The 45,631-nt window shown below is 72.7% G+C and carries 44 protein-coding genes, 1 tRNA gene and 2 riboswitches; of the genes, 29 read left to right on the plus strand and 16 right to left on the minus strand.

The features are described from left to right. From thiD to thiE, 6 genes are all read right to left on the minus strand, one after another. Nucleotides 1-700: bifunctional hydroxymethylpyrimidine kinase/phosphomethylpyrimidine kinase (gene thiD, locus ACPYOM_RS03750; protein WP_481344933.1), on the minus strand; the 700-nt coding region annotated here is incomplete at its 3' end. Then, a complete protein-coding gene (locus ACPYOM_RS03755) occupies nt 697-1,365 on the minus strand; it encodes a thiamine phosphate synthase (protein ID WP_481344934.1) in 669 nt (222 codons plus the stop codon). The genes ACPYOM_RS03755 and thiD, both read right to left, overlap by 4 nt. After that, complete coding sequence (locus tag ACPYOM_RS03760; RefSeq protein WP_481344935.1) at nt 1,362-2,168, minus strand: thiazole synthase; 807 nt, start codon at nt 2,166-2,168, stop codon at nt 1,362-1,364. The genes ACPYOM_RS03755 and ACPYOM_RS03760 overlap by 4 nt, the downstream gene beginning before the upstream one ends. Next, nucleotides 2,161-2,361 (minus strand): sulfur carrier protein ThiS, encoded by a 201-nt coding sequence (gene thiS / locus ACPYOM_RS03765; protein WP_481342094.1) that lies wholly within the window; start codon nt 2,359-2,361, stop codon nt 2,161-2,163. Before thiS ends, ACPYOM_RS03760 begins: the two co-directional genes overlap by 8 nt. Beyond that, on the minus strand, nt 2,358-3,551 hold the full coding sequence (gene thiO / locus ACPYOM_RS03770) for a glycine oxidase ThiO (RefSeq protein ID WP_481344936.1): 1,194 nt from the start codon (nt 3,549-3,551) through the stop codon (nt 2,358-2,360). The genes thiS and thiO overlap by 4 nt, the downstream gene beginning before the upstream one ends. Continuing rightward, a complete protein-coding gene (thiE, locus tag ACPYOM_RS03775) occupies nt 3,548-4,294 on the minus strand; it encodes a thiamine phosphate synthase (RefSeq protein WP_481344937.1) in 747 nt (248 codons plus the stop codon). Before thiE ends, thiO begins: the two co-directional genes overlap by 4 nt. Next, nucleotides 4,290-4,401: riboswitch (TPP riboswitch) on the minus strand. Its footprint overlaps the gene before it by 5 nt. Before the next feature lie 109 nt (nt 4,402-4,510). Here thiE and ACPYOM_RS03780 point away from each other — a divergent pair. From ACPYOM_RS03780 to ACPYOM_RS03795, 4 genes are all read left to right on the plus strand, one after another. Further along, nucleotides 4,511-5,179 carry a GntR family transcriptional regulator gene (locus ACPYOM_RS03780; RefSeq protein WP_481344938.1) on the plus strand — a complete coding sequence of 223 codons (669 nt, stop codon included), beginning with the start codon at nt 4,511-4,513 and terminating at the stop codon, nt 5,177-5,179. A gap of 68 nt (nt 5,180-5,247) precedes the next feature. Further along, nucleotides 5,248-6,267, plus strand: coding sequence for a 1-aminocyclopropane-1-carboxylate deaminase (locus tag ACPYOM_RS03785; RefSeq protein WP_481344939.1), 1,020 nt, complete (start codon nt 5,248-5,250; stop codon nt 6,265-6,267). A gap of 74 nt (nt 6,268-6,341) precedes the next feature. Then, nucleotides 6,342-7,625: a glutamate-5-semialdehyde dehydrogenase gene (locus ACPYOM_RS03790; protein WP_481344940.1), complete on the plus strand. Its 1,284-nt coding sequence runs from the start codon at nt 6,342-6,344 to the stop codon at nt 7,623-7,625. Between the two features lie 67 nt (nt 7,626-7,692). Then, a complete protein-coding gene (locus ACPYOM_RS03795) occupies nt 7,693-8,388 on the plus strand; it encodes a class I SAM-dependent methyltransferase (protein WP_481344941.1) in 696 nt (231 codons plus the stop codon). Here ACPYOM_RS03795 and ACPYOM_RS03800 read toward each other — a convergent pair. Then, nucleotides 8,373-9,473, minus strand: a complete 1,101-nt coding sequence (locus ACPYOM_RS03800) for a glycosyltransferase family 2 protein (RefSeq protein WP_481344942.1) — start codon at nt 9,471-9,473, stop codon at nt 8,373-8,375. The genes ACPYOM_RS03795 and ACPYOM_RS03800 overlap by 16 nt on opposite strands. Before the next feature lie 97 nt (nt 9,474-9,570). Between ACPYOM_RS03800 and ACPYOM_RS03805 the strand changes: the two genes are divergently transcribed. The 6 genes from ACPYOM_RS03805 to ACPYOM_RS03830 all read left to right on the plus strand — a co-directional run bounded on the left by ACPYOM_RS03805 (nt 9,571) and on the right by ACPYOM_RS03830 (nt 12,294). Next, the gene (locus ACPYOM_RS03805; RefSeq protein WP_481344965.1) at nt 9,571-10,212 is read left to right on the plus strand and encodes a DUF402 domain-containing protein; all 642 of its coding nucleotides are present in this window, start codon (nt 9,571-9,573) and stop codon (nt 10,210-10,212) included. Next, nucleotides 10,205-10,426, plus strand: a complete 222-nt coding sequence (locus ACPYOM_RS03810; RefSeq protein WP_481342139.1) for a transposase domain-containing protein — start codon at nt 10,205-10,207, stop codon at nt 10,424-10,426. The genes ACPYOM_RS03805 and ACPYOM_RS03810 overlap by 8 nt, the downstream gene beginning before the upstream one ends. Before the next feature lie 2 nt (nt 10,427-10,428). After that, nucleotides 10,429-11,043 (plus strand): nicotinate-nucleotide adenylyltransferase, encoded by a 615-nt coding sequence (nadD, locus tag ACPYOM_RS03815; RefSeq protein ID WP_481342138.1) that lies wholly within the window; start codon nt 10,429-10,431, stop codon nt 11,041-11,043. Then, nucleotides 11,040-11,447 carry a ribosome silencing factor gene (gene rsfS / locus ACPYOM_RS03820; protein ID WP_481342137.1) on the plus strand — a complete coding sequence of 136 codons (408 nt, stop codon included), beginning with the start codon at nt 11,040-11,042 and terminating at the stop codon, nt 11,445-11,447. The genes nadD and rsfS overlap by 4 nt, the downstream gene beginning before the upstream one ends. Next, nucleotides 11,444-12,106 (plus strand): histidine phosphatase family protein, encoded by a 663-nt coding sequence (locus ACPYOM_RS03825; RefSeq protein ID WP_481344943.1) that lies wholly within the window; start codon nt 11,444-11,446, stop codon nt 12,104-12,106. The genes rsfS and ACPYOM_RS03825 overlap by 4 nt, the downstream gene beginning before the upstream one ends. Nucleotides 12,107-12,221: 115 nt before the next feature. Further along, a tRNA-Ala gene (locus ACPYOM_RS03830) sits at nt 12,222-12,294 on the plus strand. Nucleotides 12,295-12,393: 99 nt separating this feature from the next. Here the strand turns inward: ACPYOM_RS03830 and ACPYOM_RS03835 are convergent. Beyond that, nucleotides 12,394-14,424, minus strand: coding sequence for a caspase family protein (locus ACPYOM_RS03835; RefSeq protein WP_481344944.1), 2,031 nt, complete (start codon nt 14,422-14,424; stop codon nt 12,394-12,396). Then, nucleotides 14,421-16,772: a CHAT domain-containing protein gene (locus tag ACPYOM_RS03840; RefSeq protein ID WP_481344945.1), complete on the minus strand. Its 2,352-nt coding sequence runs from the start codon at nt 16,770-16,772 to the stop codon at nt 14,421-14,423. Before ACPYOM_RS03840 ends, ACPYOM_RS03835 begins: the two co-directional genes overlap by 4 nt. Before the next feature lie 129 nt (nt 16,773-16,901). Continuing rightward, nucleotides 16,902-16,966: riboswitch (guanidine-III (ykkC-III) riboswitch) on the plus strand. A 10-nt stretch (nt 16,967-16,976) separates the two neighbouring features. Between ACPYOM_RS03840 and ACPYOM_RS03845 the strand changes: the two genes are divergently transcribed. The 4 genes from ACPYOM_RS03845 to ACPYOM_RS03860 all read left to right on the plus strand — a co-directional run bounded on the left by ACPYOM_RS03845 (nt 16,977) and on the right by ACPYOM_RS03860 (nt 19,727). Continuing rightward, nucleotides 16,977-17,291, plus strand: a complete 315-nt coding sequence (locus ACPYOM_RS03845; protein ID WP_481344946.1) for a DMT family transporter — start codon at nt 16,977-16,979, stop codon at nt 17,289-17,291. Further along, nucleotides 17,291-17,644 carry a DMT family transporter gene (locus tag ACPYOM_RS03850; RefSeq protein ID WP_481344966.1) on the plus strand — a complete coding sequence of 118 codons (354 nt, stop codon included), beginning with the start codon at nt 17,291-17,293 and terminating at the stop codon, nt 17,642-17,644. Before ACPYOM_RS03845 ends, ACPYOM_RS03850 begins: the two co-directional genes overlap by 1 nt. 136 nt (nt 17,645-17,780) lie before the next feature. Continuing rightward, nucleotides 17,781-19,034, plus strand: a complete 1,254-nt coding sequence (locus ACPYOM_RS03855; protein ID WP_481344947.1) for a neutral zinc metallopeptidase — start codon at nt 17,781-17,783, stop codon at nt 19,032-19,034. An 81-nt stretch (nt 19,035-19,115) separates the two neighbouring features. Then, nucleotides 19,116-19,727: a hypothetical protein gene (locus ACPYOM_RS03860; RefSeq protein ID WP_481344948.1), complete on the plus strand. Its 612-nt coding sequence runs from the start codon at nt 19,116-19,118 to the stop codon at nt 19,725-19,727. 42 nt (nt 19,728-19,769) lie between these two features. Here the strand turns inward: ACPYOM_RS03860 and ACPYOM_RS03865 are convergent, their stop codons facing one another. Continuing rightward, the gene (locus tag ACPYOM_RS03865) at nt 19,770-20,144 is read right to left on the minus strand and encodes a thioesterase family protein (protein WP_481344949.1); all 375 of its coding nucleotides are present in this window, start codon (nt 20,142-20,144) and stop codon (nt 19,770-19,772) included. A gap of 138 nt (nt 20,145-20,282) precedes the next feature. Here ACPYOM_RS03865 and ACPYOM_RS03870 point away from each other — a divergent pair, with 138 nt between their 5' ends. The 5 genes from ACPYOM_RS03870 (at nt 20,283) to ACPYOM_RS03890 (ending at nt 26,303) form a co-directional block, all read left to right on the plus strand. Beyond that, nucleotides 20,283-20,930 (plus strand): lysoplasmalogenase, encoded by a 648-nt coding sequence (locus ACPYOM_RS03870; protein WP_481342128.1) that lies wholly within the window; start codon nt 20,283-20,285, stop codon nt 20,928-20,930. Nucleotides 20,931-21,138: 208 nt separating this feature from the next. Continuing rightward, nucleotides 21,139-24,108, plus strand: coding sequence for a class I tRNA ligase family protein (locus ACPYOM_RS03875; RefSeq protein ID WP_481344950.1), 2,970 nt, complete (start codon nt 21,139-21,141; stop codon nt 24,106-24,108). Between the two features lie 114 nt (nt 24,109-24,222). Continuing rightward, nucleotides 24,223-25,110 (plus strand): DegV family protein, encoded by an 888-nt coding sequence (locus ACPYOM_RS03880; protein WP_481344951.1) that lies wholly within the window; start codon nt 24,223-24,225, stop codon nt 25,108-25,110. Continuing rightward, nucleotides 25,107-25,772 (plus strand): glycerol-3-phosphate 1-O-acyltransferase PlsY, encoded by a 666-nt coding sequence (plsY, locus tag ACPYOM_RS03885; RefSeq protein WP_481342125.1) that lies wholly within the window; start codon nt 25,107-25,109, stop codon nt 25,770-25,772. The genes ACPYOM_RS03880 and plsY overlap by 4 nt, the downstream gene beginning before the upstream one ends. A gap of 291 nt (nt 25,773-26,063) precedes the next feature. After that, a complete protein-coding gene (locus tag ACPYOM_RS03890; protein WP_481344952.1) occupies nt 26,064-26,303 on the plus strand; it encodes a hypothetical protein in 240 nt (79 codons plus the stop codon). 243 nt (nt 26,304-26,546) lie between these two features. Here ACPYOM_RS03890 and purU read toward each other — a convergent pair whose 3' ends face one another. Further along, entirely contained in the window at nt 26,547-27,389 is an 843-nt protein-coding gene (gene purU, locus ACPYOM_RS03895) for a formyltetrahydrofolate deformylase (protein ID WP_481344953.1), read from the minus strand. Nucleotides 27,390-27,552: 163 nt separating this feature from the next. Between purU and ACPYOM_RS03900 the strand changes: the two genes are divergently transcribed. Both ACPYOM_RS03900 and ACPYOM_RS03905 read left to right on the plus strand, forming a co-directional pair. Next, nucleotides 27,553-28,644 (plus strand): ComEA family DNA-binding protein, encoded by a 1,092-nt coding sequence (locus ACPYOM_RS03900; protein WP_481344954.1) that lies wholly within the window; start codon nt 27,553-27,555, stop codon nt 28,642-28,644. After that, nucleotides 28,641-31,049 carry a ComEC/Rec2 family competence protein gene (locus tag ACPYOM_RS03905; RefSeq protein WP_481344955.1) on the plus strand — a complete coding sequence of 803 codons (2,409 nt, stop codon included), beginning with the start codon at nt 28,641-28,643 and terminating at the stop codon, nt 31,047-31,049. Before ACPYOM_RS03900 ends, ACPYOM_RS03905 begins: the two co-directional genes overlap by 4 nt. Before the next feature lie 49 nt (nt 31,050-31,098). Here ACPYOM_RS03905 and ACPYOM_RS03910 read toward each other — a convergent pair whose 3' ends face one another. Then, a complete protein-coding gene (locus tag ACPYOM_RS03910) occupies nt 31,099-32,622 on the minus strand; it encodes a gamma-glutamyltransferase (protein ID WP_481344956.1) in 1,524 nt (507 codons plus the stop codon). Between the two features lie 96 nt (nt 32,623-32,718). Further along, complete coding sequence (locus tag ACPYOM_RS03915) at nt 32,719-33,669, minus strand: LysR family transcriptional regulator (protein ID WP_481340215.1); 951 nt, start codon at nt 33,667-33,669, stop codon at nt 32,719-32,721. 238 nt (nt 33,670-33,907) lie between these two features. On the opposite strand from ACPYOM_RS03915, the gene ACPYOM_RS03920 reads away from it, so the two are divergent. The 3 genes from ACPYOM_RS03920 (at nt 33,908) to ACPYOM_RS03930 (ending at nt 36,485) form a co-directional block, all read left to right on the plus strand. Further along, nucleotides 33,908-34,786: a Sir2 family NAD-dependent protein deacetylase gene (locus ACPYOM_RS03920; RefSeq protein ID WP_481344967.1), complete on the plus strand. Its 879-nt coding sequence runs from the start codon at nt 33,908-33,910 to the stop codon at nt 34,784-34,786. Between the two features lie 188 nt (nt 34,787-34,974). Further along, nucleotides 34,975-35,565, plus strand: coding sequence for a hypothetical protein (locus ACPYOM_RS03925; RefSeq protein WP_481344957.1), 591 nt, complete (start codon nt 34,975-34,977; stop codon nt 35,563-35,565). Nucleotides 35,566-36,029: 464 nt separating this feature from the next. Then, entirely contained in the window at nt 36,030-36,485 is a 456-nt protein-coding gene (locus ACPYOM_RS03930; RefSeq protein ID WP_481344958.1) for a PKD domain-containing protein, read from the plus strand. Nucleotides 36,486-36,521: 36 nt separating this feature from the next. On the opposite strand, the gene ACPYOM_RS03935 is transcribed toward ACPYOM_RS03930, so the two are convergent. Both ACPYOM_RS03935 and lexA read right to left on the minus strand, forming a co-directional pair. After that, entirely contained in the window at nt 36,522-37,427 is a 906-nt protein-coding gene (locus ACPYOM_RS03935) for a hypothetical protein (RefSeq protein ID WP_481344959.1), read from the minus strand. A 114-nt stretch (nt 37,428-37,541) separates the two neighbouring features. After that, nucleotides 37,542-38,249, minus strand: a complete 708-nt coding sequence (gene lexA / locus ACPYOM_RS03940) for a transcriptional repressor LexA (protein WP_481340200.1) — start codon at nt 38,247-38,249, stop codon at nt 37,542-37,544. A 228-nt stretch (nt 38,250-38,477) separates the two neighbouring features. Between lexA and ACPYOM_RS03945 the strand changes: the two genes are divergently transcribed. From ACPYOM_RS03945 to ACPYOM_RS03965, 5 genes are all read left to right on the plus strand, one after another. Then, nucleotides 38,478-38,891 carry a LysM peptidoglycan-binding domain-containing protein gene (locus ACPYOM_RS03945; protein WP_481344960.1) on the plus strand — a complete coding sequence of 138 codons (414 nt, stop codon included), beginning with the start codon at nt 38,478-38,480 and terminating at the stop codon, nt 38,889-38,891. A 260-nt stretch (nt 38,892-39,151) separates the two neighbouring features. Further along, the gene (locus tag ACPYOM_RS03950) at nt 39,152-39,457 is read left to right on the plus strand and encodes a hypothetical protein (RefSeq protein ID WP_481344961.1); all 306 of its coding nucleotides are present in this window, start codon (nt 39,152-39,154) and stop codon (nt 39,455-39,457) included. Continuing rightward, nucleotides 39,454-41,190 (plus strand): alpha/beta hydrolase, encoded by a 1,737-nt coding sequence (locus ACPYOM_RS03955; protein WP_481344962.1) that lies wholly within the window; start codon nt 39,454-39,456, stop codon nt 41,188-41,190. Before ACPYOM_RS03950 ends, ACPYOM_RS03955 begins: the two co-directional genes overlap by 4 nt. 381 nt (nt 41,191-41,571) lie before the next feature. Further along, a complete protein-coding gene (gene nrdR / locus ACPYOM_RS03960) occupies nt 41,572-42,069 on the plus strand; it encodes a transcriptional regulator NrdR (protein ID WP_481340186.1) in 498 nt (165 codons plus the stop codon). A 129-nt stretch (nt 42,070-42,198) separates the two neighbouring features. Beyond that, nucleotides 42,199-45,123, plus strand: a complete 2,925-nt coding sequence (locus tag ACPYOM_RS03965) for a vitamin B12-dependent ribonucleotide reductase (RefSeq protein ID WP_481344963.1) — start codon at nt 42,199-42,201, stop codon at nt 45,121-45,123. Nucleotides 45,124-45,200: 77 nt separating this feature from the next. Here ACPYOM_RS03965 and ACPYOM_RS03970 read toward each other — a convergent pair. Further along, on the minus strand, nt 45,201-45,631 hold a 431-nt coding region (locus ACPYOM_RS03970; RefSeq protein ID WP_481344964.1), incomplete at its 5' end, for a transferase.

The following is a 45,631-nucleotide window of genomic DNA, read 5'->3' on the forward strand; positions in this document are numbered from 1 at the left end:
CTCCGTCGTCGGCAGCGTCAGATGTGTATAAGAGACAGGTGCAGCCGGTGCCGTGGTCGTTGCGCGTCGGCAGCTCGGGGGAGCGCAGGACGTGGCTGCCGGACGCGTCGACGAGCACGTCGACGCGGTCCGTGCCGTCGCGGCAGGTGACGACGCCGCCGGTGACGACGACGGCCCGGCACCCGGTCGACTCCCGGAGGGCGCGGGCCTGCCGCGTCTGGCCGGCGACGTCCGTGGCGGGCCGGCAGCCCAGCAGGACGCCGGCCTCCTCGGTGTTCGGGGTCACCAGCGTCGCGTGCGGCAGGAGCAGTTCGCGCAGGGCCGCCGGCACCCCGGGACCGGCCAGCGGGTCCCCGCTCGTCGCGACGAGCACGGGGTCGACGACGAGTCGAGGGAGGCGTCCGAGCGCCGCGAAGCCGGCCACTGCCGCCACGACGTCGACGGAGCCGAGCATCCCCACCTTGACCGCCGCCGGCGCCAGGTCGCGCAGGACCGCCTCGACCTGCGCGGCGACGACGTCGGTGGGCACCGCGTGCACCGCGTGCACCCCGGTCGTGTCCTGGACGGTGACGGCGGTGACGGCGCTCGCGCCGTGCACGCCGAGGGCACCGAACGTCGCGAGGTCGGCCTGCAGGCCCGCTCCGCCACCGGAGTCCGAGCCGGCGACGGTCAGGGCGACGGGTGGCGTGGTGGACGTCATGGCGGGAACCCCCCTGAGGCAGTGACCGACTCGACGATGGCGCGGGTCGCGGCCATCGGGTCGGCGGCGCGCATCACCGGGCCCATGACGGCGACGCCGTCCGCCCCAGCGTCGAGACAGGCGCCCGCGTTCGACGCGTCGACCCCGCCGAGGGCGAGGACGGCGGGCAGCGTGCGGCGGACGCGTCGGGCGGTGGTCAGGGCCGCGCGCAGCCCGGTGAGGCCGAGTGCCGGCCCGTAGCCGGGCTTGGACCGCGTCGGTGCCACCGGCGAGAGCGTCGCGAGGTCGAGCCCGTCGTCGGCTGCTCGCACGAGGTCGGACACCCGGTGGCAGGACCGGCCGACGAGCCGCGCCCCGGCCAGCTCGGGGTCGAGCTCGCGGACCCGGTCGACGTCGCGGCTGGGCAGGTGCACCCCCACCGTGTCGAGCGGCACGGTGAGGTCCGGTGGCAGGGGAGCGGCGACGAGGAGCCCGGCCTGCGCCTCGGCGCAGAGCATCGCCACCGCCTCGACGAGCCGGGCCCGCTCGGGTGCCGGCAGGTCGCGCTCGCGGACGAGCACGCCGTCGGCGCCCCCGTCGAGCGCCAGCGCGACGACGTCGAGCACCGCGCGACCGGCGGGAACCTGGCTGCGGTCGGTGACGACGAGCACGCGTGGCGCGCTCACGCGTCGACCATCCCCTCGAGGGGCGAGGAGGCCCGGGCCAGGTGTCGCCGGGGGACCCGCCCGGCCAGCCGGGCCAGGCGCCCGGCCTCGACTGCGTGCCGCATCGCGGTGGCCATCGCGACCGGGTCCTCGGCCCGGGTCACCGCCGTGGCGAGCAGCACGGCGTCGCACCCGAGCTCCATCGCCAGCGCGGCGTCCGAGGCCGTGCCGATGCCGGCGTCGAGGACGACGGGCACGTCGACGGCGTCGCGGACCAGCTCGATCGCGTGGGGGTTGCGGATGCCGAGCCCGCTGCCGATCGGTGATCCGAGCGGCATGACCGCCGCACAGCCGACGTCGGCGAGCCGACGCGCGACGACCGGGTCGTCGTTCGTGTACGGCAGCACCGTGAAGCCGTCCCGGACGAGCTGCTCCGCCGCGTCGAGGAGCTCGACGACGTCGGGCAGCAGCGTCCGGTCGTCGGCGACGACCTCGAGCTTGACCCAGTCGGTGCCCAGGGCCTCACGGGCGAGCCGTGCCGTGAGCAGAGCCTCCCGGGCGGTGCGGCAGCCGGCCGTGTTGGGCAGCAGCCGGACCCCGGACGCGTCGAGGACGTCGAGCAGGCCACCGGTCCCGCCCCGCGGCACGCGCCGCATCGCCACGGTGACCATCTCCGTCCCGGACGCGCGCAGGGCGGCCGCGAGCACGTCGTGGCCCGTGGCTCCGCCGGTGCCGAGGACGAGCCTCGACCCGAACGTCGTTCCGCCCAGGACGAAGGGGTCTGCCGGGCCGGCCTGCGCGGCAACGGTTCCCACGTCAGCCACCTTGCAGGGCCGTGACCACCTCGACCCGGGAGCCCACCGGGACGACGGTGCGGGCCCACGCGGACCGCGGGACGACGACGTGGTCGACCGCGACCGCGACACCACGAGGTGGCACCCCGAGGTCCTCGACGAGGTCGTGGACGGTGGCGCCGGGGCGCACGAGGCGCTCCTCGCCGTTGACGTGGACGGTCACGCGTGCTCCTTCGGGTCGGGGGACGGGCAGAGTCGGACGGGGTCGAAGGCGAGGGCCGGCCGCGGGGGTGGGCGGCCGTCGACGTGGGCGGTGACCGTCTCGGCCGTCAGCGGCGCGAGCAGGACGCCGTCCCGACCGTGCCCGGCGGCCACGAGCAGCCCCTCGACGCAGGTCGGGCCCACGAGCGGGAGGTTGTCGGGCGTCGCCGGACGCAGCCGGGCCGTCGCCTCGCGGAAGTCCGCCTCCGCGAGCTCGGGCACGACGTCGACGGCGTCGTGCAGCAGGTCGTGCACGGCACCCGCGGTGACCGTGGTGTCCTCGCCGACGTCCTCGCTCGTGGCCCCGACGACCACCTCGCCGTCCGGTCGCGGTACGACGTAGACCTCACGGCCGTGGACCGTGGCACGCACCGTGTGGCCCAGCACGTCGCCGGTGGTGCCCAGCCGGAGCACCTGGCCCTTGAGCGGGCGGACGGGGACCGGGTGGCCGAGGGAGCGGAGGGCGGCCGGTGCCGACCAGCCCGCCGCGACGACGACCACGTCGGCGTCGATGTCGACGTCTGCCGCGGCGCCGCCCGGGCCGAAGCCGGTCCCGACGGGACGTGCCGCGACGGCCCGTCCGTCGCGCAACACCGGCTCCGCGGCCACGGGCAGCACGGTGCCCCCGTGCGCCACGAACGCGTCTGCGAGCGCCGCGACGACGGCCCGCGGGTCGACGGCGGCCTCCTCGAGACGCAGGGCTCCCGTGACCCGTGGGCTCAGCGCCGGTTCGAGGCGGCGCGCCGCCCGCGCCGTGAGCCGCTCGGCCCGGCAGCCGCGCCGTTCGAGGAGGTGGGCATGACGCGCGAGGTGCGAGGCGTCGTCGGCGTCGAAGGCGACGAGGAGCGTCCCGCGCGGCGCGAGGTCGAGGGGTCGTCCGGCGTCACGGGCCAGCTGGTCGGCGAACTCGGGCCACGCCCGGGCCGAGACGAGCCCCGCGGCCAGGAGGGCGTCCTGGCCGAAGACCGCCTCGCTCGCCGGTGCGACCATGCCGGCCGCCGCGTGGCTGGCGCCCGTGCCGAGGGCCGGGTCGAGCACGGTGACGACGTGGCCGCGTCGGGCGAGCCGCCACGCGCACGACAACCCGATGACCCCGCCGCCGAGGACGGCGACGCGCCGCGCGGGCGCCGGGTTCGGCTCCTCGGCCGTCACGACGCGGCGCCGGTCGACCCGTTCCCGACCGCCGACGCCAGGGGCGTCGACGGGTCGATCGGTGGTGGGGACCCCGAGGGGAGGGGCGGGTTCGTGTCCGCGCCGGCCAGCGCCCGGAGGAGCGCCGCCAGGGACGCGGCCGGGTCGGCCGCGGTGCTCAGTGCGCCCACGACCGCGACGCCGTGCGCCCCGGCCCCGAGCAGCGAGGGGACGCGGGACGCGTCGACGCCCCCGATCGCGACGACGGGCAGCCGGGTCGCGGCCGCGACGGCGGCGACGCCCGCCGGCCCGAGGGGGTCGGGCAGGCCGGGCTTGGTCGTCGTCGCGTACGCCGGACCGACGCCCAGATAGGTGGCCCCCTCCGCCTCGGCGGCCCGCGCGGTGGCCGCGTCGCGGGCCGTGGCGCCGACGACGAAGCCGGCCGGGACCAGCGCCCGCACCCGTGCGACCGGAAGGTCCGTGGCACCGAGGTGCACGCCGTCGGCGCCCGCGGCGAGCGCGACGTCGAGGCGGTCGTCGACGAGGACCAGGACGCCGGCCGGCCGGGCGACCGCCAGCACCCGGAGCGTCAGGTCGAGCGCGGCGCGGTCGGTCAGCTCCTTGGCGCGCACCTGGACGGCGAGCGACCGGGGCTCGGGGCAGGCCACGGCGGCCCGGACCTCGCGCATCGGGTCATGCCCGTCGCGGGTGTCGGTGAGGACGTGGAGCCGGGGGAGGTGCCCCGTCGGGTCGTGCGGCGTCATCGCGTCTCCTTGGTCCCTGCGCCGGCATGATCCGGATCAGGTGTGGACGGTCAGGGCCGCGTCAGCCCCCTCTCAGCCCGGTGCGCCGGACTCCCGTGAAGGACGTCACCCACCCTAGCCACCCGGTCGAGCGCCCGCAGTGCGGGGTCTCGGGTGGTGGACACGGCCGTAGGGCGCGGTGTTGACAGACCACCGTGGCGATGTGCAATATATCGCATGCCCATTCCGGCCGAGGTCGTGCCACCGCGGCCGTTGCTGCGCGACGACGTGCACCGGCGCCTGCGCGAGGCGATCGTCGACGGCACGTTGACGCCAGGGGAACAGCTGCGCGACCAGGAGCTCGCCGCGTGGCTGGGGGTGAGTCGCACCCCGGTCCGCGAGGCCCTGCTGCGGCTGGCCCAGGCCGGGCTCGTGCACGCCGCGCCGGGCCGCTCGACGACCGTCGCCGGCCTCGACGCGCGCGCCATCCGGGACGCGCAGGCTGTCGTCGCGTCGATGCACCGGCTCGCCGTCGAGCTCGCGGTGCCGCAGCTGGGCGCGGCCGACCTCGAGGCGATGCGTGCTGCGAACGAGCGCTTCGCCGACGCCCTGAGCCGCGGCGACGCCGACGCCGCCGTCGCCGCCGACGACGCGTTCCACGCCGTCACGGTGCGCGCCGCCGCCAACGCAGCCGTCGAGAGCGTCCTCGACCAGTTCACACCGGTCCTGCGCCGGCTCGAGCGGCTGCGCTTCGGCTCGCTGTCCGGACGGGCCTCGGTGGCGCTCCACGACCGCATCGTCGAGCTCTGCGCCGCCGGCGACGCGAGCGCCGCGGGACAGGCGGCTCACGAGACCTGGGAGACGCTGCGCCCGCTCATCGAGAGCCTCGAGTCCGAGAACGACTGAGCGCCAGAGCCTTCCATCCCTCGCTCGCACACGCGTCCGAGAACGCCCGCACCGCAAGGAGACCCACCATGTCGATCCACGACTTCGAGCGCTACCCGCTGACCTTCGGGCCGAGCCCGGTGCACCGGCTCGACCGCCTCACCACCCACCTGGGTGGCGCCGAGGTGTGGGCCAAGCGCGAGGACGTCAACAGCGGCCTCGCCTTCGGGGGCAACAAGACCCGCAAGCTCGAGTACATCGTCCCCGACGTGCTTGCCAGTGGTGCCGACACCCTCGTGTCGATCGGCGGCTACCAGAGCAACCACACGCGACAGGTGGCCGCGGTCGCCGCAAAGCTCGGCCTCCGGTGTCGTCTCGTCCAGGAGAGGTGGGTCGACTGGGACGACCCCGTCAACGACACCGTCGGCAACATCCTCCTGTCGCGGATCATGGGAGCCGACGTCCGGCTCGACCCGCACGGCTTCGACATCGGCATCCGGCCCTCGTGGGAGGAGGCCGTCGCCGAGGTCGAGGCGGCGGGCGGCACGCCGTACGCGATCCCCGCCGGCGCGTCCGAGCACCGCCTCGGCGGGCTCGGCTTCGCCGGTTGGGCCTACGAGGTGGCCGAGCAGGAGCGGGAGCTCGGCGTCTTCTTCGACACCATCGTCGTCTGCACCGTCACCGGCTCGACGCACGCGGGCATGGTGGCGGGCTTCGCCGCGCTGGAGGACGCCGGTGGCCGCCCGCGCCGGGTCATCGGCATCGACGCCTCCGCGACGCTCGAGAAGACCCGGGACCAGGTCGCGCGGATCGCCCGGCACACGGCCTCGCTCATCGGCCTGGAACGCGAGCTGCGCGACGACGAGCTGACCGTCCTGGCGGGCTGGGCCGGTGACCTCTACGGCGTCCCCGTCGAGTCGACCGTCGAGGCGATCCGGCTCTCGGGCCGTCTCGAGGGGATGATCCTCGACCCGGTCTACGAGGGGAAGTCGATGGCCGGCCTCGTCGACCTCGTGACCTCGGGGGAGATCCCGTCCGGGTCGACCGTCCTCTACGCGCACCTCGGGGGACAACCGGCCCTCAACGCCTACAGCGGCGTCTTCTCGTGACCCCCGCGCGGCGGCAGGTCCCACGTCGCGAAAGGCGTGCGTGGGACGCCGCCGGGCCGACCTACCCTTGGACCATGGAACGCACCATCGACCCCGCCGTCGTCGAGTACGTGACGCGGGTGGCCGAGGGCGCGCGTGTCGCGTCCCGCCGGCTCGCCCTCATGTCCCGCGCCGAGAAGGACGCCGCGCTGCTCGCGCTCGCGGACGCCGTCGACGCGGCCGCCCCGGCGATCGTCGCCGCCAACGCCGAGGACCTCGAGCGCGGTCGCGCGCAGGGCATGTCCGAGAGCCTCCAGGACCGCCTGCGCCTCGACGAGGAGCGGGTCGGCGCCGTGGCCCAGGCGCTGCGCGACGTCGCCGCGCTGCCGGACCCCGTCGGCGAGGTGGTCCGTGGCTCGACCCTCGCCAACGGGCTGCAGATCCGCCAGGTGCGGGTGCCGATGGGCGTCATCGGGATGATCTACGAGGCCCGGCCCAACGTCACCGTCGACGCCGCCGGGCTCGGCCTCAAGTCGGGCAACGCCGTCATCCTGCGCGGCGGGTCGGCCGCCGCCAGCAGCAACCACGCGCTCGTCGAGGCGCTGCGGGGTTCCCTTGCAGCCCAAGGCCTCCCGGCCGATGCCGTCAACCTCCTCGAGGAGGGCGGCCGCGACGCCGCGCGCGCTCTCATGACCGCCCGCGGCAAGGTCGACCTCGTCATCCCGCGCGGCGGTGCCGACCTCATCCAGACCGTCGTCACCGAGTCGACGGTGCCGGTCATCGAGACCGGCGTCGGGGTGTGCCACGTCTTCGTCGACCGGGCGGCCGACCTCGACAAGGCCCGGGCCATCACCCTCAACGCCAAGACGCACCGGCCGAGCGTCTGCAACGCGGCCGAGTCCCTGCTCGTGCACCGGGACGTCGCCGCGGACTTCCTGCCCAAGACGCTGACCGACCTCGCCGGCGCCGGCGTGCGCCTGCACGTCGGACCCGAGGTGACCGACTACGCCGAGGCGGCCGGCGCGGCCTACGACCTCGCCACCGAGGCCGACTTCGGCACCGAGTGGCACGGCCTCGAGATGAGCGTCGCTGTCGTCGAGGACCTCGACGAGGCCATGGACCGCATCCGCCGGTACGGGACCGGGCACACCGAGGCGATCGTCACCGAGGACCGGGGCGCCGCGCGGCGCTTCACGGCCGAGGTCGACGCAGCCGCCGTCATGGTCAACGCGAGCACGCGGTTCACCGACGGCGGCGAGTTCGGGTTCGGCGCCGAGATCGGCATCTCGACGCAGAAGCTGCACGCACGCGGGCCGATGGCCCTGCCCGAGCTGACGACGACCAAGTGGGTCGTCGAGGGGGACGGGCACGTGCGCTGACGCGGGTCGCGACCGTCCGGTGACCGCGCCGCCGCGCGCGCCGGCGCTGATGGCATGATGTGCCGTCATGGAAGGCACCGAGGTCCGCAAGCTCGCCGAGCTCGAGGACGAGCACTGGTGGTACCGCGAGCGGCGCCACCTGCTCGCGCGGGCCATCTCCGGTCTGACCCCCGGACGCGCCATCGACATCGGTGCGGCCGGTGGCGGCAACACCCGCGTCCTTCGCCGACACGGTTGGGACGCAGTCGCGTTGGAGTACGGCGCCGACGGTGCCGAGGTGGCCCACGAACGCGGGCTGGCCACCCTGCGGGGGGACGCGACCAACCTGCCGCTCGCCGACGACTCGCTCGAACTCGTCGTCGCCTTCGACGTCCTGGAGCACCTGCACGACGACGACGCCGCCGTCGCCGAGGTCCGGCGCGTGCTGCGTCCCGGCGGCACCTACCTCGTCGCCGTCCCGGCCGACCCGCGGCTGTGGTCGAGCCACGACGTCGCCGTCGACCACGTCCGCCGCTACACCCGCGAGGGTCTGCTCGACCTGCTGGACCGGGGCGGCTTCGACGTGGCCGACGTGCGGTCGTGGAACGTCCTGCTGCGGCCGGTCGTCGCCATGCGCCGCCGCAACAGCTCCGGCTCGGACCTCGAGGACCTGCACCCCGTGGTCAACCTCGGGCTGCGCGCCATCATCACCGCCGAGCGGTACCTGCCGGTGGGCGGGCTGCCCGGCGTCAGCCTCCTCGTCCGGGCTCAGCCGCGCAGCTGACCCGCCTGGGCGGAGCTGCGGCCGTCGTCGACGGTCCGGACCGGCTCGGCGGCGCCCGCGGTGTGCTCGGCTGCCTCGGGGCCGCGGCCGACGATGTGGGCGTCGGTCGGCTGCGCCGGCAGGGGCGTGTCGGTCGGACCGTGACCGGCGGCGGAGGCCGTCATCGAGTCGTAGGCGATGAAGTAGGTCGGCCGGCTCTGCATCTGGGCGTACATCCGACCGATGTACTCGCCGAGGATGCCGACGCAGACCAGCTGCACGGCGCCGACGGCCGAGACGATGGCGACCGTCGAGGTCCAACCGGCCACGGTGTGCCCCTGGGCGCGAGCCACCAGCGTGTAGATGAACAGCAGCACGGCGAGGACGGCACCGGCGAAGCCGGCGAAGGTCGCCACCCGCAGCGGGGCGGTGGAGAAGCCGGTCAGCGAGTCGAGCGACAGCTTGATCATCTTCATGAGCGGGTACTTCGAGTCACCCGCCGCGCGCTCCTCCCGCTTGTACTCGACGGTGTCGGACGGGAAGTTCAGCGCCGGGACGATGAAGCGCAGGACGCGGTTGTGCTCGGGCAGACCGTTGATGGCATCGACGGTGGCGCGCGACATGAGGCGGTAGTCCCCGGCGTCGGCGTGCGCGCTCGTCGGCGACATGACCTTGATGAGCCGGTAGAAGGACTGCGCCGACACGCGCTTGAACCACGTGTCCGTGGAGCGGTCGTTGCGCACGCCGTAGACGACGTCGACGCCGTCGTCCTTCGCCGCGGCGAGCATCTGGGGGATGATCTCCGGGGGGTCCTGCAGGTCGGCGTCGATCGTCACGACGTAGTCGCCACGGGCGCACACGAGCCCGGCCGAGATCGCGGCCTGGTGGCCCGCGTTCGCGCGCAGGCGCACGACGCGCAGCTGCGGCCACTCGCGGTGGTAGCGCTGCAGCAGCGCTGCGGTGAGGTCCTTGCTGCCGTCGTCGACCGCGACGACCTCGTACGGCGTGCCGAGACCGTCGAGGATCGGACGCAGCCGCTGGACGAGCAGGGGGAGCACCTCCTCCTCGTTGTACATCGGGATGACGACGGACAGCTCGGGAACCATGCGAACAAGGGTACGGCCGCGGATGGGTGCTCCCTGTCACGCCGCTGTGCGCCGGCTGTCGCGCTCGGGCGGATGCGGCACTAGCGTGCGCGGGGTGATGCGTCCGACCGGTGCCGCCGGCAGCGAGAGCGGGCCCGACGGGCCGGCGGGCTCCGGCCTGCCGCCCGGCGGGGTGGCCCCGGGCACCCCGGTCGCGGCCCGCTTCACCAAGTGGGGTGGGGGGCCGCACTGGCAGTGGACCGGGCGCTACATCGGCGCCGACGAGCACGGGCACTGGTGGTACGCACCGCCCGGCACCCGCTGCGTGCGGCCCGGCATGGACCTCCACGAGCCGTACGACTGGGTCTCCCTGGCCCCGAGGGGCCGCGGCTGGGCCGCGGGCTTCTACCCGGTCGAGAGGGACGTCGTCGTCTACGTCGACATGACGACGACGGCACACTGGCAGCGTCGGGACCCGGCCCTGGACCACTGGGGCGAGGACGGTCCCGAGTGGGAGGTGACGATGGTCGACCTCGACCTCGACGTCGTCCTCACCCGCGAGGGGCACCTCTTCGTCGAGGACGAGGACGAGTTCGACGAGCACCGGGTCGCCCTCGGCTACCCGCCCGAGGTCGTGAGGCTCGCCGAGGCGAGCCGCGACGCCGTGCTCGCAGCCGTCGGCCGTGGGGACGAGCCCTTCGGGTCCGTCGGCCACGCGTGGTTGCGCCGCGCCCGGACGATAGGCTGGCCCCATGTCTGATCGTGTCCTCGCCCTGGCCGCCGAGACGGAGGAGGCCACCCGCGAGCTTCCCATGCCGGTGATCGCCTACTTCATCATCGCCTTCACGCTGTTCCTCGTCGCCCTCGGCGTGACGTGGAGCTTCCGCAACACCGCCTACAAGGTGGGCCAGAGCCGCCAGCGCCAGCACGGCTCCCACGGCACGCCCGTCGACCCGAACGGACCGCACCACTGAGCATGCGCCTCGGCGTCATGGGTGGCACGTTCGACCCGATCCACCACGGCCACCTCGTCGCCGCCAGCGAGGTCCAGTCCCTCTTCGGTCTCGACGAGGTCGTCTTCGTCCCCACGGGGCAGCCCTGGCAGAAGGCCGACAAGGACGTCTCACCCGCCGAGGACCGCTACCTCATGACCGTCATCGCGACGGCGAGCAACCCCCGCTTCACCGTGAGCCGCGTCGACATCGACCGGCCCGGGCCGACGTACACGATCGACACCCTGCGCGACATCGCCGTCGAGCGACCGGACGACGAGCTGTTCTTCATCACAGGAGCCGACGCGCTCGCCGAGATCCTGTCGTGGAAGGACTCGGAGTCCCTCTGGGCACTCGCCCACTTCATCGGCGTGACCCGCCCCGGTCACGAGCTGTCCGACTCCGGCCTGCCCGAGGACCGGGTGACGCTCCAGGAGGTGCCGGCCATGGCCATCAGCTCCACCGACTGCCGCGCGCGCGTGGCCGCGGGCGAGCCGGTCTGGTACCTCGTGCCGGACGGCGTCGTCCAGTACATCAACAAGTACCGGCTCTATGCCGCGCAGACCGACCCCGTCGGTGCACCACAAGGAGACCAGTGACCGCAGCAGACCGTTCGCTCCAGCTCGCCAAGGCGGCCGCGGCCGCGGCCGAGGAGAAGATCGCCGAGAAGGTCGTCGCTATCGACGTCAGCGAGCAGATGCCGCTCACCGACGTCTTCGTCATCGCCTCGGCCGCCTCGGAGCGCCAGGTGGGCGCCATCGTCGACGAGGTCGAGGACCGCCTGCGCGAGCTCGGCAGCAAGCCGGTACGCCGCGAGGGGGAGCGCGAGGGCCGCTGGGTCCTCATCGACTTCGGCGACATCATCGTGCACGTGCAGCACGAGGAGGAGCGCGAGTACTACGCCCTCGAGCGGCTCTGGAAGGACTGCCCCGAGATCGACCTGACGCGCGTCGACGCGCCGGCCCGGCCCGGGGACGACGCCGCGTCCGACGACGAGGCGTGAGCGCCGCAGCGCCGGGCCGGCCGCGCCCGCGCCGCATCGTCCTGGTCCGGCACGCCGAGACGGTCGACAACGCCGCCCGCATCTGGCAGGGGCACAAGGACACCCCGCTGTCGGAGCGGGGGCTGGCCCAGGTGCGGGCCGCCGCGCCGCACCTGGCGGCGTACGAGCCGGCGCTCGTCGTCTCGAGCGACCTCCAGCGCGCCGCGTCGACGGCTGCGGCGATCGCCGCGCTGACCGGGCGCACCGTCCGGCTCGACGAGCGGCTCCGCGAGGTCCACGTCGGGCAGTGGCAGGGCCTGCACGCCGACGAGGTGCGCGAACGCTTCCCCGACGTCGTCGCCGCGTTGGACCGCGGGGAGGACGCCCCGCGCGGGGTCACGGGTGAGACGCGGGCCGACGTCGCCGCGCGCGCCGGTGCCGCGCTCCGCGAGGTGGCCGAGCAGCTGCGACCCGGCGAGACGGCCGTCGTCGTGGCGCACGGGGTGTCCGCGCGGGTCGCGGCGAGCGACCTCGTGGGCCTGGACCAGGACGTCGCCGACGCCGTGTTCCGGGGGCTCGACAACTGTCACTGGATCGAGCTCGTCGAGGTCGCCAAGAGCTTCTCGGAGCGTTCCCGGTGGCGGATCGGCGGCTGGAACCTCGGCCCCTGGACCGTCTGACCGGGTCGGCTGCGGACCCGGCCGGACCCGGTCCGGCGGTCCGTCACCGGATTTGGGATCGGGCCGAGGAACCCGCTATGGTTACGCAGTCGCCTCACGGAGACGACACCCGAAAGGGGCTGTGGCGCAGCTGGTAGCGCACCTCCATGGCATGGAGGGGGTCAGGGGTTCGAGTCCCCTCAGCTCCACACATCCAGAAGGACCGGACACGCTTGTCGTCCGGTCCTTCTGCATGTCCGAAGGACGCGGGGAACTCGGCAGGAGGCGGAGCGAAGCGAGCCGACGGCTCAGCGGCGCGGGCGGGTCGTGACGACGCGGACGGTGTCGGTGCGCCAGTCGGCCACCGAGCCGGTCCGGGCGGGCGTCGCCCGCCGGGTCCGGACGCTGCGCAGGACACCGTCGAGCGAGGTGCTCGGGTCGTTCGTGCCGGGGGCCACGGACGCGTCGAGCCCTCGCACGGTCGGGGCGGCCCCGGCCATGCCGGTCACCGGCACGGCGGTGACGTCGAGCTCGTCCTGCTCGAGGGTGCGGGGGTCGAACTCGAGGGTGCTGGTGACGAGCATCAGCACGTCGGTCACCGACACCGTGCCGGCCTCCCACAGGGCGTCGGACACCTGGCCGAGCAGGTCCACCGCCGTCGACTCGCCGGGGCCCAGGGCCACCGAACCAGCCGGGAAGGCGTCGGTGAAGATGCCGTAGGTCTCGGTGAGGTCGAGCAGTGCCGCCCACAGCGGGCCACCGGTCGTGTTCGTCAGCGTGACGGTGAACCGCGGTGGGCCCTGGGGCCCGTAACCGACCTCGAGGGTCCCACCTGCGCCGGCGGCCGTGGACGGGAGCGGGGAGCCCGGCGTCGTCACGGCGATCCGGACGGCGTCGGCGGGCAGGTGGGTCACCGGGTTGGTCAGCCCGGACAGGCGCAGCCAGCGAGCCACGTGCTCGAGTGCTGCCACGGTGCGCTGTTCCCGGCCGGTGCCCGCGACGACGGGCACGAGCGGACGCGGCACGCCGGGCCGGGTGATGACGAAGCCCCCCGGCGTGGACTCGACGACGAGCCCGGGGGAGTCGGCTCCCGGCTCGCCGGGGTCGACGAGGTCGACGAGCGTGTGGTCGGCCTCCTCCGCGGCTCGTCGCAGCGCCGCGGTGCCGGCGTCGTCGCCCATGACGCGAACCGTCAAGGGCCGCAGGGGGATCGACGTGACGACGGCCCGGTACACGAATGCGTCGTCGAGGACCGGGTCGAGGCGGACGATGCTCCGGTCCGGCAGCACCCGCGTCACGGTGGCGACAGCGAGGGGCGCGCCCGACGTCTGCCCGCTCAGGGGGTACACCGCGAGCTCGGTCGTGTCGTCGCCGATGGGTTCGGGCACCCCGTGCACGGCCCCGGAGTCGATCGACCACCCGTCCGGCAGGTGGCTCAGGGTCAGCGGTCGCGGCGTCGCCGGCAACGCGCCACCGAGGAAGGGCCGGTCCAGGTCCGCGGCGTCGGTGCTCTCGAGCTGCGGGTGCTGGTCGGCGACGCGGCCGAGGACCTCGGCCGTGACAGCCCGCATCACGTCGCGGTACGACGGGCAGCCGTCCGAGCCGAGCAGGACGGTCTCCAGGGCCGCGGACAGGACCCCGCGCTGTCGCCCGAGAACCGTGACCTCGCGGGCCTTCTCCGAGGAGCGGCACGCGGCGAGCAGGACGTGCCGGGCAGCCGGCGTCGCCCAGCGCGGGACCGCCCGGGTGCCACGGGTGAGGGTCCCGGCGCCCGCCTGCGCGACGACGGCCGCCTGCGCGACGACGCCCGGCAGGAAGGACGACGCGGGCCGCGGGCGACGGTCCTGGGGCGCCAGCCGGACGACCTCGTCGACCTCACGCGTGCCGCCGCCGGAGTGGCAGCAGTCGAGGACGACGAGCAGGTGGCATCCCGACGCGGCCACGCCCGCAGCCAGCGTCGCCACCTCCTTGTCGGCCAGGTCCCAGCCACCCTCGGACCGGCTGTCGACGCAGACGATCGTCTCGTTGCGACGGTCCGGCTCGACCGGCCACAGCTCCGGTGGCGTGTCCTGCTGGGAGCCGTGGCCGCTGAAGTAGAAGAGTGCCGTGTCGTCGGGCCCCGCACGGCCGAGGTGCTCGGTGAAGGCGGTGGTCACGCGCTCGCGGGTGGCCTCCGCGTCGGTGAGCACGAGCAGGTCGAGGACCTCGGGACCGACCCGACGGCGCAGCACGTCGGCGAAGACCGTGACGTCGTTGACGCAGCCCTGCAGCGCCGGGACGGGCGAGGTGTAGGCGTCGACCCCGACGAGGAGGGCGTGCAGGCGGCCGGGCACGCTCACCCCGAGTCGCCGAGGGCGAGGGTCTGCCACGTGCCGGGGTGGTTCTGGTTGGCGCGTGAGCGGCTCGAGTTGCTGCTCAGCATCGTCCGCAGTGCCCAGTCCGGACCGGAGCCGCGAGCGTCGCTGACGTCGAGGTTGAAGGCCAGCACCTCGCCGCGTCCCGGTGGCACGGACCGCCCGACCTCCGACCACGGCACCCGTGCCTCGAGCTCGTAGCCGGTCCTGCCGACGCGGGCGACGACGTCGATGCGGGGACGGCGTGCGCCGGTGGGGAACACGACCTGGCCCTTCGAGGTCGTGCCGACGACGTTGACCGCGGCCGCAGCGCCCCGGTCGCCGTCGTCGAGCAGGCCCAGCACGACGTGGAAGTCCTTGCCCCTGCGCAGTGGAGCCGACGCCGAGAGGGCCCGCGGGTCGGGGCCGATCTCGAAGGAGACGGCGTCGCCGCGCCACCACTGGCTCGGCTGGCCCGCGAGGACGGCGGTGTGGGTCGGGTCGGTGACGAGGGCGTGCAGGAACAGGGCGTCCTTGTCCCACAAGGCCTGCCACGTCACCGACAGGCCGTTGACGGGCACCCGCGCGAAGTCGGGGATCGGGGTCGTCACCTCGTGGTCCGTCACGGAGCGCCAGTCGTCGAAGGAGCCGTCGACGACCGGCGCGACCGGCGCGCAACCGATGGTCAGCTCGGTCGGGCCCGGGTCGACCGAGCTCGAGCCGCACGCCGCGGCGACGAGCGGGTCGGCCTTCTGGAGCAGGGAGGGCAGGGTGCGCCAGGCGACGACGCCGAGGACGACGAGCATCGTGAGCACGCCCAGGCGCACCCAGCTGCCGATGCCGTGGCTCCGGTTCCCTTGCCGGTGTTGCGGTTCCGAGTGCACGGGCCCCCGCGGCTGCGGTCTCGGCCGCGGTGTCGTCGACGGCTTCGGCAGCGTCTGCGGCTGCCCTCCCAGGAGCGTCTCCTCGGCGCCGTGCGGGAACGTCTGCGGTCGCGGGTCCGGGCCGACGGACGCCCCCGGACGCGTCGACGCGTCACCCGCGCCGGCGGGGCGCACGCGCTCGATGAGCTCGGTGACGTCGGCGTAGTCCGGCCGCTCGGCGGCGATCTGCTCGAGCATCGGCAGGGCCGTCGTCCTGTCCTCCGCGGCGATCGCCCCCTGCGCGGCCGTGTAGAGCGAGGCGAGTCGGGCGTCGCGCGCTCGCGGGTCGTCGGGCGAGGCGCTGGTGCCCCGCTGTCCGTGGGGCCGGCCCCCGACGAAGGCGAACGGCTGCTCGGAGCCCGAGCGCAGCAGCACGGCCGTGCCCCACTCGGCGGCCTCGTCGGACACCGCCATCGCCTTGCGCACCTCGCACATCGCAGCGTCGATGCCGAGACCGCGAGTGAGGAACCAGTAGAACTCGTGGCTGAACACGAGCGCCGCGCGGTCGGAGATCTCCGTCTGCATCGCCACGACCGCGGGCAGACCCTGGCGCACGAGGGCCTGCCCGACGCCGGAGAACGCGTCGCGGCCGGACGTCCGTGCACCCTCGCACGCGTTGAGGACGGCCAGCTGCAGGGTCCGGGCGTCGTGCAGGAGCGTTCCGAGACGGGCCCCGCTGACCCGGTGGGCCGTCCCGTCCTCGTTCTCGAGCGCGAGGACGCCCTCCTGGGCTCCGTCGTCGAAGCCGCCGTGCCCGATGAAGTGGAAGACGTGGTAGTCGTCGAGCAGGGCCCGCTGCAGCGCCGTCAACGTCGCGTCCTCGACGACGACGATCTCGAGCAGGCCGGCGGCGACGAGGTCTCCCGTCGTCGCCTGCAGCAGCTGCTTCTCGCGGTCGACGGCGAGCGGCTCGAGGTCCGAGGGGCTGCTGACCATGACGAGCACCCGCAGCGGCGGCTCCACCGTCACGACGGGCGGCCGGTCGAGCGCGTCGAGCAGCCGCACCACGGGCGTCTCCTGGGACAGCGCGACGAACCGTTCGAGGTCCGCGTCGTAGAGGTACTCCCAGGGCACGGGGTCGAGGTCGGGCACCGCGTCGAGGCGTAGTCGCAGCCGCAGGCTCCGCCCCTGCGAGGTCGCGGTGGCGAGGCTGCCGCGGAAGGCCCGCCCGACGTCGCCACCGAGCAGCGCCTCGGCCAGCCGGCGCCCGTAGTCGCGCACGTCGACGACGCGCGACTCCGCGGGGACGAGGCGGCGGGACGTGACGCGAGGGGGCCCGACGGCGACCATGAAGCGGGCCAGGTCGGCGGCGCCGAACGGCAGGACGAAAGGCGTGGACGCCTGCCCCGCAGGGGAGTCGAGCACGTGCACCGCGTATCCCTGGCCCTCGCGGGTCAGGGCGACGTCGAAGTCGAGGTAGTCGCCGCTCATGGCTGGTCCCAGGTGGTCGAACCGAACCGTCACCTCACGGTAGTGCGAGGGCGGTGTCCTGATACACGGTTCGGGCCAGGCTGCCACCGGGCGGGCCCGGTCGCCGGTCGCCGGTCGCCTACCATGGGACCCGAGCGCGTCGACCGCGCTGCGGACGAGGGAGCCGTACCCGCACAGCGACAAGACGGCCGGATCGGAAACGCCGTGCACTGGCTCGTCCTCGTCCTGTCCGGAGGCCTCGAGGCCGTCTGGGCCACCGCGCTCGCCGCGTCCGACGGCTTCCGGCGGCCCCGCGCCACAGCGCTTTTCGCCGTCTCGCTCGTGGTGAGCATGGCCGGTCTCGCATGGGCGATGACCGGCCTGCCCGCGGGGACCGCCTACGCGGTGTGGGTCGGCATCGGGGCGGTCGGCACCATCGCCCTCGCCGTGGGCCGCGGGACCGAACGGCTCGGCACGCCGCGGGCCGTCCTGCTCGTCGTGCTCGTCGGCTGCATCGTCGGCCTCAAGGCGGTGGCGTGATGCCGTGGGCCGTGCTCCTTTCCAGCGCCCTCCTCGAGGCGGTGTGGGCCTCCGCGCTCGCCGCGTCCGAGGGGCTGACGCGTCCGGTACCGGCCCTCGTCTTCCTCGCCGCCGGGGTCATGAGCATGGTGGGTCTGGCGCGCGCGGCGCGCTCCATCCCCATCGGCACGGCCTACGCGGTGTGGACCGGGGTCGGGGCCGCGTTGACCGTCACGTGGGCGATGCTCTTCGGCGGCGAGGCCTTCTCCGTCGCCAAGGTGCTGCTCCTCGCCGGCGTCGTGGCGGCCGTCATCGGCCTCAAGGTCGTCGGCTCGCCGGTGCGGCGTCCGCCCGGTGGTGGCACCGCCCGGTGAGCCGCCGGTCCCCGGGCAGGGTGCGGATCGTTGCTCCCGGTTCAGGCGGTTTTCGACCCGATTGCCCCTCTTCGCCGCGATGATGAGGGCAGTGCTCGCGGCACGGGGCCGGGGGCAGCACCGAAGGAGCCCCCACGTGCCCAAGCGCAAGTCCTGGTCGCTCGCCCTCGTCACGTCGCTGACGCTCACCCTCGGCGTCGGCGCCGGGGTCGCCACCGCGGCGCCGACCGCAGCGGTTCCGGCGACGGGCGCCGCAGCGGCGTCGAGCACCACGTTCGTCGCCGACAACGGCTACTCCTACGACCTCGTCCACGGGACGACCGACGACCCCCGGGCCGCCGCCCTGCTCGCCCGGGCCCGGGCCTTCCTGCCGGCGGACTGGCACGCGCGCCGCCAGGCGGCGGTGGCCCGACTCGGCGTCGAGGCGTCCGCGCCGCGCGAGGCCCTGGAACGAGCCATCGACCCGACCCAGTACCAGTGCGCACCCACGCACCTCGACGCCTACGTGGACGGTCTGCTCGCCCACGTCGACTTCGCCGACCTCTTCTTCCTCGCGACCACGGGCGCGCTGGACCTGCCGACCTACGACGCGATCCTCTTCGGGTCCTCCGACGACGACCGGTACGCGCTGCAGCGCGACTACCGCAACGAGCTGACCCGCTCGTTCCGCGCCGCCCAGTCCTTCTGGGACACCGACGGGTCCGACATCCAGCTCATGGCGATGCACGGTGCCGTCATGCGCGACGAGACGCGCATGACGCGCACCCTGGCCGTGCTCTACGGCGCTCCGGAGTCAGCGGTGGCCGGCCTCGCCTCGCTCATCCGCGAGGTCGTCGCGGGCGACCCCGGTCTGCAGGACGGCGAGAGCCCGCTGTTCACCCTCAACGCCTTCGCGTTCAGCGCCGCGGGCGAGACCGACCCCGCCTTCGCCGGCCTGCCCGACAAGCTGGTCTTCGGCGACGGCATCCTCGCGGCCCTCGGGGCCATCGGCGTCGGTGACGTCGGCCCCCGGGCCGTGCTGGGCCACGAGTACGCCCACCACGTCCAGTACGACAAGGGCCTGTTCGCCTCGCCGCTCACGGGGCCCGAGGCCACGCGTCGCACCGAGCTCATGGCCGACGCCTTCGGCACCTACTTCGTGACCCACAAGCGGGGTCTGGCCCTCAACGCGGCCCGCGTGCTGGAGGCCGAGCAGTCGTTCTACGAGGTCGGCGACTGCAGCTTCACCAGCGCCGGCCACCACGGCACGCCGAACCAGCGGCTGCGGGCCTCGACGTGGGGTTGGTCCGTCGCCGACGACGCCCAGAAGCAGGGGCAGGTCCTGCCCTCGCTCACCCTCGACGCCCGGTTCGAGGCGGTCCTGCCCGAGCTCGTCGCCCCCGACGCCTGACGGGCGGGCGCCCGACGCCCGAGACCCGCGGTGCCCTCGTCGATCCTCGACGAGGGCACCGTTCGCACTAGGGTTCGGGCCATGGGTTCCTGGTGGCTGGAGGCGATCGGCTGGATCGGCTCGGCCGTGCTCGTCTGGTCGCTGCTGCAGACCCAGCTGCACCGCCTGCGGCTCATCAACCTCGTCGGCTGTCTCGTCCTCATCGGCTACAACACCGCCAACCACGTGTGGCCGATGGTCGGGCTCAACGTCGTCCTCGCCGTCATCAACGTCTACCACCTGACGCGCATGGCCCGGGACAAGCACGACCCCGCCGCGTACGAGGTGCTCGAGGTCGCCGGTGACGACACCTACCTGCGCCACGTGCTCCGGGTGCACGAGGGCGACATCCGGCGGTTCAACCCCGACTTCGTCCACGACCCCTTCTCCGGGGACGTGTGCTACCTCGTCCTCAAGGGCGACGAGACCGTCGGGGCGGTCCTCGTCCACGACGCCGGGCACGGTACGGCGCAGCTGCTCCTCGACTGGGTGACACCACGGCACCGCGACCTCTCGCCCGGAGAGTTCGTCCTCGGCGGCGACGGGCCGCTGCGGCACCGCGGGTTCCGCCGGTTCCTGCCCCCTCCCGACATGGTCGAGCCGTACTACGCAGGCCTGGGCCTGCGCCGCGACGGCGACGCCTACGTCCTCTGACGCGTCGGGCCGGCGAGGCGTCGGGCCGGGTGGCCGGTCAGCTCAGAGCACGCGTTGGCACTTCGCCATGAAGCGGTCCGGGTCGACGACCGCGCGGTGCACCTCGCCGAAGGCGATCTCCTCGCCGTCGGCGTCCTTGGCGCTGAGGTGGCAGACGAGCCGACGGCCGTCGTTGATCGGCTCGGCGCACATGATCGTGATCTCGGAGCCGACGGCGCTGCCCTTGACGTGCTCGATGACGATCTTCGTGCCGACCGTGGTGTGGTCCGGGTCGATGCTCTGCCGGCACACCTGGAAGGCGGCGTTCTCGCACCACGTGGCGAGACGCGGTGTCGCCAGCACCTCGAGGTCTCCGCTGCCGATCGTGGCGGCGGTGTCGTCGGGGGTGACCGTGTGTTGGAACTTGCGCATCGGCATTGGAAGAGTCTGGCAGACAACCGTGAGGACGCCGACTCCTGCCCGCCGGCCGTGCGCGCGGGGCGTGCGCGACGGGCGTATCTGGCGATCCTGCGTGTCGGAGCCCGGCGGCACGGCGAGGCTGGGAGTGTTGGCCTCGTGACCACCCACCTCTGGGTCCTGTCGGTGGCCCTCGGCGTCGCGGCGCTCATCAACTGGGGTGCCGTGCTGCGAGGTGAGTACGTCGTCGAGCGGCTGACCAAGCCTCTGGTCGTGCTGCTCCTCGGTGGTCTCGCGTGGTCCCTGCACTGGGAGGGGGCGGCCCCCGGGTCACCGACCCTGCTGCCGGTGCTCGTCGCGCTGGGGTTCAGCCTCGTCGGTGACGTCGCCCTGCTCACGGCGACCGAGACGCGGTTCCTCATCGGCGTCGGCGCCTTCTTCGCCGTGCACGTCGCCTACGTCTGGGCGATCCTCGAGACGCCGACCCGGCCGGGGGTCCCGTGGTGGCTGGTCGCCGCGGTGCCGGGTGCCGTGCTGCTGCACCGGCTCTTCGGCCGCGACATCGTGCGCGGGTCGGGGCCGCAGCGTGGGCCGGTCTTCGTCTACCAGCTCGCGCTCATCGCGCTGCTGCTCGTCGCGGCCTGGAAGGGCGACTGGCTCGTGCTGCTGGGCTGCCTCGTCTTCGTCGTCAGCGACACGGTGCTCGGTCACGACCGGTTCGTCCACGAACGACGCTGGGCCCCGCTCGTCGTCATCGTCACCTACCACGTCGCCCAGGTGCTCATCGTCGTCGGCCTCTTCCGCTGACCCGCTGTCGCCGCGAGGGCCCGGACCCACGGTGGCCGGTCGCGTCGGCGGGGGGAGGGCCTGCTGCGCTAACCTTGGGCCATGGCTGGTCTGCTCCTCCTTGCGCAGCCGCGTTGAGCAACGTCGGGGTCACCCGACATCAACGCGGCTTCCCCTCCTGTGCGAGGGGTTTTCTTTTGCCCCGGCGACCAGCGACGAGAGAGAAGACATGAGCCAGGCCAGCGAGAACCAGACGTCAGAGCGCCCGCAGACCGACGACACGCCGCACCGGTACACCGCGGCCATGGCCCGCGACATCGAGGTCGCGTGGCAGGACCGCTGGGAGGAGGAGGGCACGTTCGCCGCGCCCAACCCCGCGGGCCCGTGGGCCGAGCCGGACAAGGTGGCCGCGCTCGGGCGCAAGCTCGTCGTCCTCGACATGTTCCCGTACCCGAGCGGCGTCGGGCTGCACGTCGGCCACCCCCTGGGCTACATCGCGACCGACGTCTACAGCCGGTACCACCGGATGCAGGGCCGCAACGTCCTCCACGCGCTGGGCTATGACGCCTTCGGCCTGCCGGCCGAGCAGTACGCCGTCCAGACCGGCCAGCACCCTCGGAAGACCACCGAGGAGAACATGGCGAACATGAGGCGCCAGCTGCGACGCCTCGGGCTGGGCTTCGACAACCGGCGCACCTTCGCGACGATCGACGAGGACTACTACAAGTGGACCCAGTGGATCTTCCTGCAGATCTGGGACGCCTGGTACGACCCCGACGCCCTGCGCGAGGACGGCGGACGGGGCAAGGCGCGTCCCATCGCCGAGCTCGTCGCGCAGTTCGAGTCCGGTGAGCGCGCGGTCCTGACCCGGGACGGCAGGCCCTGGGCCGAGCTGACCGCGGCCGAGCAGGCCACGGTGCTCGAGGGTTTCCGCCTGGCCTACCAGTCCGAGGCGCCGGTCAACTGGTGCCCCGGCCTCGGCACCGTGCTCTCCAACGAGGAGGTCACCAACGAGGGCCGGTCCGAACGGGGCAACTTCCCGGTCTTCAAGCGCAACCTCTCGCAGTGGATGATGCGCATCACCTCCTACGCCGACCGCCTCGCCGACGACCTCGACGCCGTCGACTGGCCGGAGAACGTCAAGCGCCTGCAGCGCAACTGGATCGGGCGCTCGCAGGGTGCGCGGGTCACGTTCCCGGTCGTGACCACCGCCGGCGAGCAGAGCGGCATCGAGGTCTTCACGACGCGTCCGGACACGATCTTCGGCGCGACCTTCATGGTCGTGGCGCCGGAGCACCCGCTCGTCGACGCGCTCGTCCCGGACGGCCCGTGGCCGGAGGGCACGAAGGACGGTTGGCGCGGCGACGACGCCGACGCCTCCGCCACGCCCGCATCCGCGGTGGCTGCCTACCGCCTCGCCGCCTCGCGCAAGGGCGAGGTCGAGCGCCAGACCGAGGGCCGTGACAAGACCGGCGTCTTCACCGGGTCGTGGGCCACGAACCCCGTGACGGGGCAACGTGTTCCGGTCTTCGTCGCCGACTACGTCCTGATGGGCTACGGCACCGGCGCGATCATGGCCGTGCCGGGGCAGGACACCCGCGACTGGGAGTTCGCGGAGCGGTTCGACATCCCGATCGTCCGCACCGTGCAACCGACAGAGGGCCACCCCGACGACGAGCCGTTCCTCGGCGACGGCGTCGCGGTCAACTCGAGCAACGAGCGGGTCAGCCTCGACGGACTGCACGTCGCCGAGGCCAAGGAGCGCATCATCGCGTTCCTCGAGGAGGCCGGCATCGGCCACGGCACCGTCAACTACCGCATCCGTGACTGGCTCTTCAGCCGCCAGCGCTACTGGGGCGAGCCCTTCCCGATCATGTACGACGCCGACGGCGTCGCCCACCCGGTGCCCCAGGACGAGCTCCCGCTGACCCTGCCGGACGTGCCGGACTACTCCCCGAAGACGTTCGACCCCGACGACGCGTCGAGCAGCCCCGAGCCTCCGCTGTCACGGGTGCCCGAGTGGGTCAACGTCGAGGTCGACCTCGGCGACGGCCGGGGCACCCGCGCGTTCCGTCGTGAGACCAACACGATGCCCAACTGGGCCGGGTCGTGCTGGTACTACCTGCGCTACCTCGACCCGGCGAACCACGACGCGTTCGTCGACCCGGCCAACGAGGAGTACTGGCTGGCCCGTCACGACGAGACGGTCGACGGCGCGCCCGCCGGGACCCGCGACCCCGGTGGCGTCGACCTCTACGTCGGCGGCGTCGAGCACGCCGTCCTGCACCTGCTCTACGCCCGGTTCTGGCACAAGGTCCTCTTCGACCTGGGTCACGTGCGCAGCGAGGAGCCGTTCCGGAAGTACTTCTCGCAGGGCTACATCCAGGCCTACGCCTACACCGACAGCCGCGGGCAGTACGTGCCGGCGGCCGAGGTCGAAGAGCACGCGGGCGGGCACGGCGAGGAGCCGACCTTCACGTGGGAGGGCAGGCCGGTCAACCGCGAGTACGGCAAGATCGGCAAGTCGCTGAAGAACTCCGTCAGCCCCGACGAGATGTATGACGCGTTCGGCGCCGACACCTTCCGCGTCTACGAGATGTCGATGGGTCCGCTCGAGCTGAGCAAGCCGTGGGAGATCCGCGCCGTCGTCGGCTCACAGCGGTTCCTCCAGCGTCTGTGGCGCAACGTCGTCGACGAGGCGACGGGGCAGGTCCGGGTCGCTGACGTCGAGCCCGACCAAGCGCTGACCACCCAGCTGCACCAGACGATCGCCGGGGTCCGCGAGGACTTCGAGGGACTGCGCTTCAACACCGCCATCGCCAAGCTCATCGAGCTGAACAACGCCGTGACGAAGCTGGACGTGCCGCCCCGTGACGTCGTCGAGGCGCTTGTCCTCATGGTCTCACCGATCGCCCCGCACATCGCCGAGGAGATGTGGGCGCGGCTCGGCCACGAGGGCGGTGTCGCCTTCGCCCCGTTCCCCGAGAGCGACCCGGCCAAGATCGTGCAGGAGCACGTGACCTGCGTCGTGCAGATCAGGGGCAAGGTGCGCGACCGGCTCGAGGTGAGCCCCAGCATCACCGAGGACGCCCTGCGCGAGCTGGTCCTCGCCCGGCCGAAGGTGCAGGCCGCCATCGAGAACGGGGTGCGCACCGTCATCGTGCGAGCCCCCAAGCTCGTCAACGTCGTCCCGGCCTGAGGCGCTCGACCCGCGCCTGACCGCGTCTGACGACCGAGGCACCGGGCGCGTCCCCGACGGACGCGCCCGGTGCCGGTACGTTGGGGCCACCTCGGGACCGGCGGAAGGAGCGACGTGACCACCCGCATCGTCACCGACTCGACCGCCTACCTGCCGGCTGCGGACGTCGAGCGGCACGGCATCGAGGTCGTGCCCCTGCACGTCGTCGTCGGTGGTCGTGACCACATCGAGGGCCACGACGTCAGCTCGCACGAGGTGGCCGCAGCGCTGCGCGAGTACACCATCGTCACGACCTCGCGCCCGACGCCCCAGGTGTTCGCCGAGACCTACGGGCGGCTCGCCGCCGAGGGCGCCGACGCCGTCGTGTCGGTCCACCTGTCCTCGCAGATGTCGGGGACCGTCGAGGCGGCGCGCGCCGCGGCCGCCGACGCGCCGATCCCCGTGGAGGTCCTCGACAGCGAGACGATCGGGATGGCCATGGGGTTCGCCGTCGTCGCGGGGGCCGAGGCCGCGCGGGAGGGCGCCGACGCCTCCGCCGTCGTCGCCGCGGTCCGGGCGCGGCTCGAACCGTCCGGCGTCCTCTTCTACGTCGACACGCTCGAGCACCTGCGCCGCGGCGGACGCATCGGCGCCGCGTCGGCGTTGCTCGGCTCTGCGCTCGCGATCAAGCCGATCCTCGCCGTCCGCGGGGGCCGGATCGTGCCGGTGGAGAAGGTGCGCACGTCGGCCCGCGCAGTGGCGCGGATCGAGGCGATGGTCCTCGAGCACGTCCGGGCCGGCGGGCACGTGGTCGACCTGGCGGTGCACCACCTCGACGCTGCCGAGCGGGCCGAGCAGATCGCCGAGCACCTGCGGTCGCAGGTTCCCGGCTCGCCCCGGGTGCTCGTCGTCGAGCTCGGCGCGGTCGTTGGCGCGCACGTGGGTCCCGGGACCGTGGCCATCGCGGTGTCGCCACGGCCCGGCGAGGTGCTCACCGAGGAGGAGGGGGGCACCCGGCCGTGACCGCAGGTTCGGCGCTCGCCTGGGCCGGAGGGGTGGTCGCCGCCTTCCTCGTCGGCTCCCTCAACCCCGCCACCGGCCTCGCACGTCTCCTCGGCAAGGACCTCGCGACGGCGGGCTCGGGCAACCCCGGGGCGACGAACGCCGGGCGCGTCCTCGGCCGGAAGTGGGGGGTCCTCGTCGGCGTCCTCGACGTCCTCAAGGGCCTCGTGCCGGCCGTCGCGGCCGGCCACCTCCTCGGAGCCCACGCCGCCTACGCCGTCGGGGTCGCCGCGGTGCTCGGTCACATCTGGTCGCCGTTCCTGCGCGGGCGCGGCGGCAAGGGCGTGGCCACGACGCTGGGCGCGCTGCTCGGGGTGCACCCCTGGGTGGCGCTCGTCGTCGTGCTCGTCTTCGCGGTGGCGCTGACCCTGACCCGGTGGGTGGCCGCAGGCTCGATCTTCGGTGCCCTGTCGATGATCGTCGTCGCCGTCCTGGTCCGGACCGGCCACGCGCCCGGTGACGGGTGGACGGTCGCGTGGCTCACCGCCGTCGCGCTGCTCGTGCTGTGGCGCCACCGCAACAACGTCCTCGGCTGGTGGCGCCAGCGACGCCTCGAGCACGTCGACCACCCCGAGCAGCGGCCGGAGGGCGAGCCGAGGAGCCGGCCGGCGGACGAAGTATGACCGAATTGCCGGTTGCGTGACTCAGATTCCTTGCAGGAAAACGGGTTTCGCTGTGAAAAGCCAGAGAGCCGAATAGCGTGGACTGGTCCACAGGGGTCATTCGACGGCCCGTGCGGCCGTCGTTCCGCAAGGAGCTGGGATGGCCGGATTGTCGCGGCGCAGGCGACTCGTCGTGGGGCAGGGCTCGCAGGGCCCTTTCCGCGGCAGCATGGCCGCACTGGACCTTGCGACCGACCTCGATGACGCCGGCTGGCTTCCCCCGGGGTCGCGGTCTATGGCAGCTCGCCCACCGTGGGCCCGAGCCGGAACTCCGTCTACATCGCGACCGGCACCAACTACGACGTACCGCAGGCGACGCTCGACTGCGTCGCCAACGCGACGAGCGACGCGGGGCGGGCAGCCTGCCTCCCCGGGGACGACGACTTCGACTCGATCGTCGCACTCGACATGACGACCGGTGCCGTCAAGTGGGCGACGCGGGCGCTGCCCTTCGACGCATGGACCGTGGGGTGCGTTCCCGTTCTTCGGTGATGGCGTCAACTGCCCGCAGCCGCCAGGACCCGACTACGACTTCGGCCAGGCCCCTGCCCTGTTCACCGTGACCAGCGGCCCGGCCAAGGGCCGGCAGTTGCTCGGTGCAGGCCAGAAGAGCGGCAGTACTGGGCGCTGGACCCTGGCAGCGGGCCGTCGTCTGGGTGACTCAGGCCGGACCCGTGCGCTGAGCCGGCGACCGTCCGGCCCGGGCCCGGGAACGGGGCCGGGGCCGGACGCGGCTCAGAAGACGATGGTGCGGCGTCCGGACAGGAAGACGCGCGACTCCGCGTGGTCCCGGACCGCACGCGACAGGACGCGGCGCTCGACGTCACGACCGATGGCCACGAGCCGCTCGGGCGACTCCGCGTGCGTGACGCGCACGACGTCCTGCTCGATGATCGGCCCCTCGTCGAGGTCGGCCGTCACGTAGTGCGCCGAGGCGCCGATCAGCTTGACGCCGCGGTCGTGCGCCTGGTGGTACGGCTTGGCGCCCTTGAACCCCGGCAGGAACGAGTGGTGGATGTTGATGGCCCGGCCCTCGAGCGCGCGGCACAGGCCGTCGCTGAGGATCTGCATGTACCGCGCGAGGACGACGAGCCCCACGCCGTCGGCCTCGACCATCCGCAGCAGCTCGGCCTCGGCCTCGGCCTTGGTGTCGGGGGTCACGGGGATGACGGTGAACGGCAGGCCGTAGTACTCGACGAGCCCGCGGCAGTCCTCGTGGTTGGACACGACGCCGACGATGTCGATGGGCAGGTCGCCGGACTTCCAGCGGTGGAGCAGGTCGAGGAGGCAGTGGTCGAACCTGCTGACGAGGATGATGGTGCGGCAGCGCTCGGCCTCGGGGCGGACGGCCAGGTGCTGGGAGACGACGGCGGGGCTCTCGCGGATGGCCCCCAGGACGCTCTCGACGTCGGAGGCGTCGGCGTCGAAGACGGTGCGCATGAAGAAGAGGTTGGTGTCCTCGTCGGAGAACTGCTGGTTCTCGACGATGTTCGCACCCCGCGCGAGCAGCGCCGTCGAGACGGCCGCGACGATGCCGGGACGGTCCTCACAGGTCAGGGTCATGATGTGCCGGGCCATTGGAGCAGTCTGGACCACCGCGCAGCCGACGCGGCAATCGGCACGCCCGACGTCTCGGCACGTGGCGTGCCGCTCGTCCACATCCCCCGCGCCGGCGAGGCGTCGTCCCCAGCCCCGCGTCGGGGCGACGCCGCAGACGGCCGTGTCCTCCTAGCGTGCCGTCATGCCTCGCAGCCCCTACCGTCCCGCCGACCTGGCCCGTGTGGCCGAGATTTTCGCCGAGGGCCGGGGCACGTCCGGGTGGGTGCCGGACCGGCCACCCGTGCGTCCGACCCACGCCGGGGCCACGGAGGTGGGCGGCGTGGGGGACGACGTCGACGCGTCGGGCGACGGCGGCTCGGATGAGGAGGGGTCGGACGACGACGAAGCCGCACCGGGCCGCGTCCGCGAGGGCCGGGTCCGCGACGGCCTCGAGTGCGTCGGACTCGCGGGGCTGGGAGGGCTCGTCGGCGCCGGGGAACGGTCACCGGAGGACGAGGAGACGCGTCGCCTCGAGGCGGACCTGCGCCGGGCCCGGCGCCCCGGCCTGTTGACGGTTCCGGAGGAGGTGCGGTCGGGGCGCCGGGCGGTCTCCACGGCGGCCGTCGTGTCGTTGCTCGCACTCGTCGTCGCCGTCGGGTGCGCCTTCGTCGTTCGGGTGCTCTGGGCCGAGCGGTCCGCGGCGGGACCGGTGGAGGCTCCGGGCCGCGGGGTCTCGGTCGTCGCAGCGTCGGGTCCCTCACCGCCGACGGGCCCCGGGGCGACCGGGTCCGCCGGCGACGGGCCCGGCTCCTCGACCGCGGCCCGGGGGGCGTCGGCCCGGCTCGTCGTGCACGTCGTCGGACAGGTGAACCGACCGGGTCTCGTCCGGCTTCCCGCGGGGTCACGCGTTGCCGATGCGATCGAGGCCGCGGGCGGGGCGAGGCGTGGGGCCGACCTCGCGGCCCTCAACCTCGCCCGGCTCGTCGTCGACGGCGAGCAGGTGCATGTCCCGAAGCCCGGTGAGGCGCCCGCCGCGGGTGGCACCGGCGTGCCGGGCGCGGCGGGAGGCGTGTCGGCGGGCGGCGCGGGCGGAGCGAGCGGCCCCCTCGTCAGCCTCAACACGGCAGACGTCGCGGCGCTGGACACGCTCCCCGGCGTCGGACCGGTGCTCGCGCAGCGCATCGTCGACTGGCGCACCGAGCACGGACGCTTCACCTCCGTCGACGAGCTGGGCGAGGTCAGCGGCATCGGCGACAAGCTCATGTCCCAGCTGCGTCCCAAGGTGACCCTGTGACCGGGGCCGCGCCCGGGCGTACGGGTGCACACCTGCGGCCGCGCACCGCCGGGCTGCTCGACGTCCGGCTCCTCGTGCCGGTCGTCGTCGCCTGGCCCGTCGTCGCCTTCTGGGGCCTGGTCGCGCCAGCGCCGGCCGTGTCCGTCCTGTCCGCGATGGCCGCGCTCGCCGGCCTCGGTCTGGTCGTGGTGCCCCACCGTTCGGGTCAACCGGCCGGGACCGTCAGGCGGCTCGGGGCCGCGACGCTCGCGGTGCTCGCGCTCCTCCTCGTCGCCGCCGTGGGCCACCGTGCGGTGCGGGCGGCAGGTCCCGTGCCCGGGTTGGCCGCAGACCAGGCTGTCGTCACCGTCGTCGGGCGGGCCGCGACCGACCCCCGTCCGATCCGCACCGACCGCTCCGCTCCGGAACGCTCCGGGCCGGCCCTCTGGGTCGTGCGCCTCGACGCCGAGCAGGTGACCGGCCGAGGACGCACGGCCGAGGTCTCGACGCCTGTTCTCGTCGTCGGACGTGGGCCCGGCTGGGCCGACGTCGGCTGGCGCGACGAGCTCGTCGTTGTCGGCCGGCTCGCGCCGGCACAGCCCGGTGACGACGTGGTCGCCGTCGTGTCGGCCGTCGGCGAGCCCCGGGTCCGCGACGGTCCTGGCGCGCTCGTCCGGGCGGCCGACCACGTCCGCGAGCGGTTCCGCGACGCGACCGCGGGGTTGTGGCCCGACGCCCGGGCACTCGTGCCTGCCTTGGTCGTCGGCGACACGTCCCAGACGCCTGTCGAGCTCACCGACGCGATGCAGGCGACCGGCCTGAGCCACCTGTCCGCCGTGTCGGGCACCAACGTCACGCTCGTCCTCGCTGCCGGGCTGGCCCTCTGCGGCCTCCTGCGCGTGCGGCGACGGTGGCGACCCCTCGTGGCGTTCGGCGTGCTCGTCGGGTTCGTCGCGCTCGCGCGCCCCGAGCCGAGCGTCGTCCGGGCCGCGGTCATGGGCTGCGTCGGCCTGCTCGCCCTCTCCTCGTCCCGTCGTCGTGCGGGCGTGCCCGCACTGGCCGGGGCGGTGGCGGCGCTCCTCGTGTGGGACCCGTGGCTCTCACGCTCGTTCGGGTTCGCGCTGTCGGCCGTGGCGACGCTCGGTCTGCTCGTGCTGGCCCGTCCGTGGGGTGAACGGATCGCGACGGTCCTGCCGAGGCGCCTGGCGCCTCTCGGCCCGCTGCTCGCGGTGCCCCTCGCCGCCCAGGTCGTCTGCGCCCCGCTCGTCGCACCTCTCCAGGGCAGCATCTCGGTCGTCGGCGTGCTGGCCAACCTCCTCGCCGCACCGCTCGTCGCACCGACGACGCTCGTCGGTGTCGGGGTCGCCGTCGTCGCGGTCGTCTGGGTACCCGCCGCGTCGGTGCTCGCGTGGGTGGCCGCCGTCCCCGCCCAGGGCATCGCCGCCGTCGCCCGATGGTGCCAGGGCCTGCCGGGCGGGTCCGTCGCGTGGGGAGACTCGGCCCCGGCCGCCGTCCTGCTCGCGGGACTGACGCTCACCGCGCTGCTGCTCGGTCCCTGGGCCTGGCACCGTGGCCGTCACCGCCCGCTCGCGGTGGTCGCCGCCGTCGTGGTCGTCGTCGGTGGCGCCACGCCGACGAGCGTGCTGTCGTGGCCACCGCCCGGGTGGGTGCTCGTCGCCTGCGACGTCGGCCAGGGCGACGGCCTCGTCGTCGACGCCGGCGAGGGCCACGCCGTCGTCGTCGACACCGGTCCCGAACCCGGTCTCATGCGGGGGTGCCTCGACCGGCTGGAGGTACGCGTCGTCGACCTCGTCGTGCTCACCCACTTCCACGCCGACCACGTCGACGGGTTCTCGGGAGTGCTGGACCGGCCGGTCACGGAGGTCCGCACGTCGTGGGTGGCCGACCCGGCCGACGAGGCGGACCGCGTCGGCCGGCTCGCCCGCGCCGCAGGTGCCCGTGTGGGGACCCTCCGGGCCGGGGACCGCTTCGCCGTCGGCCCGGTCAGCGCCGACGTGTGGTGGCCGGCCCGCCGCATCGACGCCGGGTCGGTGCCGAACAACGGGTCGGTCGTCCTGACCCTGCACGTGCGCGGCGTGACGCTCCTGCTCGCCGGTGACGTGGAGCGCGAGGCCGCCGCCGCCGTCGTGCACGAGGCCGCCCTGGACTCTTCCCGATGGGGACGGATCGACGTGCTCAAGGTGGCCCACCACGGGTCCGGCAACCGCGACGACCGGCTTCTCGATGCGGTCAGCGGCCGCCTCGCGCTCATCAGCGTGGGCGCGGGCAACGACTACGGACACCCGGCACCGGCGACCCTGCGGGCGCTGGACGCTCGCGGCTTCGAGGTGCACCGTACCGACCTCGAGGGCGACGTCGCCGTGGTCACCGACGGGGCCGGCGGGGTGCGAGCGGTCCACCGGTGAGCCGGTCCGCCGCCATGCCCGAGGGGTGCCATCCGTCGAGGGGGAGCCGTCAGGGGGAGACGCCCACAGCCGCCTCGCGTCGCGCGTCTCCGGCCGCGACGAGCCCGTCGGCGCCGAGGAGCGCCGCCCCCACACCGCCGAAGTACATGTGCGGGCCCGGGTACGCGTGCGCCGTCAGACCGGCGTTCCGGACGGCCGCGGCGATGGCCTCGGAGGGCTCGTGCTCGACCCGGGGAGTGCCGTCGTCGGTGAAACGCACGTGCAGGCGCGGTGCGTCGATCGCCGGCTGGAGCCCCTCGTGGTGCAGCAGCGCCTGACCGAGGACCTGCATGAGTGCCGTCGTGATCCGGTCCGCTCCCGGGGACCCCACGGCCAGCGCACCTCCGGTGGCACCACGTGCCGTCGTCGGGGCCATGTTGGAGGCGAGCCGCGTGCCCGGTGGCACGGCGTGCAGGCCGAGCCGGTTGAGCTCCGGCTCACCGAGCGCGTTGTTGAGCAGGATGCCGGTGCCGGGCACGACCATGCCCGCCCCGTAACCCGCTGACATCGTGATGGCACAGGCGTTCCCGTGCTCGTCGACCGCGGACACGTGCGCCGTCGACGCGGACGTGGGCAGTCCCGCGAGACCGTGTCGCTCCACGGCGGCGAGGAGGGCGTGGCCGTCCCCGTCGAGGTCGCGCGAGCGGTCGTGGACCGACAGCCGGTAGGCGAGGACCCTGCGCTGGATGTCGATGACCTCCGACCACGTCCAGGCCTCGTGGCGGGCGAGCTCGCCGAGCATGACCGCCAGCATCGGCCCGCCCACGGACGGCGGTGGGTTCAGCGCGACGCTCCAGTCCCCGACCTGCCGCAGGCTCGGCCGGCGGACGACGGCCTCGTACGCGCAGAGGTCGGCCTGGGTGATCAGCCCCTCGTGCGCCGTCATGTCCTCGACGAGCACACGCCCGACGGCGCCGGTGGTGAACAGCGAGGGCCCTTGTGCGGCAAGGAGCTCCAGGACGTCGGCGAGGTCCGGGTTCGTCGAGGTCTCTCCGGGCTGGAGCGCCCCGCCGTCGGCGCCGGTCACGAGGGCGTGAGCCTCCGCGTCGGCGCCGAAGAGCGTGTCGCGGACGAGGCCGAGGTAGAGCGCGGCGGAGGCGCCGATGCGGTAGCCGTCGCGGCACGCGTGGACCGAGGGCTCGACGAGGTGTCGCCACGGCACGGTGCCCCATCGTTCGTTGGCGACGGCGAGAGCCGGGACGGCGCCCGATGTGGCTACCGACCCGTGGCCGGCGCCCAGGGTCACGCCGCCGCCGTAGTCGGTGCGGACCTGTCGGACGCCACGGCCGAAGGCGGACGGGTCGAGCCCGCGGCCCGGCATCTCGACGTTGCCGTCGACGACGACGGGGTCCTGGCCCGCGGGCCACACGTTGACGTACGCGCCGGCCATGAGGCTGACGATCCCGGGCTCGGTGCTCATCGCGGCGACCGCAGCGGCGATGGCGGCATCGACGGCGTTGCCGCCCTCGGAGGCGACGTGGAGACCGGCCTCGAGCGCGGCGGGTCCCGTGGCGGCGAGCGCGACCCGGGTCATGGCGCCCATTGTGCCGACGTTCCGGCCGGCGCGCCCGGTCGACGCGTCCGCGCGCGGCGCGTCAGCCGCCGGCGGTGCTCCGGCTGCGGGGGCGTGTCAGCCGCGGGCAGCGCCGACGAGCTCGGCGGTCGACAGACGGGGATCCGCTCCGGCGGCCTCGCACAGGGCGTCGAGCGCGGCGGCCACCGCAGGCACCCGCTGCAGGTCCGGCGTCGTCACGGCGAGGATCTGCCGGCGTGATGCGGGGGAGAGGGGCAGCGTCGCGACCTGCTCGTGCTTGGCGGCGTTGAGGATGAGGTCCGGCACGAGGGCGACCCCGAGGCCCGCGGTGACGAGACCGAGCTGAGCCACGTAGTCCTCGGTCTCGAACGCGACGTTGGGCCGGAAGCCGGCGTGGTCGGCGAGGGACAGCAGGTGGCCGCGACACCGGGGACACCCCGCGATCCAGTCGTCGCCGGAGAAGTCGACGAGCGAGGCCGAAGGGTCGGAGGCGTGCGGGTGCGCGCCCGGCACGACGAGGCGGACCTCGTCGTCCATGAGACGACGCGTCACGAGCAGCGAGAGGTCCTCCTCGAGCTCACCGAGGTCGGCGCCCTCGTAGGCGAAGGCCACCGCCACGTCGCAGTCCCCGTTGCGCAGGGCCGCGAGAGACTCGGGTGGCTCCGCCTCGGTGAACGTCACCGTGATGTCGGGGTGCTTGGCCTTGAGGATCGCGAGCGTCTTGGGCACGAGCGTCGCCGACGAGCTGGGGAAGGCCTGGAGGCGGACGCGTCCGGCTCGGAGCCCGGCGATGGCGGTGATCTCCTCCTCGGCGGCGTCGAGGGCGGCGAGCACGCCCACGGCGTGCCGCGCGAGAACCTGGCCGGCCTCGGTGAGCCGCACCTGGCGGCCGTAGCGCTCGACGAGGACGGTGCCGGTGCGCTGCTCGAGGCGGCGGACCATCTGTGAGATCGCCGGCTGGGTGAAGCCGAGCGCGTTTGCGGCGCTCGTGAAGCTTCCCTCGTCGGCAATGGCCTTCATGACCCGGAGGCCGGCAGCGTCGATCATGCCGGTATCATAACCGACGATTATGGAAAGTCGTGCTGTTCGCGATCATGAGCATGGCGGCGGGGACCCGTCCGCGTACGCTGGCCGGGTGCACGTGTTCGAGGAGTCGCCGGCTGCCGCTGACCCCGGTGCGACGCCCGGCCCCGAGGGCGCCGACGCGGGCATCAGGGCTGGTGCCGCGCGACGCGCTGACGGATCAGGCCCGGGTGTCCTGACGCGGCTCGCCACCTCGCGTCGGCTGCCGCTCGAGGTGAGCGACCTCGGTACCTTCGACGACCTCGTCGACCTCGTCAGCGCGGGCGACGTCCTCGTCCTCAGCGGTGCGGGCCTGTCGACCGACAGCGGCATCCCGGACTACCGGGGTCCCGACGGCACCCGGCGCGTCGAGCCCATGACCTACGGGGAGTTCGCCGGCTCGAGCGAGGCCCGGCGCCGGTACTGGGCTCGTAGCTACATCGGCTGGCAGCGGTTCAACGCGGCCACGCCGAACGAGGGCCACCGGGTGGTCGCCGAGCTGCAGGGCGCCGGCTACGTCGGTCCGGTCATCACCCAGAACGTCGACGGCCTGCACCAGGCGGCCGGCGCGCGCGACGTCGTCGAGCTGCACGGGTCGCTGGACCGGGCTGTATGTCTGACCTGCGGTGAGGTGACCTCGCGGATCGGACTGCACGAGCGGATGACCGAGGGCAACCCCGGCTTCATGGACCGGTTCGCCGCGGCCGCCGCCGCGGTCGGGTCGCAGTGGGGTGAGCAGGTGCGGCCGGACGGCGACATCGTGCTCGCCGACGAGCTCGTCGCGTCGTTCCACGCGCCGCGGTGCCTGGTCTGTGGCCACGACACGGTCAAGCCGGACGTCGTGTTCTTCGGCGAGTCGGTGCCGAAGTCCTTGGTGGAGAAGTGTTTCGGACTCGTGGAGTCGGCGGGTGCCGTGCTGGTCCTCGGGTCATCGCTGGCCGTGATGAGCGGGTACCGGTTCGTGCGGCGGGCGCACCAGGCCGGTGTGCCGGTGGCCATCGTGACCCGCTCTGCGACGCGGGGGGACGCCGAGGCCACGATCCGCCTGCATGCCCCGCTCGGCGAAGCGCTGCCGCGCCTGCGCGCCGCGCTCGGTCACTGACGCGACGCTCCGGCTGTACGCCGACGCCGATGCCGACGACGGGCCTGTGGACGACGGCGGGCGCCCGGGATGCGGTTGCGGCACCATCTGTGGGAGCGTTCGATGACGTTTTCGTCCGTTTGCGCCCGGTGGGCAGGGCCAAAGATTCGCCGAACAGGGGACCGAGACTCGTGCTGAGACATCAGAGGATGACGTGCGCCGCCGTTGGTCTGGCGCTGGCGACGACGCTGGCGGCCTGCGGCGGGGGCGACCCGGCCCCGGTGCAGACGAGTGCGCCGGTGTCGTCGACGACCGCGAGTGGGACGAGCACGACCTCAGCGGCGCCCACGACCGCATCGACCAGTGCAGGCCCCACCTTCCCGGCAGGCCTCCCCGACGCGGCCAAGACCAAGGACAAGGCCGGCGCCGAAGCCTTCGTCCGCCATTTTCTCCAGGTCTTGAACCGTTCGTGGGTTGAGGCCGATCCGAAACTTCTGGGGCCGTTCTGCCGTTTCGAAACCTCCAAGGCTTGTACCGCCCTGCGACGAACGGCCAGTCGCCTCGAGTCTGAAGGGCATCACTACGACGGCGCCCCGGTGCAGATAGAAAGTGTAGTCGGGCTGGGGGCTGTCGAAGGGCGTGAACGAGTGCTCTTCTATGGGCGGCAGCTAGAACGGAGCATCGTTGACGCCCGCGGTCGAAAGATCACGACGGATCAGCTGAAGCCTAGCCAACTGCTGTTCTATCTCGAATGGGGCAGCACCGGCTGGATCATCCATGACATCAAGGTCGCTTCATGAGGCTGCGCAGTGCCGTGGCGTTGGGTGCGGCCGCACTACTTCTCTTCCATTCTGCCCGCGCCGCTGTTGCGGACTTCAATGGGGATGTGGGGTCCTCCGGTGCGACAGCATCTCTGACCGAACCAGTCTTGAAGGGACTTGCCGTCGAGCATGCGGAAATGATTGCTCGGGGCGGCGATCACTGGAAATACCGCTCGGCCATCGCTGGTTGTGATCTCGGAGGGCGCGATGCTAGCGGGGCTTGTTATAACGCCGCGCTAGCTGCATGTAGAGACAAGGGGCCAGAGGTCGGGTCTGGTCCCTTGACCGATGTCTTTCGGATGTGGGTAAACAGAGACGGTGTTCGTTTGCCATCCGCGAAATGGCCGTCAGTCGAAGAAGCTGGACCGAGCGGTTGGGCGTACGTGGGGTCGACGTGTCTGCCGAATCTAGTGCCAGGCGCAAAACCTATCCCCACGGTGGCAATGATCGTGGATGCCTTCCATAGAACAGTGTGGTCGAAAGGAACGATCTCGACGCAGCCGAGGGGGAACACGACGCTCGTCAACCTCAAGACCTTCTACAAGGTCGACTGGGCCAGCAGGGGGTTCCAGCCGGGCGAGATCGACCTCGTCGACCCGGCCACGATGTTCGGGTACCGCGTCGAGATCCGTCCCAAGCTCGTCAGCTACGTGTACCGATTCGGGGACGGCACGAGCGAGGGCCCGACCACCTCGCCCGGTGGCGTCTACCCCGACGGCGACATCGTCCACACCTACCGCAGACCGGGCACGTACACGTCGCGGGTCGACGTGACGTTCGGCGCGGACTTCCGCATCAACGGCGGCGCGTGGATCTCGATCCCTGAAACGGTGACCGTGCCGCAGCCGGGCACCCCGATCACCGTCAAGGAGGCGCGGAGCGTCCTCGTCCGCAACTGATCGTCCGACGACCGGCGGTGGCGAACCACCGGGCCGTCACTCCGCGATGGCGGCGGCCCTACGAGCCTCGAGGTCCGTGCTGTCGCGCAGGTTCCACAGCTCCTTGGTCTGGAGGATCCAGTAGGCGCAGAACAGGACGATGATGATGACTTCGCAGATCAGGATCACGTGGTCGAAGCCGTGCAGCGTCAGGTGTGCGAGCACCGTGAGGGCCAGCAGCGCAGCCAGGGTCCCGGCGATGACGAGGTACCACCTCTTGTACCCCGCCGCTTCTTGGGTCGAGGTGTGTCGGTCCTCGACCCGGAAGGCGCTGAGGACCATGACGGCGATGACGCCGGCCACCATCGTCGCGGCGGCGATGCCGTGGCTCAGGGCCACGAAACGGTCGGGCAGCGCGAGGAAGAGCACGAGCTCGAACACGACCACGGCACTGCACGCCGCGGTGACGAGCAGGGTGCGCACCGGTGGTCGGCGTGCGGGGTCCCTGAGCTCGGCGCGTCGCAGCCATGCCGTCACGACGAGGGCGAGGAGACCCACGGCGACCAGGGACCACACGCTGTTGTCGACCGCGTCGGAGATGGCCGTCGTGGGCAGGGCGAACGGGTTGGGCGCGCCTGCAACACTGCAGCGATCGTCCGGGACGGTGGGCACCATGGCGACCACGAACGCCATGAAGCCGGAGAAGTTGAGGAGCACGTCCTCCTCCGACGAGTGGCCCTTGTAGACGACGAGGGCGGCGCCGAGCGCGCAGAGGCTGCCGACGAAGACCGTGCGCGCAGGGGTGAAGTAGTAGGCGCTGATCGAGCCCAGCCAGCACGACCGGTTCGTGCCCCACCACCACTGGAGCACGACGGACAGCAGCAGCATGAGCAGCAGCGCCACCATGCCGCCCCGCAGATAGCGATACGTGAAGACGACGTCGCGGTCGGGCCGGTCGGGCATGGCGTCCTCCTCAGGCACTGTGCTCCCAGAGTGGCGAGTCCAGGGTGCGGATACCTCACGGCGCGCCGCAGATGATCCGCGACGCGCCCGTGATGTGGCCGCGGTGGGGGCTGCTCAGACGCGACGCAGGACTGCGGTCACCTTTCCGAGGATCGTCGCATCGTCGCCGTCGATCGGGTCGTAGGCCTCGTTGTGAGGCAGCAACCACACGTGACCGTCCTTGCGCTTGAAGGTCTTCACCGTGGCCTCGTTGTCGAGCATCGCCGCGACGATGTCGCCGTTCTCGGCAGTCGGCTGCTGGCGCACGACCACCCAGTCGCCATCGCAGATCGCGGCGTCGACCATCGAGTCGCCCTGGACCTTGAGCAGGAAGAGCTGCCCCTCGCCGACGACCTGGCGGGGCAGCGGGAAGACGTCCTCGACGACCTCCTCGGCGGTGATGGGCACCCCGGCGGCGATCTTGCCGAGGACGGGCACGTACGACGCCTCGGGGCGCGTGTCACCGGAGTCGGTCTCGACGTCGTGCTGGTCGGACGCTGCGGCGCGCCCGCGGCGCCCCGTCGCGTCTCCGGCGTCGGGGGAGACGACCTCGAGGGCGCGCGGACGGTTGGGGTCCCGACGCAGGTAGCCCTTGCGCTCGAGGGCGGCGAGCTGGTGGCTGACGCTCGACGGGCTGGCGAGCCCGACGGCCTCACCGATCTCGCGCATGCTCGGCGGGTAGCCGCGTCGGTCGACGGAGTTGCGGATCACCTCGAGCACGCGCCGCTGGCGCATCGTCAGCCCATCGCCCTTGTCGCGGTCGGGAAGCTCGGTCACGCCCATGGTGTCCCCTTCGTCGGCGGCCCCAGGCACCCCGGTCCCGGCGCTCGCGAGGCCAGTGTCAGTGGTGACTGGTGTGGTTGGTGGTGTGAGGAAAGCGTACGGGGTTCGAACACAGTTGCCAAACACCTGTTCGAAGCATGTCTCGACTTCATCGATCAGACGTGCTACAACTCGTACAGGCGTTCTATCGAACACATGTTCGCAAGTCAGCAGCAAGGGGAGGTCAGCATGAGCGTGGTCGCCATCGAAGCCGTTCGCCGGCAGCGGGAGACGGGGGTCGGGGAGTCCGACTTCGTCTCGCGGCCGCAGCTCGTCCTCGTTCCCACCGGACGCGCCGCCGTGCGGGCCGCCCGTGCCGCCCGCCCGCGGATGCGCCTGACGCGGTTCGGCCGCCTCGTCGTGACGCTCTTCGTCGGCGCCGTGGTCCTCGCCCTCGGGATCGGCCTCGCCAGTCAGCTCGCCTCGGCCACGGGTGCACCGCGCACGATCACGGTCGAGTCGGGTCAGACCCTGTCGGGCATCGCGGCTCGTGAGCTCCCGGGCCTTCCGGTGCGCGAGGGGGTCGTCGAGCTGCAGCTGGCCAACTCCCTCTCGACGTCGATGATCCACACGGGCCAGCGGCTCGTCATCCCGGCTCCCTGACGTCGCCGTTCGTGCCGCCTCCCGGCACGTCCCCCGACCGCCGCGTTGGCTCCACCTTCAGCGGCTGGCCCTCCAGGCGCTTCGACCCCGTCTGGTGGCCCGGACGCCGCACCCCTTCGGGTGCGGCGTCCTGCTGTGTCCGGCTTCGGCCGCCCTGTGGATGAGGCATGGACGCTGGGCGCCGGTCCCCGGGCCTGTGGATGCACCTCTGCCCGCGAGCGATGTCCTTCCTACCGTGGGGATCTCGGGAAGGGGAGCGCATGCGGTACGAGGTGGACACGGGCACGGTCGACGACGCGGCCGCGACGGCAGACTGGGCGCTCGCGCGCCTGACCGTGGTGAGGCCGGATCTCGCGGTCGAGCCGGTCGGGGTGGCGCTCGCCGGCGGCATGCTCGCCGCATCCGTCTCCCGGATCTCGCTCGCCTGGCGAGAACGGCTTCGTGAGGCCCGTGTGGAGCTGCTCGGCCTCGGGTCGGCCCTCCAGGAGGCCTCGAGGCTGTACTCCGGCGTCGAGCATGCCGCCGCCCGGGCGTTCACGAACCCGTCCGGTGACGGTGCGCCGTGACGACGTTCGACGTCGCTCGCGTGCGGACGGCTCGTCCCGGTGCCCTCGAGCTCGCCGCCCGCCGTCTCACGCAGAGCCGCCTCGAGGTCCAGGCCGTCGTGGCGGACCTGCTGCATCGCCGGGGCTCGACGTGGTCGGGACCGGCGTCGAGCGCGGCCGCCGAACGGCAGGTGACCCTCGTCGCCGGCCTCGCCCGCCTCGCGGCGTGCCTGGCGGCGTCGTCCACCGCCTTGCAGGACGGCGCCATCCGCCTCCAGGCCGCACAGGACCTGCTCGCCCGGGCCGACGAGCGCGCGGCCTCCGACGGCGCCTGGCTCGGACACGACGGCACGCTGTTCCTTCCCGTGCGCGCGACCGGTCTCGACCCGGTCCTCGAGGCCCACCGCGCTCGACGCGACGAGCTGCTGCGCGAGGAGGTCCACACCTACCTCCGTCAGGCCGTGCGCATCGCGACAGACGTCGATGCCGGCCTCGCGGCGGACCTCCTCTCCGTCGCGCGCGGTGGTCGGTCCGGGATGGATCTGCTAGCCGCGAGGGGCACCCCGCCCGTGCCCGTGCCTCCGGTCGTCGTCCACGACGCGTCCGGCGCCTACGCGTCCGCCGCCTGGTGGCGCTGCCTCACCGAGGCGGAGCGCAACGCCGTCGTCCACGAGCACCCGCAGTGGGTCGGTGCGCGTGACGGCATCCCGGCCGTAGCGCGGCACGAGGCGAACCTCGTCCTCCTCGCGGAGGCAGAACGAGCGGCGTCGAGCGCCTACGAGGCTGCCCGCCGTGACCCGCGGAGCCGGCGGACGGCGGGCGCCGTGGCCCGGACTCGCGACCGTGTCGAGGACCTGCGGGCGATCCGCGCCGTCATCGGGCGTCGGGATGGGGTGGCTCGCCGGCTCGTGCTCGTCGATGCCACCGGCGCCGACGTCAAGGTGGTCCTCGCGCAGGGCGACGTGGACCGGGCTGAGCACGTCGTCACCTTCGTCGGGGGCATGGGGACGACGGCCCGGGGCGACCTCGAGCGCTATGACGACCTCTTCGCGCCGCTCCGCCGTCAGGCCCTCACCGAGGCGAATGGTACGGACGTCGCGATAGTCACCTGGATGGGGTACGAGGCTCCTCAGGCCGACGAGGTGCTGACCAGCATCGATCGCAGCGTGCTCAACCCGAAGCTGGCCCGGGACAACGCGGACGAGCTCGCGGTGTTCGTCACCGGGGTCGGGGCGGCACGGGACCGGCGCGTGCACCAGACCGTGTGGGCGCACTCGTACGGCTCGGTGCTCGCCGGTCACGCCCTCCTGCTGACGAGCTCGGTGGATGACGTCGCCGTCTTCGGGTCGCCGGGCGTCCCTTTCGACCGCATCGAACGGACCGGCCTCAAGCCGGGGTCGTTCAACGTCCTGTCCGCCGCTCATGACCTCGTCGCGCGTCCCGGCTGGCCGCTGCACGGGCAGCGCCCGGACACCGTCCGGGGTGCCGTCTCCCTGTCGACGACGTCGCTCAAGGACCCGGCCAGGGCATGCAACGCCTGGCGCGCCATCGGGGCGGGGGCCGACGAGCCCGCACGGACCTCGACCGGCCACTCCGACTACCTGCATGCCGGGAGCGTCAGCGCCGACAACCTCGTGGCGGTCGCGGTCGGTCGTCGCGACCTCACCGTGCGCCAGACCCCGGTCGAGCGCAGCTGCGTCTCCGTGCCGGCGATCCCTCCACCGCCTCTCGTTCGTCTCCCCATCGGTAGATAGGGGAGTCGCCGTCATGGACCACCCCTAGATCTAGGGGTGGACGGTGGTGTGACACGCCGGGACGATCGGGACCTGTGTGACGTTTCCGCAGGTCAGCGACCCGGCATGTCCGGTTTCTCCGATGTGCTTGCGACGCAGGTCACGACGTGCCTAGAGTTACCCCTACATCTAGTAGTTACACGGATGTAAGACGTCCACATGTAGTCCCCAGCCACGCGGGGGTTATGGACAGGTCGTCCCCAGTCCGTCCACAGACTCATCCCCAGGCGGCGCCCGGTCCACGAACACGGGAGCCTGCCTGCGAGCGAGCGAGGGCGGCATAAGGGGGTGGCCGAGGGCGTTCCCACCACTGGGTTTCTCGGACGAGGGAGGTGACCACGCGTGCATTGTCCGTTCTGCCGGCACACCGACTCGCGGGTCGTCGACTCCCGCACCACCGACGACGGCACTGCCATCCGCCGCCGTCGCCAGTGCCCCGAGTGCAACCGCCGCTTCACGACCCTCGAGACCTCGAGCCTCAACGTCATCAAGCGGTCCGGCGTCACCGAGCCGTTCAGCAGGGCCAAGGTCCTCTCCGGCGTCCGAAAGGCCTGCCAGGGCCGACCGGTCACCGAGGACGACCTCGCGCTGCTGGCCCAGAAGGTCGAGGAAGCCATCAGATCGCAGGGAAACGCCGAGATCGAGGCGCACGAGGTCGGCATGGCCGTCCTCGAGCCGCTCCGAGAGCTCGACGAGGTCGCCTACCTGAGGTTCGCCAGCGTGTACCAGGCCTGGGAGAGCCTCGAGGACTTCGAAGGGGCCATCGCGCTGCTTCGAGCCGAACGTGACGCGCTCGGGACGGGCCCGCAGCCCCACCCCGGGATCGGCGCGCAGCGGTAACCACCCTCCACACGAATCGCCCACACCACCAAGGGGACTGTCAGACCCCGGCGAGACACTGGCACCTAACGACACGACGAGCACACGGGCCCGGGGCGGGCCCGCACACGGTCAGGGAGGCCGCACGACATGACGGAGATCGGTAACCGCACATCTCGCTCGAAGACGGGCGCCAAGGGCGTCAAGATCGAGCGCATCTACACCACGCCAGGCGTCCACCCGTACGACGAGGTGACGTGGGAGAAGCGCGACGTCGTCCAGCAGAACTGGAAGACGGGCGAGACGATCTTCGAGCAGCGCGGGGTCGAGTTCCCCGACTTCTGGTCGATCAACGCGAGCACCATCGTCACGACCAAGTACTTCCGTGGTGCGGTCGGCACCGCGGCCCGCGAGGTCTCGCTCAAGCAGCTCATCGACCGCGTCGTCCTGACGTACGTCGCCGCGGGCAAGCAGCACGGCTACTTCGCCACCGGCGCCGACGCCGAGGTGTTCGAGCACGAGCTGACGTGGGCGCTGCTGCACCAGGTCTTCTCATTCAACTCGCCCGTGTGGTTCAACGTCGGCACCAAGTCGCCCCAGCAGGTCTCGGCCTGCTTCATCCTGTCGGTCGACGACTCGATGGACTCGATCCTCAACTGGTACAAGGAGGAGGGGAAGATCTTCCAGGGCGGCTCCGGCGCCGGCCTCAACCTCTCCCGCATCCGCTCGTCCAAGGAGCTGCTCTCCTCGGGTGGCACCGCATCGGGCCCGGTGTCGTTCATGCGTGGTGCCGATGCCTCGGCGGGCACCATCAAGTCCGGCGGGGCGACGCGTCGCGCGGCCAAGATGGTCGTCCTCGACGTCGACCACCCCGACATCGAGGAGTTCGTCGAGACGAAGGCGCGCGAGGAGGACAAGATCCGCGCCCTGCGCGACGCCGGTTTCGACATGGATCTCGGCGGCAAGGACATCGTCTCGGTCCAGTACCAGAACGCGAACAACTCGGTGCGGGTCAACGACGAGTTCATGAAGGCCGTCGAGGACGGCACGCCGTTCGGCCTGCGCTCACGTCTGTCGGGTGAGGTCATCGAGGAGATCGACGCCCGCGGACTGTTCCGCAAGATCGCCCAGGCCGCGTGGGAGTGCGCCGACCCGGGCATCCAGTACGACGACACGATCAACGCCTGGCACACCAACCCCGAGACCGGCCGCATCACCGCGTCCAACCCGTGCTCGGAGTACATGTCGCTCGACAACAGCTCGTGCAACCTCGCCTCGCTCAACCTGCTGAAGTTCCTCCGCGACGACGACACCTTCGACGCGGTGACCTTCCAGAAGGTCGTCGAGCTCGTCATCACGGCGATGGACATCTCCATCTGCTTCGCCGACTTCCCGACCGAGTCGATCGGTGACACGACGCGGGATTACCGCCAGCTCGGCATCGGCTATGCCAACCTCGGCGCCCTGCTCATGGCCACCGGCCACGGCTACGACTCCGAGGGCGGCCGCGCCCTCGCCGGCTCGATCACCTCGCTGCTGACGGGTGCCGCGTACAAGCGCTCGGCCGAGCTCGCCTCCGTCGTGGGTCCCTACGCCGGTTACGCCCGCAACGCCGACGCCCACAAGCGCGTCATGCGCAAGCACCAGGCCGCCAACGACGACATCAAGACGCTCGACGACATGGACTCGAGCATCCACAAGGTCGCCACGAAGGCGTGGGACGACGTCATCAAGCTCGGCGAGAAGCACGGCTACCGCAACGCCCAGGCGTCGGTGCTGGCCCCGACCGGCACCATCGGCTTCATGATGGACTGCGACACGACCGGCATCGAGCCGGACTTCTCGCTCGTCAAGTTCAAGAAGCTCGTCGGCGGCGGCTCGATGCAGATCGTCAACCTGACGATCCCGCGGGCGCTCAAGAAGCTGGGCTACCAGCAGGAGCAGATCGAGGCCATCGTCGAGTACATCGCCGACAAGGGCCACGTGATCGACGCCCCGGGCCTCAAGCCGGAGCACTACGAGGTCTTCGACACCGCCATGGGCCAGCGCGCCATCTCCCCGATGGGCCACGTGCGCATGATGGCCGCGGCACAGCCGTTCCTGTCCGGGGCCATCTCCAAGACCGTCAACCTGCCCGAGACGGCGACGGTCGAGGAGATCGAGGACGTCTACATGCAGGGCTGGAAGCTCGGCATCAAGGCGCTCGCCGTGTACCGCGACAACTGCAAGGTCGGCCAGCCGCTGTCCGACGGCGGTTCGACGGCCAAGGACAAGGCGAAGGACGCCCCGGCCGAGACCGTCGAGCCCAAGGTCGAGAAGGTCATCGAGTACCGCCCGGTGCGTCGTCGCCTGCCCAAGCGCCGGACGTCGCAGACGACGTCGTTCGCGGTCGGAGGCGCGGAGGGCTACCTCACCGCCGGCACGTACGAGAACGGTGAGCTCGGCGAGATCTTCCTCAAGTTCGGCAAGCAGGGCTCGACCCTGGCCGGCGTGATGGATGCCTTCTCGATCGCCGTGTCCGTCGGCCTGCAGTACGGCGTCCCGCTCGAGACGTACGTGGAGAAGTTCACGAACCTGCGCTTCGAGCCGGCCGGCATGACCGACGACCCCGACGTGCGGATGGCCCAGTCGCTCATGGACTACGTCTTCCGTCGTCTCGCGCTGGACTACCTCGACTTCGACACCCGTTCCTTCATGGGCATCCACACCGCCGAGGAGCGTGCGCGCCAGGTCGAGACCGGTTCCTACGAGGCCATCGAGGCCGACGACTCGGAGGACGAGGAGGAGCTGGCCGAGGAACTCGCGTCGCTCCAGCAGTCGACGCCGGTGACCCGCAAGGAGCCGAAGCCCGAGCACAAGGCCGAGAAGTCGGCCGAGGTGGACGTGAAGTTCGGGGCCGGTGCGGCGTCGGCTCGCGAGGCCTCGGGTGACGTGCACAGCTCCGCGGAGCTGCTCGAGAAGTTCGGCGGCATCACCGCCGACGCCCCGATCTGCATGACCTGTGGCACGAAGATGCGTCCCGCCGGCTCCTGCTACGTCTGTGAGGGTTGCGGCAGCACCAGCGGCTGCAGCTGATCCGGCGACAGGCACACCGAAGGGCCCCACGACTACTGTCGTGGGGCCCTTCGGTTGCGGTCACGTCCGCCCGAGTCCTAGGCGGCGTGGCGCTTGGTGCTGGGCCTGCGGATCACGGCATCGGCGCCGATCGTCTCGTCGACGTCGATGCGCGCGCCGTCCCAGATGTGCGCACGTGGTCCGACCTTGGTGCGCGCACCGACCCGGGCGCGGCGTCCCACGACGGCGCCTCGCCCGATGTGGGCAGCCGAGCCGATCTCGGCGTCGGCGTGCACCGTGGCGCCGGCATCGATCCAGGCGCCGCTCTGGATGTTGGCGCGGGGTCCGACGGTCGCGCCCCGGTCCACGTACGCCGTGTCACCGACGTAGGCGCTCGTGTCGACCTCGGCGTGACGCTCGACGTATCCGCCACCGTTCTCGTGGCGGACGTAGTGCAGCACCGTGCCGTTGTCGGTCTCGAACTCCTCGTACTTCCTGCGCCTCACGATCCACCTCTTTCCACGTCTTC

This window comes from Monashia sp. HAY1-2A (assembly GCF_056755315.1).

Coding starts and splice junctions, on each gene's coding strand:
- thiE (WP_481344937.1), bottom strand. CDS start 4,294: ATGACGCCGCACGACCCGACGGGGCACCTCCCCCGGCTCCACGTCCTC.
- ACPYOM_RS03780 (WP_481344938.1), top strand. CDS start 4,511: ATGCCCATTCCGGCCGAGGTCGTGCCACCGCGGCCGTTGCTGCGCGAC.
- ACPYOM_RS03785 (WP_481344939.1), top strand. CDS start 5,248: ATGTCGATCCACGACTTCGAGCGCTACCCGCTGACCTTCGGGCCGAGC.
- ACPYOM_RS03790 (WP_481344940.1), top strand. CDS start 6,342: ATGGAACGCACCATCGACCCCGCCGTCGTCGAGTACGTGACGCGGGTG.
- ACPYOM_RS03795 (WP_481344941.1), top strand. CDS start 7,693: ATGGAAGGCACCGAGGTCCGCAAGCTCGCCGAGCTCGAGGACGAGCAC.
- ACPYOM_RS03800 (WP_481344942.1), bottom strand. CDS start 9,473: ATGGTTCCCGAGCTGTCCGTCGTCATCCCGATGTACAACGAGGAGGAG.
- ACPYOM_RS03805 (WP_481344965.1), top strand. CDS start 9,571: ATGCGTCCGACCGGTGCCGCCGGCAGCGAGAGCGGGCCCGACGGGCCG.
- ACPYOM_RS03810 (WP_481342139.1), top strand. CDS start 10,205: ATGTCTGATCGTGTCCTCGCCCTGGCCGCCGAGACGGAGGAGGCCACC.
- nadD (WP_481342138.1), top strand. CDS start 10,429: ATGCGCCTCGGCGTCATGGGTGGCACGTTCGACCCGATCCACCACGGC.
- ACPYOM_RS03840 (WP_481344945.1), bottom strand. CDS start 16,772: ATGAGCGGCGACTACCTCGACTTCGACGTCGCCCTGACCCGCGAGGGC.
- ACPYOM_RS03850 (WP_481344966.1), top strand. CDS start 17,291: ATGCCGTGGGCCGTGCTCCTTTCCAGCGCCCTCCTCGAGGCGGTGTGG.
- ACPYOM_RS03860 (WP_481344948.1), top strand. CDS start 19,116: ATGGGTTCCTGGTGGCTGGAGGCGATCGGCTGGATCGGCTCGGCCGTG.
- ACPYOM_RS03865 (WP_481344949.1), bottom strand. CDS start 20,144: ATGCCGATGCGCAAGTTCCAACACACGGTCACCCCCGACGACACCGCC.
- ACPYOM_RS03875 (WP_481344950.1), top strand. CDS start 21,139: ATGAGCCAGGCCAGCGAGAACCAGACGTCAGAGCGCCCGCAGACCGAC.
- purU (WP_481344953.1), bottom strand. CDS start 27,389: ATGGCCCGGCACATCATGACCCTGACCTGTGAGGACCGTCCCGGCATC.
- ACPYOM_RS03900 (WP_481344954.1), top strand. CDS start 27,553: ATGCCTCGCAGCCCCTACCGTCCCGCCGACCTGGCCCGTGTGGCCGAG.
- ACPYOM_RS03910 (WP_481344956.1), bottom strand. CDS start 32,622: ATGACCCGGGTCGCGCTCGCCGCCACGGGACCCGCCGCGCTCGAGGCC.
- ACPYOM_RS03915 (WP_481340215.1), bottom strand. CDS start 33,669: ATGATCGACGCTGCCGGCCTCCGGGTCATGAAGGCCATTGCCGACGAG.
- ACPYOM_RS03925 (WP_481344957.1), top strand. CDS start 34,975: ATGACGTGCGCCGCCGTTGGTCTGGCGCTGGCGACGACGCTGGCGGCC.
- ACPYOM_RS03930 (WP_481344958.1), top strand. CDS start 36,030: ATGATCGTGGATGCCTTCCATAGAACAGTGTGGTCGAAAGGAACGATC.
- ACPYOM_RS03935 (WP_481344959.1), bottom strand. CDS start 37,427: ATGCCCGACCGGCCCGACCGCGACGTCGTCTTCACGTATCGCTATCTG.
- lexA (WP_481340200.1), bottom strand. CDS start 38,249: ATGGGCGTGACCGAGCTTCCCGACCGCGACAAGGGCGATGGGCTGACG.
- ACPYOM_RS03945 (WP_481344960.1), top strand. CDS start 38,478: ATGAGCGTGGTCGCCATCGAAGCCGTTCGCCGGCAGCGGGAGACGGGG.
- ACPYOM_RS03950 (WP_481344961.1), top strand. CDS start 39,152: ATGCGGTACGAGGTGGACACGGGCACGGTCGACGACGCGGCCGCGACG.
- ACPYOM_RS03965 (WP_481344963.1), top strand. CDS start 42,199: ATGACGGAGATCGGTAACCGCACATCTCGCTCGAAGACGGGCGCCAAG.